Source organism: Paenibacillus terreus (genome assembly GCF_042138595.1).
Taxonomy (GTDB): domain Bacteria; phylum Bacillota; class Bacilli; order Paenibacillales; family Paenibacillaceae; genus Paenibacillus; species Paenibacillus terreus.
Window position 1 is genome coordinate 57672 of sequence record NZ_JBHIRX010000021.1, and the last position, 43974, is coordinate 101645.

Consider the following 43974-nt stretch of genomic DNA (forward strand, 5'->3'; position numbering starts at 1 on the left):
AGTGCTGATCACCAGCCCTGCAATCAGGTTGACAGTAATCGCCGATGCGGTAACCTGACTCGCCTGCAGCTCCTTTTTTCCCCCGAGAAGCTGGGCAATAATGACACCGACGCCCAGGCCCAGAAGGTTGAACATAATGATGCAAAACTCGATCAGCTGCCGCGATATGCCGACGGCCGACACGACATTGTCCGAAATATGGCTCAGCATAAAGGTATCGACTGTGCCCATCATGATATGAAACAAAGACTCTACAAAAATAGGCCATGTAATTGAAAATACGGTAATCCTTTTGATCCCCTTCGATGTACTCTGCACGGTTGTTATTCCTCCCTGATGACAGCAAACGTTTTCACAAAAAAACTGTTAGAATAAAAAGCTGTTTTTCTGCTTCGGTCTGAGCTATGTATGCGCAAATCTGATGGTACCGCAAATCAAAAGCGGTGCTGGACTGCACCGCCGCTTCAAACAGCTCATTTAATCTTGATTTTCAAAATGAATGAATTCCTCAAGCTCCTTGAAAAGCTTCTTGGGGTTCACATTGTCCGGCACGACCAGCGTCAGAGGCTCATCCAGCTTAAGGACATACATACCCAGGATTGATTTGGCGTCGGCCATGCCGCTCTTGCTGTGAATCCAGATGTCATACGTATAATTGGATACAATCTTGTTGATCTTCTCGATGTCATTTACATCTTTGACCCTGATTGGTGTCATCATGAGCACCGCACCCCTTTTCTGTTGTAGCCAGCCGGCGTTACCGGAGCAGCTTTGAACCTATCCCTATCATACCTTTACCCGGATGCGGGGGCAATGCTCATTTCTGCCGTATTTTCCCTTACATTTTTCGAGTTCTTGTTCTGCTGCTCTTCCCTTGCTTCTGTTCCTGCTCCACATGCTTCAGGACCCGCGTTAATTGCTTGACCGAAGCATCCAGCCGGTCCAATCGGCCGCCAATGGTCAGCAGTACATATCTCAACAGGATCAGGCATAAAGCAGCAGGAAAACCGACCTCCGTAAAAAACTTAGCCACAGCTTCGATATTCCAGTTCATTCACTTCTGCCTCCTTATTTGTTGTATCTTTATAGGAACTAGTGTTCCCATTATGGAAATATATATACCGGATTTCTATAGGCTGTTGGCTATACCGGTTAACTTCTGGCTACTTCGGAAGGTTGTCGGCTATATCAGTTGGCTTCGGTTTTATCGGTGGTTATCCGACGGTGGCAGGTGAGCGATCAGGAAAAATACGGTATGATGGAAGGAATGCTAATAACAAGGGCTCTGACAGAAATCATCAATGGACAATAAAGGGGTTATTCGATCTTGAAAAAGTTCGTATTTGGCTGTCTTGTTGCCTTTTCGGGTGTGCTGCTGCTCTGTATTAAGTATCTGCTGATCGGCATGCTTGCCATTGCTACCAGAAGCAGCTATGAATTCATTGAACTGCATACCGGCTGGTCGATTTGGCCTTACACACTAATCGTCATCGGTCTGCTGTTTATCGCGGCTGCCGGATGGAAGCATTTGAATGCCAGCTACCCGAAGGATCAGATTTTTGAGAAGGAGACGGATCAAGAATTGGACTAGAAAAACATGAGGAGCTGTGACATAAATGGGTTTCTAACAAAAGCAAACTGGCTCGAATTTAAATGGTAAATTTTCAACCACAAAACTATTCCAACGGATGCCTCTACTGGGTGCCACAAACGCTATTGGCTCCAAAAACGTTGATTTCAAATTATAGCGGTTGCCATGGCGCCTATTTCGCTTAACCAGGGCATTTTCGCCTAGATTAAGACAAATAACGTTGGTCACGTCCGTTAGAAATTGAAAAAGGTCTTTTTTCGTATAATAGCAGCTGCTACACCCGTTAGATTTCCGGCGGTCACAGGATCGGCTAGAAAACTGAGCTTTTGCGGAAATCTGAAAGGATCAGGGGTACGTACGGAGCAGCGGAGAGGACGAAGCAATTCCGGAAAAGCGGCAGCGCTCGCCTTTGGCCCGAAGGGTCAACAGCGATTGCAGGAATGCTTCGTTCGCGGAGCGTCTCACAACATACGAAAGAAGTGCCCCACCATGCGAAAGAAGTCCCCCCATGTATGCGAAAGAAGTGCCCCAAGTCATCAGACCTTTTGGGACACTTCCTTTCGGCTGTATAACAACATACTTTTTTGCCCTGATAAAGCAAACCGTGACACCTCAAACATCAGCCCTTAACCGATCCAGCCAGGCCGGAAACAAAATACTTCTGGAACAGCAGATAGACACACAATGTGGGAATAATGGAGATCAGAACGCCAGCGTTCAGCAGCGTGTAATCGGTTGAATGCTCGCCTTTAAAGGCAAGCAGCCCCGTTGTAATGGTCTTCATCGTATCCTTGGTGATAAAAATCTGCGCCAGCAAAAACTCGTTCCAGGTCGCCATAAAGTCAAAGATGATGAGCGTGGCGATGGCAGGCATGGACAAAGGCAATATAATTCTGAAAAATTTCCCCATATCCCCGCAGCCGTCAATCAAGGCGGATTCGTCGAGCTCCTTTGGAATGGTGCGGAAGAAGCCGCGCAGAATCAGAATGCCAAACGGAATGCCAAAGCCGACATAGACAAGAAAGATTCCGGGATACGTGCTGACCAGATGGGTTTTGTTCAGAAATATATTCAACGGCACCAGTGTAGCCTGCATCGGGATCATCATGCCAACCAGGAAAAAGGCGAACATCGAATTGCTCCATTTAAAATTCAGCCTGGTCAGGGCAAACGCCGCGAGCGCTTCGATCAGAATGCCCAGAGGTACTTTGACGAGACAGATGAACAGCGTATTTTTCATATACATGCTCATTTTGCCTTGGTCCCACGCCTTCAGAAAGTTATCCCACTGAAATTTTTCAGGTAGCGCATAGAACGGGCTCGTCATCAGATCCGCCCTCGATTTCAGCGCGGTGAAAGCGATAAACAGGACCGGGATCAAAAATATGGCCGCCAAAATAATCAGAAATACGTATCGTAATACGGTTACTGCCGGATGAACTCTCAACTCCTCCATGCTGCATCACTCTCTTTCTGCACGTTATACATGGGATTTCTTCGTTGTGTAATACACATAAGGAATGATGATGGTCATGGAAACCAATACAAGAATGAAGGCGATGGCCGAACCCATGCCGATATTTGCAAACTTGAACGTCTGAGCATACATCCATGACGAGAGCACCTGAGTGCTTTCGGCCGGGCCGCCGCCGGTCATGCCATAAATAATGTCATACACCTTCATGGAAGCGATCAGCGTTGTGGCGATCACAATGACAAACGTCTCGCGCAGCAGCGGCAGCGTAATATACAGAAATGACTGATACGGTTTCGCTCCATCGATCAAAGCCGCTTCATATGGGTCCTGCGGAATGCTCTGCAGCCCTGCCAGAAAAAGCACCATGGGCTGTCCGATGCCCTGCCACATGGCCGCAACGAATACCGCGTACAGCGCGATATCCGGCTCTGCCAGCCAGGCGTGCTGCCAGCTTTCCAGTCCCAGCAATGCCAGCATTTTATTCACAAATCCTTGTGTCGGGTTGTAGAGCCAGGTCCAGCCGGTGGCCACTACAATGCCTGACAATACATATGGGAAGTAGAATACGCCGCGGAAAAAGATCCGCCCCTTCAGCTTTTTGTTCAGCAGCAGCGCAAGCCCCAGGCCTGCACCCATGATCAGTGTCAGCGAACCGATCATCCAGAACAGATTGTTTTTCAGCGCTCTCAGGAATACGGTATCCTGCGTGAACAGTTCCGCATAGTTGCCCAGCCCTACAAACTCTTTATGAGGCGCAACTCCATTCCAGCTGAAGAAACTGAGAAATAAGGTATACACCGCCGGCACAAAAATAACCGTTAAGTAAATGATTAAAGCAGGCAGCAGGAACAGCCATGGCTTAAGCATTCTTGTTGTCACGCCATCTTCCCCCTTTCATACCAATCGCGGCAGCAGGAAGTTCCTGCTGCCGCCTTGCCCCATTCAGTCCAGGCGGTAAGGTCCTGATCATCATTTCTGTTTGCTTTTGTACGAAGACACGGCGTTCTCCATATTTTCAGCGGCCTGCTGCGGTGTCCACTCGTTCAGCGCCACTTTATCCTGCGCTTCGAACAGCTTCTGTACGACCTCCTGCGGAAGAGCCTGGTCAGTGATCAGGAAACCGCCATCCTTCGCGCTGTCAAGCAGCGGCTGAACATGTGGTGTCTTGTCGGAAACGGTGAAGCCCAGCGTGGCCGGTGAACCATAATCATCGATAAATTTATTGACTACTTCAACGCTGGTTAAATACTCGCCAAGCTTGAGAGCCGCTTCCTGCTTCGCAGGGTCGGACGCTCCGTTGAGCTGCAGCATTTCAACGAACACGGATGCGCGGGCCGGCGTTTGTTCTGTCGGGAATTTGAAGACATCAAATTGTGCCGGATCAAAGCCATTTTCGGTAATGTTGCCGTCAAACCAGGTTCCTTCGTTAATGATTGCCCCCGATTGTTGATAGAACAGCATCTCGGCTTCGCTTGGGTCCAATGAGGAGTACCCCATCGGGAAGTAACCCTTGTCCGTATATTCCTTAATCTTTTCAAATGTTTTTACGACTGCCGGATCGTTCCATGACGCCTCCAGATTGTTCAGCTTATCATGCAGTTCGGGCCCTGCAAAATGCTCAAGCAGCTGCTCGGTCAGGCGCATCGTATGCCAACCGCCTTTGCTGCCGAAGGCCAGCGGGGTAACCCCGTTATCTTTGAGCGTTTGCAGTTGGGACTCAAATTCGGCAAAGGTTGAAGGCGCTTGCAAATTCAGCTTTTGATACAGCTCCTTCGGGTACCACATGCCCAACACATTCAAGTGTAGCGGAATGCCGGAAATTTTCCCGTCATACGTGGACATATCAATCGCCGTTTGATTGTATTTTTCCGACCATTTGTGGTCCTGCGCCACCTGAGTCAAATCCATGGTCATGCCATTTTCCGGGTAAAAGGAGCCCAGCGTGCCGCCCCACGTAAACCACATATCCGGCAGTGTCTTTGAGCTTGCAGCTACCTTGAGGTTTTCCTTGAACGGGTCTACCTCATATTGGGTAAGCTCCACATCAATATCCGGGTTGGCTTTTTCAAAATCTTCAACCGCCGACTGCAGCCATGCCCACCCCGTATTCAGCGTCCAGAAGGAAATGCTGACCTTGGCGCTGCCGGACGATGAGCCCTCCTGGCTTTTCTGCCCTGCATCCGAAGAACACCCCACCGCACTTGTCACAACAAGCAGAACACTAAACAGCAAAACAACCCACTTTTTCATCATGTATGCCCCCCTACGTTTGTTGGTTGATAGCTTGAATGCGCAGTGCCTGATAAGGCTTGCCCGGCAAGTCCACGCGGCAGTTTCCTTCATAGGTCCCGGGCAGCGAAGTCATCGTCATGTTCCATGTATCGATCAGTTCAATGGTAAACGTGATGCCCTCCGGCAGCGACAGCATCCGGAATCCCGGGCGGCTTGAGCCGAAATAAGCGAGATAATATTCGCCATCCACTCCGCCCGCAGCTATATCCCAGTGAAAATCCGTCTTCAGACGGTCGAGCTGTGGCCCTTCTTCAATAATTTGGCGTAGAAACTGAATTCTGGACGGGCTCTCCCCGTGCAGGGTTCCTCCGTGTGACCACCAGATGATATTGTCTTCATGGAGAAAAGTTTCCCCATGCGTCACATAACCACCATTCAGCATGCCCTGCCAGAAGCATTCCACCATCCGTTCTGCCGTGATGTTGCCCCATCCGTGATTCAGATTGCCCTCATAGCGGCATTCATCCACAACAATGGGCTTTCGGTAGGTCTCCTGCCATTCCTCAACAAAATGAAGATCATGATGCTGGATGCTCGCATGTGTAACCCAAGGCTTGCCATGGTCATACCAATGCAGGTTGCTGCGGTAATGGATGCCCGGATGGTGCCAGTTGTGAATGGAGCGGAGATGACCATAAGGATCGCGCTCTTGAATGATTCTGAAGAACCGGTCCCAGTCCCGCATCGTTTTGGCCTTCATCAGATCGAACTCATTGGCCAGCGACCACCAGATATTGCGATACGCCGAGAGACGGGCAATGGTATAACGCAGATAAAAATCGTCCGTCTCAGGGCTCATCTCCGCAAATCCCCACCGGTCATAAGGATGGAAAAGGATGAGGTCGGCCTCGATGCCAAGCTGCTGCAGATCTTCAATCCGGCGTTCAAGGTGCTGCCAATAGGCGGGATCAAATGCCGTGAAGTCCCAGCCCTCTTCAAGAGAGCCTGCAAACGGGTACAATGCCGGTTCGTTCAAATTGTAATCATAGTGCTTCGGAAAAACACACATCCGGATTTTATTAAAAGAACCCGCTTCGGCCAGGCTGCGCAGGGTAAGCTCCTGCAGCTCTTCCTCCTGGTGATTCCATACATAACTCGTCGTTCCGAAGGGAAAGAAGGGTTTGCCGTCGGCATAAGCAAAATGGACTTCACGATCTACTCCAACAGGTCCGTGATTTCCCGGGGAAGGCTCAACACATGTGAACATGCCCTGAACCAGATTTAACTTAGGAACATTACTGACCGTCTCATAAGACCATTTCCCCAAGGTATCCGGCATAAAGCGAACACGGTAACAGCCTTGTCCGTCATAAAATCCGTCTGCCTCAACAATCCGGTGTCCCTGACGGAAGCGCGCTGCAAACGACACATCCGTAAAAGGGTTACCGTCCTGCGGGCCGGGAAGGGAAAGCTCAAATTTCCCCCAGCGTTCAATTTCCGGCGCTTTCTCTAGTTCCTGCATCACTCTTGATCGCCCCTTTCTTTACTGTTCATTGAAGCTCCTGCACCATTATTCTAATGATTAAGGCTTGGGGAAAGTAGCGGGCGAATCGGCTTTTTCATACGCGATTTTGACGTGAATGCAGATGCAGCAGACGCTTCCGGTCCCGGCAATAGATCATTTTTGCAAAATCATACGTTTTTTTGACTTGTGCTTGGTATGCTTATAATGCGAGTTCAAAAAGTCAGGTTTTCAGCACCGAAGCTTATGCTTCCGAAGTGCGTTTTTTCAAAACGCTTGAGTTGGATGAAGCTAGGGACTGAGGAGCGTACTTTAGGTACGTGAGCACCTGAAATGTTTCCGCAGGAAACATGCTTCGGAAGCATCCGCTTAGTCCCGGCTGAATTCAAGATTCGATGTCGAGTCTGCCTCCTGATTTACTTCGTGATCAAAAGATGACTTTTTGAACAACCTCTATTGATTGCGGTATTCAAGAGGAGTTAGCCCCGTACGGTCCTTGAACAGCTTGCTGAAGTAGTAGGGGTTGCTATACCCGAGATCAGCCGCGATCTCGTACACCTTGCGGCCCGTTTCGCGCAGCATTTTCTGGGCAATTTCCATTTTGTTGCGTATTACGTAATCGCTGAAATTTTCACCGATTTCCTTAAGAAAAATTCTGCTCAGGTACCCCGGACTCACGTGGATGGATTCCCCGACCTTGGCCAGCGTAACATCCTCCAGCAAATGCCGGTCCACATATTCCTTGGCTCTGCGCACAATAAAGCTGTCGCTCTGTTCGTTGCGGGGAAAACGCAAAAGCGCGGACATGTAGGCGTCAGGCAGGCTGGTAATATCCCTGCAGGCAGAAGGACCGCAAGCAAAGATCAGCCGCACGTTCAACAGCTCAAGCACCTTCTGGCGCATGCCATTCAGATAACTTGACATATCGCCATTCCCGGTATGGGGACGGACAGGCGCAATCCAAATAATTTCACGAAAGTTTCTGTGAAAGACCAGGCCTCCCCAGTCCTTGGCCGCCAGCTTGCTCACGAGGTGCAAAATAGAAAGAAAGCGCAGCTGCTCCGCATCTTCATTCTCCTGAACCGCGTCGCATCTTTTGCGGATAATGGCCAGTTCATAACCTTCCTTGTAGGATTCGTCCGCCAGCTCGGGCAGAAGCTGAAGCGGCTCCGCCGGAAATGTAAAAGGATCCAGCAGCGATAAACAGAGCCCGTTTTTTTCCTCTTCCGTACGCTGTGGCGGTTCATGTGAGGTCAATTTCAGGCGGGAGATGACCTTCTGCATCGTGTTCGCAATTTCGTCTTCATCCATGGTCGGTTTGTGCAGATAATCGGCTGCTCCCAGCCGGAGGGCTTCCCTTACATAAGAAAAAGTATCATAGCTGCTCAGAAAAATAATTTGGACCTCCGGCTTCCTGTGCCTGATTTTTTGCGCCAGCTCAATCCCGTCCATACCGGGCATGCGGATGTCAGTCATGACAAAGTGAATGCTCTCTTGCTCCACAATCCGCAGTGCTTCTTCCCCGTCAGCCGCCTCGGCCTTCCAGCAGATCCCGAGACCTTCCCAATCCAGCATGTAACGCAGTCCCATTCTCACAATGGACTCATCATCAACGACCAACAGATTCCACATCTCTGTCCCCCCTTGTCTCTGATGCTGCCGATTTCAGCGGTATGTTAACAATAGCTTTCGTGAGTCCCTCACTCCGCTCTAACGACAGTCCGTACGGCTCGCCAAACCTGAGCAGAATTCGCTCGTGCACATTGCGCAATCCGATATGATCAGTGCCCCCCTCTCCGGCTCTGTCCCTTTGCTCCCCGCTCTCTTCCCCCAGCGGAAGCTCTTTGCCGGCAAAACCAGTGCCGTCATCCGCAATTTCAACGACTAGCGTTCCGCTCTCCGGGTCCGGTCTTGCCGCAACGGAAATGTGCAGAGTTCTGTCCAGCCCTTTGGCTCCATGAAAGATCGCGTTTTCCAGCAGCGGCTGCAGCAGCATGGGCGGAGTGGACACATGCAAGCATTCGTGCGGAATATCCCAATCCACCGTAAAAACACCGGTATATCTCAAATCCATCAAAGCGGCATAATCCTTCAGCAGCCGAATCTCCTCATCCAGCGTCACCAGTTCGCTGTCCAGCTTCATATTCGCCTGCAGCAGCCTGGCTAACGCTTGCAGCAATTTGGCAATATGAGGCGATTGCTGAAGTATGGCGAGCATGCGAATGGAATTCAGCGTGTTATATAGAAAATGGGGCTGTATTCGTGCCCGCAATGCGTAGAGCTCGGCGTTGCGCTTCTGGCGTTCCTTCTCCTCGATGGACTGCACCAGCTTGTCGAGACGGCTGACCATCCTGTGATAGCTGCTTTCCAGGCGCCGCATTTCGTTGTCTTCGCCAACGGGGGCGGGAGCTTTGAAGTTGCCCTGCTCAACCTGACGCATAGAGCGGATCAAGCGGTTGATCGGCCTTGACAGCTTTCTGGCCAGCAGCCAGGAAATCGCGGCTGAACAAATCACCGCCACCGCCGCCACCAGGAAAGTAAAATAGCTGATGGAGCGGCTGCCAGCCAGCAGCTCCTCACGATTGACTCCCAGGTACACCTTCCACTTTAAGTAACCGCTTTCAAGAAAAACGCCGCTGTAGCCCTCCTGCCCCTGAGCGGCAGACGCAGGCACCTCCCAGCTGCCCTGCTGCTCTCCCGCACCGATGGGCAGCTGTCTGGCCGCAAGGGCGGGATCGGATGCATAAATGACATCCCGGTTCTGATCAAGGACAGTCACCTTGACCGTTGGAAGCTCCAGCGTCTCTACAAATTTGGGGATAAAATCGGGACTGATGAAGATGGCCATAACAGCCAGCGGTTGATAGTCCTCGTCCATCAGCAGCCGGGAGCCGATCAGGGCGGGGAAGGTCCCGTCTTTAAACTGCCTGATCTCCCGCACTCCCGTAATGGCAAAACCGCCCCGGTCTGCAAGCGTTTGTCGGTACCAATCTTCATCCGTCACCTTTTCCCTGGGATTAATGACCGTGTTCCCGCTGATTCGGTAGCCGTTGACGGTTCCGTTCATGCCATAGATCATCAGCCCCTTGATCGAGGAGTTGATGGAAGGGTAAGCTCCCATGAGCCGGGCCATCGTTCTCTGCGCCTGGATTTCCGCCGTTCCCCACTGCTCCTTGGCCAAATAAGGTTTATTTAAAAAGCTGAAAATGTCAGGCAGATAATACGGGATCATCGTAAACCGGTCAAAATCCCTGATCTGGCGTTCAATGGATGTGTTGAGCTGGGCCAGTATGACGTTCAGATCCTGCTCGTTTCTGGCCTGCAGCATCATGGAGGATTTACGGTAGGCCATCGTGCCAATCAGCAGCGCCGGAATGCTGCTCAATAGAATGAACACGACAAAGAGCTTGGTCTGAAACCGGATGTTGGACCATTTACGCATTTCCTCACCCCTTGAAGTCTTAGATGCCTTAAAAGTCTTAAGCTTGCCGGTTCGTACAAATCACTTATTGTCTGCCGCCTGCATCGCCAAAGCGGGAGCGGAGCAGGAATTACGTTCCACAAAACGTGTGTCGACGGAGAATTTGGCTTTGACCTGCGCACCGTTTTCTATAAATTCAATCAGCTGATCCACCGCCAGCATGGCCATTCTTTCTTTTTCCACATGAATGGTCGTCAGCTCGGGCGTCACAATGACTGATTCGGATATATTATCGAAACCGATGACCGAGGTATCCTGCGGCACCCGAATCCCCAGCTCCGCCATCGTTTTCATGGCGCTGATGGCGATATAATCACATTCGCAGAACCAGGCCGTTGGCAGTGGGCGGCCGCTGTCAAGATAGGCGCCAAGCTGCTTTTTCAAACTTTCCTGGGAAGTCAGAATCGTCGGCGATACTGAAATCACATCCGCATCTGCAACGGAAATTCCCTGTTCCGCCAAGGCCTCCATAAATCCCCGTCTACGCTCCTCAAAATTATGAATACGGATATCCGAAGCCATGTAACCGATGGAGGTATGTCCGATATCGCAAAGATAGGAGCCGGCCTGATAGGCACCCATCACATTATTGATTTCAACGAATTGCACCGGCAGTGTGTCAAAGCAAGTATCAAGCACCAGAAGATTGGGCAGGCTGTCGTGAATAAATTTGATTTGCTCGCGCGTCAAATTGGTGCCAAGCACAATGACACCGTCGCTGCGCTTCTCTTCGGCAACGGTCTGGATTTCTTTATAGAAGGATTCCATGTCCACCGTTGAAAAAATAAGCACATACCCTCTTTGTCTGCATCTTTCTTCAATGAATTGTATCAGCTCCTTGAAAAAAGGCTGCTGGTAATATTTATCAAGCACGATGCCTGAGTTGGTGCAGACCAGGAAAAGTAATGATTTATCGTTTCTGGCCGTTGCATTGGCCGATGCCCTGCTCTTGGGAATATACCCTGCTTCCTGGGCAATTTGCAGAATGCGCTCCCGTGTATCTGCTGAAATTCCCGGTTTTCCGCTAAAGGCAAGAGAGACGGCTGACTTGGATACGTTAGCCATTCTAGCTATATCTTCCATTTTCATATGAAAATTCTCCATTCCTACAAAGTTAACCACAGTTAAGAGAAGTTTATACTGTCTGCCGTCAAGTTGCAATGTTTAGATCTCTTTTTTAGTGTTTTTTAGCTTATTTCACTAAAAAACATACTATAACCCCTTAATATTATGCCTGATTCACAACTCATGGGGTATGAAAGTATAAATGCAATATACTGTTTAGTTCGTTTTGCGGCTGTATGATGTTAAACAGGAGAAAAACCACCGCATATCCCAGCGATGGTTCGTACAGCAATTAAGCCGTGGAATCGAAGTATTTTGATGAAGGAAGCTATTTCCTATTTCCGGACTGCAACGAGCAGAACATCCCCTTCAAAAGGATGCATATCCATGACCGTCATGTTATCCTGCGTCGATACCAGGGCACTGGCAATACGTCTGTTTTCCAGATCGAAAATGGTCATTTCGTAATCCGTGAGATCCGCATTTAATTTTAACACCGTGTTCACGGGAACATATATGGCCGCTTTTTCGTATCCCGGGGTCGCGGCTGCGCGAATCTCCCTGGTATGATTCATAACGATATCCCATGGTTGCAGACCGGTCAGATCATATGTTTCAAACAGCCATTTGGCAAAGCCGTAATCCCAGGCTCCCTCGAACTTTAAGGCCGTGGCCCAGTCGTAAGGAGCGTCGAAGCCTTCCCCCGTCACCCCGAAGCTCTTCCCTTTCTTATGCCAGCTCCATATTCCGTGCGCCCCGTAAGTAATCCCTGCGGCCGCGCCTGATAACAGACTCTGCCAGGCCGCTTTGCGGACATCAGAACGGGTATACCGTCCATACACTCTGCGGCTGTACCCCATCATCTCGTAACACGGCTCCGCGTTCAGCACCGGCCGGGTCACGGGTTTGTTATAAAAATCCAGTGCCATATCATAGGCCATATGCTGAAATTCGGAATTATGGCCGGACTGGTACATATAGAAATCCAAATCCGGATGATGGATAAAAGCTTCAGGCAGCTCGACCAGCCGCCCCTGGATATGCAGTGTAGTGAGGCACTCCGGGCTGATCTCCTTCACAATACTGAGCGCGGTCCGATAATACTCATTTGCCCGTTCGGAAGGAAAATCCGTATCTCCGCTGATGACATAAATCGGATGAAATTTGGAAAAGATGCCGGCAGCATACCGCACATACGGCTCCACCGCGTCAAGCGGCATTTTCTTCTCCTCACGCAGCCGTCCGGCCCAGGTGTCGGGAATATAATTGCACCAAAGCAGCACCAGAGCAGGCACGAAGCCTCGCTCCACCGCCATTTGCACCATCTTCTCCGCTCTGGCGAAATAAGCCTCGTTCAGGGCTTGAAAGTCGAAGCTGCCATCCGGGTTGACTGCAAACGGTTTGATATCGAGATCGCTGCCGCTTGCATCCCACTGCTGCAGTAAATTGATCTGCAGGACATTGAACCCCTGGCTTCTGCGGTAATCCAAATAATAGGCCCACTCTTCAAGCGTGATGTTCGTAAACGCGCTCCAGACCGTATCCGCCAAATAGAAAAAAGGTTTTCCCTCATGGACGAAATATCGCTTGTTATCCGATATCTTCAGTTTAATCATCTGTTAGCGCCTCCTAAAGAAAAACGGCAGGCTGCTCCCGCCGTTTTCCGCTTATTTACTCGTTTTACGAAGTAACCACACTTCCCTCTGTATCCGTCCCGCCTCCATGCCGGGCTTCTTCCTCCGCTTCACGTTCCTTGACAAGCGCCTGTCTGTCAAGCGCTCTGAAGAACGGATAATAGATCAGCATGCATACGGGGATCAGCAGCAGCTGCGCAAAGGCAAGCCGCCAGCTGCCTTCAATGATGCCCAATGCAAAGATCGGTGTGCCAAATGGCGGGTAAATCCCGATGGGCGCAGGCAGAAGTCCGACGGTCGTTGCGAAATAACCGATTATGCAGCAGACGACCGGGGCAAGGATAAACGGAACCGCCAGAATGGGATTCATGACCACCGGGATTCCGAAAATCATGGGCTCATGAATGGAGAAAAACGTTCCCGGAAGACCCAGCTTGCCAATCGTGCGAAGCTGCTTGCTCTTGGCCAGGAAAGTCAGCAGCAGGGCGAAAGCAAGCATCGGAGCATAGTTGGCGAAGATCGACCAGAAGGCCAGACCAATGATGTTCGGAAGCGGGCTACCCGCTTCGAAAGCATTAAGATTGGCAAGGTCAAGGCTCATCCAGATCGGCTTCACGATGGCCAGGGTCACGATGGCTCCATGAATGCCGAACATCCAGAGCAGCTGCATGACGATCAATGCGATAATCAGCGCCCCGAGCGAGCCTCCCAAGCCTTCCAGCGGCACCTGCAGGTAGCTGTAAATCAGCTGATGGACCGTGACATAAGAGGTCTGCATAAATACCCCGGCAATGATCACAAACACGACAACAACCAGTACGGCGGGAATCAATCCCATGAATGTTTTAACAACCGTTGGGGGCACACCATCCGGCATTTTAATGGTCCAGTTGCGGTCGACCACCCAGATATACATTCTTGCCGCCAGAAGTCCGACGAACATGGCCACAAACAGCCCTTGCGCACCCAGCCATTGAAACGGAATCGCCCGGACCGTATCGAAGGTTTCGACAGGCGTCAGCACAAGAAATGATAACAAGGCGGTTGCGGCTGGAATCAGCGGGTCTTTATCAAACGATTGTGCCAGTCTGTAAGCGATGAAAAAGACGGCATAAAGCGAGATAATACCGGTTGTCATCGTGGACCCGAGACCGATAATGCTTTTAATGGGAGCAATCAGATTTTGATAGGGCTCCCAGGCAAGCGCAGAGAAGAGCGTCGAAAACGCGCCGATGATCAGGAAAGGCAGCGTGGACATCAAACCGTTGGAAATCGCACTCATATAACGGTTTTTCTGGATTTTCCCCGCAAACTTCTGCAAATTTTTAGTGATATTTTTCGTTTCAGCCATCACGGTCAACTCCTAATTCAGAGTTAGATAAAAACCAAATTTTAGATAGCGCTTCCATTTTTCCTCCTAAGCAGCCTTTACAGCTTTAAGGCATCGGACAGCACCTTTTCACCGTTCATCATGCCGTAATCGGATATATTGATCACGCTGACCTTGATTCCTTTCGGCTCATACTTTTGCCTGAATTCGTCTTCCAGATACCCTACCTGCGGTCCGATCAGCAGAATGTCGGTTTTGTCGGCATATTCGGGAAAATTGCTTTCCGACATCGCTCTGATTTCCGCATCAATGCTGTTTTGTTGAGCGGCCTTCTGCATTTTCTGCACAAGCATGCTCGTAGACATTCCCGCTGCACACACCAGTGTAATTCGTTTCATCATGATTCCTCCCCGATATTGACAGTCTGTTGGTCTTTGTGTTCGTATTGGCCGATTCTGCTGTAAAGCTCTATCATATGTGCCGCCAAATCCTTGATTGTAATGGCCGACATCAAATGATCCTGCGCGTGAACCATCAGAAGCGTCACCTTGTGCTCCAATCCTCCCGCCTCCTGTTGAATAAGACGGGTCTGCAGCTTATGCGCTTTCACAAGTTCGTTTTTGCTTTCCTCCAAACAAGCTGCAGCCTGCTCCCATTGTCCCTTTTGCGCATGGCCGATCGCTTCCATAGCTTTGCTTTTTGCGTAGCCCGAGTTGGTGATAAGGCCCATTATGATTTCCTGATATTCATCCATGCTGCCACCTCGTTTGTTTCGATTTACGGCTTCAGTGTACCGCATCCATGAGGATGTATATATTCATTCCTTTTCCGCTGCAAGCGGAAATGTGTTCTATCAATGAAGCTTGTGCCTGACCATAATCCGCGAAAATTCCCTGAAGGTTTCGCATTCCAGCAGCTGCCGGATCATATCCGGGCTGTCCGCGATTCTGATTAACTGATCATACATCTCTGCAGGTGAGTCGGCGCCATTTCTGCTGATGCTGAGCAGACAAACGAATTGCACCGGCTTTCCCGCCCAGTCGATGGGCTGCTCCAGCGTGCAAATCGCCCATACAGTACGGCTGCTCTGCGGAGTAATGGGATGCGGGATAGCAACAAGATTCCCGTATGAAGTCGGGGCGGCTTGCTCCCTTTCCAGCACCAGTCCCACAAAACCCGCAGCCGATTGGACCAGTCCCAAATCGTGAATTTTGGCGCCAAGAAAAGAAATGACCTCTTCACGGGAAGTGAAGCTTTGTTTTAAAAACACAAGCTCCTCCATCACATAACGGAGAGTGACGTCCCCTTCTTCCGTCAGCAGATTCCTGATCTTGTGCAGATCGCCGCCGCCGAGAAGTGTCTCAACGACCACAACGGGAACAGGCAGCGGGTCCTGGATCGGGATCGTGCTTACCAGAAAATCGATATTTTCCAGAGAAAGCTGCTTAAGCTTGTAATACTCGGTCGTACCGGCAATCTCCAGCTGTGAACCGAATTTGCTTCTCAGCTTGTAATAGAGGAGGCGGGCGCTCCCCACACCCGAGGTGCAAACCACCAGACAGCGTTTAGGCCGCTGCTTGCCGGGGGATCTCTCCATGGCTGCCCCGATGTGAATCGCCAAATATCCCATTTCAGCTTCGGGGATGCTCATGTTTATTTTGCGCTTAATCAGCTTGGCGGCAATGACTCCCGCCTGAAAAGCCAACGGATAATTGGCCTTCACCTGGTCCAGCAGCGGGTTGCGGATACTCATCCCGTATCTGACACGATTGAGGGCAGGCTTCAGATGCAGACAAATTCCCATGAACAGCTCCTGATCCCCTTTGATGCCCAACCCCAAATCTCTCTCCACTGCGTCAATAATCTCTTTCCCCAGCTCATATATATCCCGGTCAATAAGCTTCTCCGCATCCGCTTCTTCCTTGCCGACTGCGGAAATTTCGTTAAACCACCTGGTGCCTCCCAGATGCATGGCAATATAAGCAATCTCTGCTTCCGGAAAAGGAAGCTTGAGCTCTTTTTCAATAAGCATCACGATCCGCTGGGCAACCCCGTATTCCTCCATCCCGCGAAAATGCTGCAAATCATCCGAAAAACTGCATAACTGATTTCCTTCCCTGATGCGCCTGCAGGCGATGGCGATATGGGTAGCCAAATTGCTGAAGGCAATATCGGACAACACAACATTGAACTTTTGCGTCTGCTCCAGAATAATGCTCTGGATCACAGTCATTTCCTGCGGGGTAACGATGGACGCAAATTCGTTCTCCCGGCTGCCAGGCCCGTTTCCTGAACGGTTCACAATAAACTCGGACATGCAAAAACGAAGCCTCACTTCGCTCCCTTCCAGACGAACGCCGTAATTCGGACGTGCATCGATGCTTACCCCGTAAGCCTGCAGCGTTTTTTTGACCTCCCGGAAATCGTTCTGTACCGTAGACCTGCTGACATACAATTCATCCGCCAAATCTTCAAGCTTCAAATAACCGCCTGCCAGCAGCAGCCGTCTGATCAAATAAAGCTGGCGGTATTCCGGCAGACCCGGATCGTCAGGCTCGTGGTACGAAAAGAGCTGCTGCAGCAGTTCCTTGAATGCACGATCATCATGAATTTTCAATTCGTAACCTCTGGACCTTACAGGCTCAATCGCTGCTCCCCGTCCGGCCAGAAATTCGTCCAGCTCCCTGATATCATTGCGGACGGTCCGTGAAGTAACCTGTATTAGCTTAGCCAAATGCTCACTCTTGACGGGCGCATCCGCAGCAAGCAAATGCTGCAGAATTGAAATCATACGGGTATTCATGCTGACCACCTTCTGAACCCTTGGATTTTGGTTGTTTTACTTTATTTTAGAAAATCAGTTAGTTTCCCATCCCTTGTCATCGGTTATATGAAGTTTACATCGCGCTTTATTCCAATGCAATGTTTATAAAAATTAATAAATTAAATTTAGTTTATATTTAGTTAATTTCGTGAATTATGAGCTAAACTTGTTGTTGACACCGCTTTATATCGATGATACGATGGCGTCGTAAATAATAAACTAGTCATAAGTTTAGTTTAAATAACTAAACTAAACACCTCTTTTGTTTAGCCATTCTATTTTATCCATCCATGAGGAGACATGATTTATGAAAAAGTTGAAACTGGGTTATGCTCCGACACGCCGTTTTACGTTCAGCGCTGAAGATGCTTTCAAGTACAAGGTCGCCATCCGCCAGCAGATTGAAAGCTTTGGCATGGACATCGACATCGTCGATCTGGAAGGCCTCAACCAGGAAGGGCTGCTTTATGACGATCACATCAATGCAGACTTGATTGTAAAACGTTTTAAAGATGAAGAAGTGGACGCCGTCTTTTTCCCGCACTGCAACTTCGGAACAGAGGATACCGTGGCCCGGGTAGGCAAGGCGCTCGGCAAGCCTGTGCTGCTGTGGGGACCGCGTGACGAGGCACCGCTTGCGGACGGCATGCGCCTGCGCGACACGCAGTGCGGACTGTTTGCGACGGGCAAGGTGCTGCGCCGGTTCAATGTTCCTTTTACTTATGTGACGAACAGCCGGGTCGAGGATCCGGTGTTTGAACGAGGTTTTACCAATTTCATCGCAGCGGCCAACGTTGTGCGCCAATTTAAAAGCCTGCGCATTCTGCAGATTGGTCCCCGTCCCGCCTCTTTCTGGACGATGATCTGCAACGAAGGCGAACTGCTCGAAAGATTCGGAATCGAGATTCATCCGATCACACTTGTGGATATTCAGCTCAGATCCAAGAAGATCGCTTCCGGCAACAGTCCGGAGCTGCTCGAAACGATCGATTATATTAAAGAAAAGCTGGATTACAGCGAGGTTACGGAAGACGATGTGAGAAGAATTGCCGCATTGAAAGTGGCCATGAAGTCCTTTGCCCGCGAAACCGGAAGCACCGCCATCGCCATTCAATGCTGGTCCTCCTTGCAGGACGCCATGTCCATCATGCCTTGTCTTGCCAATGCGATTTTGACCGATGAGCAGATCCCAGTTACCTGCGAAACAGACATTCACGGCGCCATTACTTCCATCATGGTGCAGGCTGCGGCCATGAACGAAGCTCCGACCTTTTTCGCAGACATTACGGTGCGCCATCCTGAAAACGAAAATGGCGAGCTCCTCTTCCACTGCGGAAACTTTCCGGTCTCCCTGTCTGTCGAGCAAAAACCAAAGCTGCGCAAGCATTTCCTTTTTGATGACCATTCACCGGGAACACATGAAGGCCAAATCAAAGGCGGCGGCATGACGATTGCCCGTTTTGACGGCGACCACGGCGAATACTCCATGTTCCTTGGACGCGCAAAGGGAATCGAAGGCCCATATACCCGCGGCTCCTACGTGTGGGTTGAAGTCAATGACTGGCCACTTTGGGAAGAGAAGCTTGTCAAAGGTCCTTACGTTCACCATTCCGTAGGCATTCACGCCAACGTTATTCCTGCTCTTTATGAAGCCTGCAGCTATATTCCGGGGCTGACTCCCGACCCTGTCGATCCGACGGAACAGGAAATCCAGCGCTGGCTGAGGGGCTCTGACCTGACTGGCAAAAAAGCTGCTGAACGTTCCATCTAACTTATCCTGCCTGGCAATAGCAGTCAGACAGCCATACAAACTGCAAGGAGGACATTATGGATATTCAAGCATTGAAAATCAAAGCCGCCCAAATCCGCATGGATCTGCTGACCATCATTCACCGCGCCAAGACAGGACACACCGGCGGTTCGCTCAGCAACACGGATATTTTGACCGCCTTATACTATGAAGTCATGAATATTGACCCGTCCAACCCGAAATTGGCCGACCGCGACCGTTTTATCGCCAGCAAAGGCCATTCCGTGGAATCGCTGTGGTGCATTCTTGCCGATCTGGGTTTCTTCCCCAAAGAGGAGCTTGAGACTTACAGCCAGTTCGGAACCCGTCTGATCGGGCATCCGAACAACAAGGTTCCCGGCATCGAAATGAATACCGGCGCGCTCGGCCACGGCCTCCCCATTTCCGTAGGCATGGCCCTGGCGGCCAAACGCGACGGCCGCTCCTACCGCGTATTCTGCCTGATGGGTGACGGCGAGCAGGCGGAAGGCTCCAACTGGGAAGCGGCCATGGCCGCTTCCCACTACAAGCTGGATAATCTCGTCGGCATCATCGACCGCAACGGGCTGCAAATCAGCGGTTCAACGGAAGATGTCATGGGGCTGGAGCCGCTGGAGGACAAATGGGCCGCCTTTGGCTGGAACGTTATCTCCATTGACGGCAACGACATGGAGCAGCTGGTTCGCACGTTCCGCTCCGTGCCTGAAGTTGAGGGCAAACCAACGCTCATCGTAGCCAACACCGTCAAAGGCAAAGGAGTATCCTTCGCTGAAAATGTGCCAGCCTGGCATCACCATGTTCCCAATGATGAACAGCTGAAGCTTGCTTTGGCGGAATTAAGCGCAACCATAGAGCATTTAAGTCAAGAAGGGCAGGTGCACAGATCATGAATAAAATTCCGAACCGGCAGGTGATCTGCGAGACATTGCTTGAACTGGCCAAGGACGATCGCGACATCATGGTACTGGCCAGCGATTCGCGCGGCTCCGCCATGATGGCCCCTTTTGCCAGCACTTTCCCCGAGCAGTTCGTCGAGGTGGGAATTGCCGAGCAGAATATCGTAGGCATGTCGGCAGGACTGGCGCACAGCGGCAAAAAACCGTTTGTCACCTCTCCCGCCTGCTTTCTCAGCATGCGCAGTATTGAGCAGATCAAGGTGGATGTCGCCTACTCCGGAACAAATGTGAAGCTGATCGGCATCAGCGGTGGTGTCAGCTACGGAGCGCTGGGCATGTCCCATCATTCCGTGCAGGATATCGCCGTGGCCAGAGCAATTCCGGGCCTGGCAGTTATACTTCCCGCCGACCGTCATGAGACGAAGAAAATGACCGAAGCGCTGGTGAACTACAATGGAGGCGTGTATGTCCGGATTGGCCGCAACCCGGTGGAAGACGTGTACGAATCGGATGACTATCCGTTCGAAATCGGCAAAGCCGTCACCATGAAGGAAGGCACGGACCTGACCATCATTGCTGCCGGAGAGACGGTTCGAGTCGCCCTGGACGCCGCCGAAGCGCTGGCCTCGGAAGGGGTCTCCTGCCGTGTGCTCAACATGCATACGATTAAACCGCTGGATGAGGCTGCGATCATCGCCGCCGCGCGTGAAACCGGACATATCATTACTGTCGAGGAGCACAGCATATTCGGCGGTCTGGGCGCAGCCGTCGCTGAGGTTGTCGTGCAGAACCAGCCTGTGCCCATGAAGGTGCTGGGTATTCCGGACGAACCGGCCATTGCGGGCAATTCAGCCGAGGTATTCCAGCATTATGGAATCACCGGCGAGAATATCAAGCAGATCGCACTTGAGCTGATCAACAAGTAAAGGGCGGGTCGGAATGAAAGACAATGCAAAGTTTATATTGGCCATTGATCAGAGCACTTCCGGCACGAAAGCTCTGCTGGTCGATCACGACGGTGCGGTGCTGGCCCGCAGCTCCATGGAGCACCGCCAGTATTATCCTCGTCCCGGCTGGGTCGAGCACGATCCGCTTGAAATCTATGACAATGTCAAAAAAACGGCACAAGCGGTACTGGAGCAAGCCGGTGTTGAACCGGCTTCGCTGGCGGCGCTGACGATCACGAACCAGCGGGAAACGGCGCTGATCTGGGACCGTTCCACAGGGCTGCCGATTTATAACGCCATCGTATGGCAGTGCCAGCGAACGGCCGCAATATGCTCACGCTTGAAGGAGGAAGGGCATGAGCCGATGGTCCGGGCTAAGACTGGACTCATGCTCGACCCTTATTTCTCCGCCGCCAAGTTCAGGTGGATTCTTGATCATGCGGAAGGAGCGGCAGATCTGCTTGCCGAAGGAAGGCTGCTGGCAGGCACCATGGACAGCTGGCTTGTCTGGAAGCTCACGGGCGGCAAGACACACGCAACGGATTATACGAACGCCAGCCGTACTTCTCTCTTCAACATCCATGCGCTGTCATGGGATGAGGAGCTTGCCCGCCTGTTCGGCGTCCCCGCTTCCCTGCTGCCGCAGGTCAAATCCTCGGATGATATTTATGGATACACAGAGGATACAGACCTGTTCAAAGAGCAGGTGCCTGTCTCCGGAATCATCGGTGATTCACAGGGGGCCCTGTACGGACATCTCTGTTTTGAAACCGGAACAGCTAAAGCCACTTACGGCACGGGCACCTCAGTGCTGATGAATGTGGGACAGCAGCCGATTGACGGCGGCGAAGGACTTGTTACGGCCATCGCCTGGGGAGCGGGCGGTACCGTGACCTACGCACTGGAGGCCGTCATTCGCTCCACAGGCGACTCGCTCAAATGGACGCGCGACAATCTGGGGCTGTTCTCCACCTTTGAAGAAATGCAGCAGCTGGTCGATGCGACGCCGGATAATGAAGGCGTTTACCTGGTTCCCGCCTTTGTCGGCATGGGCGCTCCTTACTGGGACCCTTACGCGCGGGCAGCAATTACGGGCATGACCCGTGGAACCGGCAAAGGCCACATCATTCGTGCCGCCTTGGAAAGCACCGTCTACCAGGTGCGTGACGCGGTCGAATTCATGCAGGAGCAATCCGGTATCCCGCTCCGGGGTCTGCGCACGGACGGAGGCGCGTCTGCCAACTCATGGCTGATGCAGTTCCAGGCGGATATCCTCGGAACACCCGTGACCCGTTCCACCTGTGCCGAACTGTCAGCCATGGGTTCGGTCTACCTGGGGGGGCTTGGCACAGGCTTCTGGTCCGATCTGTCCAGACTCGCTTCCAATCTCACCATGTATGACTCCTACAGCCCCGCCATGGACCCAGCCCTGAGAGACCGCAACTATGGGGGCTGGCAGCGGGCCGTACGCTCCGTGGTACAGCCAGGCATCCAGCCGCCTCAATTCAGCTCGCCGCTGATCTGATCCCGAATCAGAGCGGCGAAGCTTTTCCTTAAAGAGGTAGTTCAAAAAGTCATCTTTTGATCACGAAGGAAGTCAGGAAGCGGACTCGACATCGAATCTTGAATTCAGCCGGGCCTTCCGGGGCTCACGTACCCCAAGTACGCTCCGCTCCTCAGTCCCTTGCTTCATCCAACTCAAGCGTTTTGAAAAAACGCACTTCGGAAGCATAGGCTTCGGTGCTGAAAACCTGACTTTTTGAACACGCACTTAAATGACCACTCAAATAAGGAGGAACATGCTTGAATATCAGGATGAAGGGGATTCACAAAGCCTTTGGAACGAACCGTGTGCTGTTGGGTGTGGACTTTGAGCTCCTTGAGGGAGAGGTTCATGCCCTCATGGGCGAAAACGGGGCGGGCAAATCCACATTGATGAACATTCTTACCGGTCTTCACAGCAAGGATGAAGGCATCATTTCCATTGACGGCAAAGAAGTGAATTTCTCCAGTCCCTCCGCAGCCGAGCAGTACGGCATTGCATTTATTCATCAGGAGCTGAATATCTGGCCGGACTTGAGCGTGCTGGAAAATCTGTTCCTGGGGAAAGAGATCACAACAGGCTGGGGATTTTTGAATAATCGCAATATGAAAGCGATTGCACAAGAGCAGATGCGCAGGCTTTCCCTTACTCTTCCGCTCGACCAGCCTGCCGGAGCCTGCTCTGTCGGCCAGCAGCAAATGATTGAAATCGCCAAAGCGCTGATGACTGACGCCAAGGTCATCATTATGGACGAACCGACGGCCGCCCTTACAGATCGGGAAATCCGCAAGCTGTTCGAGGTCATTGCCTCTCTTAAAAAAGCCGGCGTCTCCATCGTGTACATTTCCCACCGCATGGAAGAGATATTTGAAATCTGCGACCGGATCACCATTATGCGTGACGGTATCACCGTCGATACCCGGGAAGTTTCGCTTACTAATTTTGATGATGTTGTGAAAAAGATGGTCGGCCGCGAGCTGACCGACCGTTTTCCGCAGCGGCACACCACTCCCGGCGAAATTGTGTTCGAGGTCAAGGACGCTTCCAGAAGCGGAGTCTTTCACCGGGCCAGCTTCTCTGTACGGGCCGGTGAAATTCTGGGCATTTCCGGACTGATGGGCTCCGGGCGCACGGAAATGATGCGGGCCATTTACGGCCTTGACCCCCTGGATGAAGGAGAAATACGCCTGAACGGTAAGAAGGTTGCCATTAAGCATCCATATGAAGCGGTTAAGCTGGGCATCGGATTTATTACCGAGGACCGCAAGGATGAAGGGCTGGTGCTCGATTTTTCCGTGCGTGAAAATATGGTGCTGCCCAGCTTGTTCAGCTTTGAGGAAAGAGGCCTGATCAATGAGCGGAAGGAAAAGGAATACGTCGATCTGCTGATTTCGCGGCTGACTGTAAAAACGGAGTCCCCCGAGACACCGGTGCGCAATCTGTCCGGGGGCAATCAGCAGAAGGTGGTGATCGCCAAATGGGTGGGCATCGGCCCGAAGGTGCTGATTCTCGACGAGCCTACCCGGGGTGTGGACGTAGGCGCGAAGCGGGAAATCTATCAGCTCATGAACGAGCTTACCGGGAAGGGGGTCGCCATCATTATGGTTTCCTCCGAGCTGCCGGAGGTCATTGGCATGAGCGACCGGATTCTCGTCGTGCATGAAGGACGGATTGCCGGAGAAGTCACCGGCCATGAGGCAACCCAGGAAAAAATTATGACGTATGCCACGGGAGGTCAGTAATATGCAGGTATCTACAGGTGAAGTAAAAGTCGGCAGCCGCAAAAACCGCGTGGGCTCCATGCTGCAAAAGGCGGGTCCCCTTCTCGGTCTGCTTATTTTGATTATCGTTGTATCCGCTATAAATCCCGCATTTTTGGAACCGCTTAATATTTTGAATCTGCTGCGGCAGGTGGCCATTAATGCCTTGATCGCATTCGGCATGACCTTTGTGATTCTGACCGGAGGCATCGATCTGTCGGTGGGCTCCACACTTGCGCTGTCCAGCGCACTGATGGCTAGTTTGCTGGTATCCGGCTTCCATCCCCTGCTCGCCATTGTGGCTGGGTGTATTATCGGGGCCATACTCGGAGCCGTCAACGGGCTGATGGTCACCAAAGGGAAAATGGCTCCTTTTATTGCCACATTGGCCACCATGACCATTTTCCGCGGACTGACCATGGTCTTTACGGAAGGCAACCCGATCACGGGGCTCAGCGACAGTCTGATGTTCCAACTGTTCGGACGCGGTTACTTCATTGGAATTCCCGTGCCGGCCATCACGATGGCGATCACCTTTGCCCTGCTGTGGGTCGTGCTGCACAAAACCTCCTTCGGGCGCAAAACCTATGCCATCGGCGGAAATGAAAGGGCTTCCATCATATCGGGAATCAAGGTACACCGCGTCAAGATCATGGTGTATTCACTGGCAGGCCTGCTCGCCGGTCTGGCTGGCGCCATTCTGACCTCAAGACTCGATTCCGCCCAACCAACTGCCGGGACCTCTTATGAGCTTGATGCCATTGCGGCCGTTGTGCTTGGCGGCACCAGCCTTTCCGGGGGACGTGGCCGGATTGTCGGCACTCTGATCGGAGCGCTCATCATCGGCGCACTGAACAATGGCCTGAACCTGCTTGGCGTTTCTTCATTCTACCAGCTTGTCGTCAAAGGCATCGTGATTGTCATTGCCGTCCTGATGGACCGCAAAAAAGCCGCTTAAGGGGGATAACATGAGAAAATACGGTATTTTTCTGCTGCTCGTACTCAGCTTGTTCTTGCTTGCCGGATGCTCGCTTGAGCCTCCTTCCTGGGCGAAAGCGAAGGCTTCAGGCGATCTCAGCAATGTCAAAATCGGCTTGTCCATGTCCACGCTCAACAACCCGTTTTTCGTTTATCTCAAAGATATGGTTGTGAAGGAAGCCGACAGACAGGGGTTTGAGGTCATCGTGGTGGACGCGCAAAACGATCCGGCCAAGCAAAACAATGATGTGGAGGATCTGATTCAGCAAGGGGTCAATGCTCTGCTTATCAATCCTACAGATTCATCGGCCATCTCGGCAGCTGTACAAACGGCGAACGGCGTCGGCATCCCCGTCATTACCATTGACCGGGCGGCGGATAAAGGCGAGGTTGCCTCCCTCATCGCCTCCGATAATGTCGGCGGCGGTAAAATGGCCGCAGAATACATTGTGGATCAGCTTGGCGAAGGCGCGGTGGTTGCTGAGCTCGAAGGCATTCCGGGTACGTCCGCTGCGCGGGAACGCGGCCAGGGCTTCCACTCCGTTGCGGATACAAAATTGAAGGTCGTTGCCAAGCAGGCGGCGGATTTTGACCGGACGAAGGGCCTGAACGTGATGGAAAATTTACTGCAGGGCAATCCGGATATTCAAGCCGTTTTTGCCCAGAACGACGAGATGGCCCTCGGAGCCGTGGAAGCGATCGCGGCTACGGGCAGGGACATCCTCGTGGTCGGCTTTGACGGAAGCGCGGATGCGCTGCAAGCCGTCAAGGACGGCAAGCTGTCCGCCACCATCGCCCAGCAATTTGACCTGATCGGCCAAAAGGCTGTCCAAACCGCCGCCGAGATTCTGCAGGGCAAGAAGGTTGAAAGCAATATTCCGGTGCCCATCAAGCTCGTTACGAAGGATGACAGTCAGTAGTTGGCTGATCGTTGTGCCAGGAATGGCGCTCTCTTGCGATTATAGAAATAGTTCTGCCCGCTAAAAAAGAGACCTGTTCGGATTTTGTCGCCAAAATTAAACAGGTCTCTCTTACGTTATTTAAAATCAGGCTGCTAATCGCACCTTCATTCCATATATAAACGTTCCTCATCGGCTATGCTCTGAATATCCTCCGAGCTGATGCTCATATAGACGTAGCCTTCCTCCTGCTGCTTTTTCAAGGCCTCTTCCTTCATGAAACGGGGGCTGCCCTGACCGGCGTCTTCGTCATACACCAGCAGGATGCCGTCGGTCTTGCGAAACAGCAGCGCATCCCTGGCCTTAAACTGCCAGATGCCCTGATACGGCTGCTTGCTGACCAGCCCAAAGTAATCGATACCCCGCAGAATGCGCTGAAAATATTCCTTGCGGTCATCCTTCCACTTTTCATCCATATCCGCATGTGCCGCCAGTATTGAACATTTAAGATCAGGGTACTGCTCCTTCAGCGCAATGACGGCTTCGCATGCCCACAAATCCACGCCGTACTGCCCTGGTGTAATCACCCATTCCAGCCCTTCCTCGGCCAGCGGAATCAGCTTGGAGGTCAGCGCTTTTTGGATATAGGCAATGCCTTCATGCTTCTGGCTGTAAATGCTCAGCTCATGCGCCCTGTACCCTGATACCAGCAGACTTTTGATCATATCACTTCTCACCCGCCTTCATCTTCATATCATGAGAATTTCCCGGATTTCTTTCTCAGACATTGAAGACAGCTCCTCTTGACCGGGACGGATCACTTCTTCGATCAGATTTTTCTTTCTCTGCTGCAGTTCGTACATCTTGTCCTCCACTGTCCCCCGCGTGACCAGGCGGATCACTTGCACGATGTTCTTCTGCCCCATCCGGTGGGCGCGGTCGGCAGCCTGCTGTTCTACAGCCGGATTCCACCACAGGTCGTATAGAATGACCGTATCCGCGCCTGTCAGATTCAGTCCGGTGCCTCCCGCCTTCAGCGAGATCAGAAACATGTCGCGTTCGCCCGCGTTAAACCTGTTGCACAGCTCGACACGCTCAGCTGCCGGTGTCTGCCCGTCTAAATAAAAATGGGACACCCCCTGATAGCCAAGCTCCCTGCCGATCAATCCGAGCATCTGAGTGAACTGGGAAAAGATCAGCGCCCGTTTGCCCGCGCTGCGGCACTCCTCAATGATATCCAGCAGCTGCTCAAACTTGGCCGATCTCCCCCGGTAATCCTCGACAAAGAGCGCCGGGTGGCAGCAGATTTGACGCAGCCGAGTTAGACCGGCAAGAATTTTGATGCGGCTCTTCTGAAAGCCCTCTTCGTTCAAATGCTTGAGCGTCTCCTGCTGCAGCCTCGCCAGATAGGCCGTGTACAGCTTCTTCTGATCCGGCAGCAGGCTGGAGGTTTGCATCGTCTCAATCTTCTCGGGCAGCTCCGTTAACACATCGGTCTTCAGGCGGCGCAGCAGAAATGGCCGCACCCGCTTCGCTATCTGTTCGCGAGAGAGATCGTTGAAATCCTTGCGGCTTTGGAAAAGCTCGGGGAACACGACATTATAAATCGACCACAGCTCTTCCAGATGGTTCTCCACCGGTGTGCCTGTCAGGGCAAAACGATGGCTTGCCTGTACAGCCTTCACAGCATGCGCTGTCTGGGTGGAATGATTTTTGAACGACTGCGCTTCGTCCAGAATGAGCGAATGAAACGGCTGTTCTGCATACAGGTCCACATCCATCCGCAGCAGTGGATAGGAGGTAATGATCACATCCGCCCGGTAAGCGTCGCGCACCAGGCTGCTGCGCGCCGTGCGGCTACCGTCCGCGATCACGGCCCGGATATCCGGCGCGAACTTCTGCAGCTCGTTCGCCCAGTTGTAGATGAGCGAAGCCGGCGCAACAATCAGAGCCGGAAGCTTCTGCTCCCGTATTTCCGGCAGGACGGAGACGATATACGTGATGCTCTGCAATGTCTTGCCAAGCCCCATATCATCGGCCAGCACCCCGCCGAAGCGATAGTGGGCGAGCGTCTTCAGCCAGCGGTATCCGACACGCTGGTAGTCACGCAGCACCCCGGAGAGGCTGTCCGGCACGGGAAATTCCAGCCTGTCAGGATTGCGGATATCCTCCAGCAGCCGCTGCAGCGTGCTGCCAAGTTGGAGCTGGGCTGTGCTGTCGTTCTGCTCCATAAGATGGAGTCCGCGCAGAAGCGGAACACGGATATCGTTATCCTCCAGGTCACTCCTGCGGATGCCCACTTCATTCATGAAACGGACGATCTCCTGCAGCTCCTCCCCATCCAGCGGCAGCAGCGCGCCGTTCGGCAGGCGGTAATACCGCCTCTTCTCCTCCAGCGACTGAAGAACAGCGCGGATCTCCGATTCAGGGATACCGTCCATATCGAATTTGAATTCCAGCCAGTTCGTCCGCTCGTCCACATCAACACGAATTTTAGGTGCTGCAGGCTTTGGGGCGATCCTGACTTTGACGGCGGTTGTCGCATAAACCTCCACCAGCCGCTCCAACTGCAACACGGTATGATGCAGGAAATCGAATTCCGCATCCTCATCCTCCATGACATAACCGCTGTCTGTCGTGGCAAAAGAGCTGCTGTCCATCAGCTCCAGAATTCGGCGCTCCTGCTCGGTATCCCGCATCAGGATGCGGCCCGGGTTCAATCTGCGGCTGTCCGTTTCCAGCGGATTGATGACGACTTCGCCGTAGCAGAATTCAAGACTGGCCAGCAGCTTGCCCCGGACGCGGTCCAGGTACAGCTTGGCTTTCAGCGGCTCCTGCACCACCTGCTCCGTCACGGTCTCGGCAATATGGACAGTGCCAAGCTTCATGAGGCCGGGAACCACTTTATCCATAAAGGCCTCCATCTGCTCGGGCGCAATGCTGATGTGATGCCTGCTGCGGGTTTCCAGCATCCGCTTCAGCTCCGCCAGCCGTCTCGTATGCTCCGGCTTCATCGGTATGAGCTTGCCCTCGTAAACGGCAAGACCGTAATCCTCCATGACCAGCAGGTCGCTCAGGCCATCTACATTCATCAGGTAGCTCTCTCCGTCCGACTGGTCGAAATCAAACTGGAGAGGCAGCGGATCATGAGAAATTTCAATCCCTTGATACATCGTTCCATCATGCTCGAATTGCACGTCAGAGACGCGTGACAGTGCTTGCTGCATGGACGGCCAGCTGGAAGGCGGCACAAGCAGCATACGGTCACCGCTGACGCTCTTGGCACTTCCGGTATAAGTGCTTGCTGTCTCGCGGTACAACTGCTCATGCTGATAAATGTCCAGCAGCTGCCGGATGACGGCATCATATTCGTCCGGAAAACTGTGTCGTTCCGGATCGTACGTAAAATGTTTGGAGAACACGTAGCTTTGGCGCCGGCCGACGGCGTGCAGAAACTCCCTGATTCTCTGTACGACGTATGTCCGTTTCGGGCCCACCTTCATTTCGATGCCGAACATGTACTTGCGGTAGGCGTAAGGAAACGGCCTGCAGATAAACTCCGCCTGCAGTGGCTCCCGTGTTTCGAACAGAGGACGCATCCCTGTTGGAGGCTGCGGTTTGTCCGAGAACAGGTTCAGGACGCTGTCTGTGAGCCGTTTATCCAGCGAAGGGCTGCTGCGTCTCGCTTCATGGCTCGTGTAACGCTCTGTCATCCGGCCTGGATGATCCTGCCGCTTCTCCGGGAACAACGCGGATTCGTAGGAACGAATCGGCGGGCGGATGCCGTGCTCATGGTCATGAATTTCCAGCAGCACAGCAGCGATATGTTTGCAATATTTGTCATATGACTCAAAGGCGGGACAAGTACACAACGCGTACACATCGCCATCCTCCATATTCACGGTTACCTGGTATAGGCTTGTTCCACGCACATCAGCTTCATAGAAGGATCTATCTGGACGATTTGCTGTGAAACGCACCCTGCCTGCGCTTTGATAAGCCTCTCCCCGTTCGTAAGAAAAACGGCCGCACAGCTCCTTGATGACCCGTTTGGTCAGCTGAAAACTCATATCTATTGAATCCTTTCGGGAAAAAACTTGTTTTGTCTATTTTAGCATAAGTGGTGGCAAGAGATGTGCAGCGGTACTTTGGTATGCGCCTGACCGGTATCCACGGCGGATGGTAAAATGACGTCCGGGAGAGCAGCAGCTTTCGAAGATGGCGAAGATATACCCGGCAGACCACTTGAAGAGGTTGGTGGAACCGATCCTTGAGGGAACCGAAACTAAGGGGGCTTGCCGTGAGCTTAACGGACTGGAGCGCCCCTATTTGCTGCTCTTCGCCCCAAAACGCCACTATTGCGGACCGTATAGCCTTTATTCGCCCCGAATTGCTGACGTAGTGTAATATTTTGATCAAATAGATGCATCTCAGTCCGCAATATTAGGCAATCCCCCGTATTTTTAACAAATAGGGACTTTCCAGTCCGGTTTCAAACATCCTTGTTACAGATGAAGCTGATAGGTGCGAATACGCTGCGAACCACTGACCCTATCAAGCAGTTTCTTTTCCACTAAACTCTGTAAAATCCGCCGGCGTGCCGGTTGGTTACTTTCAAATGCGCAGTCAATTCTCCAGGAGTGAATGGCCGAAGCTGACGTCTGGCATATCGAAGAGTTTCCGCCTCCAGCCATGTTAAAGTAGAAGGTACATCCGTCGCGACAAACCTGCCAATAAAAGCGAGCACCAACTGCTGACACTGCTTTGTTTCTTCCACAATCGAAGGATAGGCAATCGGAAGAAAAGTCCAGCCATCCAATGCAAGCAGACAATGCCGAAGGCATAAATCCTTAAACCTCCTGACATCAAGGTCCCTGGCATGTGGCCCGTATCCCTGGATTTCAATTCCTCCTTTGGCATCCCCGGGCATATACGCCAAGTCCAAATACCGGTACCCGTTACTAAAATCTCTGACCTCCCATTCCGGGAATAAATGGTTCAGGCTTCCTATTGCAGGGAACCAGACTTTCCGCAGAAACTCCACTGTTCCATGCCCCAAACCTTGACTAAGCCGTTCCTTTCGCCTGGGGTTAACTTCCATTTCAAGCTGGCTGCTTAACCATCCCTCATAGTATTCCTCAAATCGTCCCACACCCCACTCCTCCTTTTCAAATCTCTACAAACAAAAATCGCCTCCATACAGCATTTCCTCGAACTTCAGTCGGGGATATGCTGTATGGAGGCGGCATGTTCTTCATGACCTTTACAGCTGATTATATCGGAAAACATCGTGACCAACAATGAAAGAGCAGTATAAAACCGCCTTCTTGGACTGGATTAGTCTGATTTATTATGGGGATTAACCTCTCTACTGTGGTAAAATCGTTGTATAAGAGGTTGCTGCAGGATACCTCCACAGACATATTGAAGGAGTGGACCACAAATATGAGCCGGTATATTGATCAATACATACGGAACGAGACTGAACAGCAGAGGGTTGCGAAAATCGATGAACTGGCCGCCTCGTTTGCCGAAAGAGCCGCGCAGCATGATCGTGAGGGGTCTTTTCCTTTTGAAAATTTTGCGGACTTGCGGAGAGCCGGATATTTGAAGCTTACTGTGCCGAAGGCTTTTGGAGGGGATGAGATCTCGCTTTATGAGATGGTGCAGGTTCAGGAAAGACTCGCATACGGAGACGGCTCCACAGCGCTTGGCGTTGGTTGGCATCTTGGGCAGATGCTGTATCTGAGAACGTCGGGAAAATGGCCGACAGCGCTGTTTGCGGATTTTTGCCGTGCTGTTGTAGATGAAGGAGCCATGCTGAACGTATTCGCCAGCGAGGCTTCGTCCGGCAGTCCGAGCCGGGGCGGCAGACCGGAGACGACCGCTGTCCGCACCGATGGCGGGTGGCTGATCACCGGCCGCAAAACGTTCAGCACCCTTTCGCCGGTTCTCGACCGGTTTGTCGTGACTGCCTACCTCCCGGAAGAAGACACCGTAAGTGAATTTCTGGTGCATGTCAGCGACCGTGTGAAAATTGAGGAAACGTGGGATACGCTCGGCATGCGCGGCACAGGCAGCCATGATGTCGTACTCGACCAGGCCTTCGCGGCTGACGATGCCCGCATTTCCGGCAAAGGAATGGATGAAGGCTCGGGATGGCTTTTACATATTCCGGCCTGCTATATGGGGATCGCATTGGCGGCGCGCGACTTTGCGGTGGATTTTGCCGCTAATTATAAGCCCAATTCCATTCAGGGGCCCATTGCCGGGCTTCCGCTTGTACAGCAATCCATTGGGCAAATGGAAGCCGAACTGCGGACGGCACGTTGTCTCCTTTATGCGACAGCAGACCGCTGGGACCGCCATGAAGCGCTGCGTCCCGAAATGCGCCCAGAACTGGGCCTAGCCAAATACACCGTAACCCACAGCGCCTTGAAGATCGTTGACCTGGCGATGCGGATTGTAGGTGGCACCAGCCTGTCCAAAAAGCTGCCGCTGGAGCGCTATTACCGCGATGTGCGGGCGGGACTGCATAACCCGCCGATGGACAATACGGTGCTGCAGATGCTGGCAGGCGATGCTCTGAAGGAAAGAGAGCAAGGCTGAGCCTGAGGAGTCGATGCTCTGAAGGAGCGGGAGCACGACTAAGCATAGTAGTCCAGCCGGCCCTATAATGTGAATAGACCGCTCTCTCTTGAATTGGAGGCCGCGGTCTATTTTTCTGCTTATATTATTTTGAAGCAAAACGTAATAGATTAGAGTATCGGGTTGTTAAAAGCCTGTATATCATTTCAAGCCTTAAAGGGCTTAAGTACTGAGCATATTTTCGCGTAACTTTCTCCCATCCTTCATCAGTTATCGAAAGATTAATACTCCTGAAAACGGACTTATCCACCAGCATCAGTTCTGATCTGTGATCATGGGCAAAGCACTTGGACGGAGTTTCTGCATGAATGATATGCTCCTCAAACAGCTCTTCGGATTCCTGCAAATCGGCTAAGTCCTGCTCGGTAACCCAATCAGCCAGCAAAGACGATCCATTATCAAACAATGGGGCGAGACGTACCGATCCGTCTTCCAAGCTGAGAAGCTCAACATTTCTCATATGCCGGTCATAGTTGTCAATCAAGTAATCGAACACTATTAATCTGTCCAGGCTTTCCCTAATCCCGGGAAACTCTGCTGCAAGATTTCTGTAGCGGTCCGAGTGAACTGCTCCCTCCAGCTCCCTGCTTACCAAGTAGGAGGTTACAGAGATTTTATCTCTGTAAGGAGTTTTTATTTTGTAATCCTCGCTTACGCAAACCAAAATCTTCGCATCCGCTACTTTCAGCTCATCCAGCCAATAATCAACTACGGACACACCTATTAATCTGCCAATGTCGCTGGCCAGGCACTCCATCACAGCCTCAACATGATACGTCTTAGTCTCGTTATTAAAAGCGGATGTTTTTATATACGTATTATTCCTGGGATCCATCCACTTCGTTAAAACTCCCGCGCTTGAAGTCGAACTGCTCAACTCCATTAAATCCTCTACATAGAGCATCAGCCAGTCCCCCATTTATCCAGCACAACGGATCTGTACGTGTCCTCCGGATGAAATTTAATCCAGTATGGGTTCCCCGGTACAGCGCCGCGCGTCTTTTTCAACACAGCTAATGTGTCATATTCCGGTAAACCGAGCTCTTTTAACAAGTCCTCTGCATTATGTCTTTCAGGCGGGAATATTCTCTCTTCCAACCAGGTTTTTATGACCGCAGAGTGTAAGCGCCCGGTGTCTGGCGGGATAAACTTGCCGTTTCTGTCCTTAAAAGCCCAAGGAATGTGGTCCTCTCGATTCATTTTCAATGAATAAGTATATTGCCCTTCAGGATCACAATCGATCATAATGCTTCCAATAACCTCTTCCTTATACATGAACGGATACTTCTCAGGCTGAAAAAACACATTAGGCATAAGACATACCCCTTATCTATAACCTGTTTATTCAAACTGCATGTCACTTTGTAGTCTACATTCTACACTATTGTACAGCCTATTCCTAAAATACCCAATAAACCAGCTATCCATCCTACTAAAATATAATTGTACTAGAGTTATACGGGAAGCAAAAAGGCCGGCATAAGCCGACCCATAGTTATAACGCTGGTTTAAGAATTCTCCTGCCACTTCCCTACAAGCAGCAAAAGCAGCTTCAAGCCGGTATCCATACCATCCTCGTCCACCGTAAAACGGGGATTATGATGTGGAAAATGGCTTTCTTTCTCCACGTTGCGCGAGCCGATGTAGATAAACGCGCCCGGCGCTTTTTGCAGATATGCCGAGAAATCCTCCGCACCCATCGTTGGCAGCATCTCTTCGTTTACCTCGGGGCCAAAATGCTCCGCCGCAGCAGAACGTGCCAGCTCCACCAATTGCGGATCATTGTACAGCGGACGGTAGCCGAAACGGTAATCCAGCTCACAGGTCGCACCGTGCGCAGCGGCCACGCCGTCAATAATACGGCGAATCAGCCCCGGCATCTTCTCCCGCTCGGCCTGATCGAACGAACGGTAGGTGCCGCCCATTTTAACCTGCTCCGGAAAAGAATTGTAGCCCTCGCCGCCATGGATATGCGTAATGGACAGAACGGCATTTTTCAGCGGATCGGTATGTCTCGCAACCACATGCTGGAGATGGCCGATCAGCTGTCCCGCGACAGCAATCGCGTCCACAACCTGGTGGGGATATGCCGCGTGGCCGCCGGAGCCGTTTACCGTGATAACAAAGCCGTCGTGGCCTGCCATCACAGGCCCGGACAGCAGACCGATCTTGCCTGTATCCAGCCAGGAAATCAGGTGCAGCCCGTAGATGGCGTCGACCCCTTCCATGACTCCGGCATCCACAAGCTCCTGCGCCCCGCCGGGAATCTGTTCCTCGGCATGCTGGAAAATAAACCGCACCTCGCCCTGCAGCTCTTCCCGGTGCTGTGACAGAATATATGCCGCGCCAAGCAGCATCGCCGCATGACTGTCATGACCGCAGGCATGCATGACCCCTTCCACCGTGGAGGCAAATTCAAATGTATTCTCTTCATGGATTGGCAGCGCATCGATATCGGCCCGCAGCGCCAGCGTGCGTCCCGGACGGGGCCCAATTAGCCGGGCCATGACGCTGGTCGGCGTCGGGCGGGAAATCTCCAGATTGCCAAACTCGGCAAGCTGCTGCGCAATATAATTGGATGTGTTCACTTCCTGAAAGGACAGCTCGGGATTGCGGTGAAAATGTCTGCGCCATTCCACGACCCGGTCGCGCAGGGCATCTGCTTCAGCCAGCCACGTTTCCTGTACCATCAATTTTCCTCCTTCTGAATAAGACCAAGGTGCCTCCTGATGGACGGCACCCTGATGCAATGTTTATTTACATAACTTTGGTCAATCCAACCGTGCGGTCGATAATGATCATGGCAATGACCGCCACCGCGATAAAAATAACCGAGATGGCATTGACGGACGGATCAAAGGTCTGATCGATATAGCTGAAAATCCGCACAGGAACGGTTGTATTTCCCGGTGAGGATACGAACAGGCTGATCGACACCTCGCCAAAGGATTCCACAATGGAGAAGACCGTGCCTGCGATAATGCCCGGCTTGATCAGCGGAAGTGTCACACGCCAGAACGTTTTCAATCTTCCGGCCCCCAGGCTCATCGAAGCGGATTCCAGCTTCGGATCCAGGCTGGAGACGCTGACGCTGACCGTGCGCACAACATACGGAAACGCGACGATCATATGGCCGATAACCAACGCCTTCAATTCATTCATCCAGCCGAGCGCCGTAAATTCATAGAGCAGCGCAATGCCCAGCACCACCTGTGGAATCATCAGCGGAGACAGCATAAAGGACTGAACGGCTTCACGCCCGCGGAACTGCAGGCGTCCAAGCGCATAGGCCGCTGCCGTGCCGAGTATAACCGTCAGCGGCGTCACGAATATCAACAGAGTGAGACTGACCCGCAGCGCATCAGCCCAGTCGCTGTTCGAGAACAGCTCCGCGAACCAGCGAACCGATAGCGCGCTTGGCGGAAATTGCGGGTATTCAGTCGGGCTAAATGCAGACAGGAAAATGACCAGAATCGGCGCGATCAAAAAGAGATAGACCAAAATGCCGGCCGTCCATACCAGCACGGTCAAAGCCGACCACCTGCGCTGCCTGCGCGGGCGGGCAGCAGGCGGATTCGTTGCTGAACGTCCGGTAGTGTCAGTCATGAAGTCTCGCCTCCCATCTCTTCGAAATCCAGCCGATCAATGCAACCACGATGCCGACTAGCAGAAGCAGCGTTACGGACAGCGCAGCCGCAAACGGCATATTGAACACCTGCACCGCCTGCTGATAAATGGACAGGGACAGCAGCGGCTGCAGCCGTCCGCCGACCAGCAGCGGCGTAATATAGCTGCCCGCGGCCAGCGCGAAGACGATCCCCGCGCCGGACAGCATGCCCGGCAGCGTCAGGGGCAGGGTAACGCGGAAGAAGGTACGTACCCGTCCCGCACCCAGGCTCATGGAAGCTTCCCGGAGCTTCGGCTGAATTTCGCCCATTGAAGTGGCGATGGGCAGCACGGCAAAGGGCAGCATAACCTGCACGTAAGCGATAATAACCGCATTCATCGTCCACAGTACGGTAACCGGCTGATCAATCACATGCATCCAGAGAAGCACTTCGTTAAGCAGCCCATTCTGCGACAGAATGACGATCCAGGCGAATGTCCGAATCACCACGCTGGTCAGCAGCGGGGAGATCAGCAAAATATAGAACAGCGTGCGCAGACCGGGCTTTTGCGTTCTTACTAGCAAGTACGCAGCCGGATAAGCTAATAAAATGCAAATGACCGTGGTCAGCAGCGCAATGCCTAGCGTTTTTGCAATGACATCAAGATACGCCCCCGACGTGAATACCTCCGCATAATGCGAGAGGCTGTACGTGGGCAGCGTGTTCATCAGACTGTCCACATCACGGAAGCTGAGGACGATCAGCATGATAAACGGGACGACCAGAAATGCTGTCAAAAAGAGCAAAGAAGGAGTCAGCAGCAGCCAATAAAATGAGTTCGTGCGGCGTACAGCCGATGTCCGTGCCATAGGTCAGCTCCCTTCCGCAGGCAGAGGAATGACATCCTCCGCTTCCCAGTACAGTTCACAGACATCCCCCTGCGATGGCAGCACGGGAAACACAGGGTCCGGCGCGAGCACAATCAGCTCGCCCTTGCCGGGCAGACTGACCTGCAGCCGAACGTGATCACCGGCATAGCTGATCGTTCGGATCGTCCCCGGCGTACGGTTCGGCTGCCCTTCGGCACCCGCCGTCATCGTAATCCGGACCCGCTCCGGCCGCAGCATGAACGTTCCCGTTCCGCCAGCAGCGGACGAGGCCGTTTCGAGCACAAGCGGCACGCCGGCGGACGTTTCGTAATCCTCCGTCATATAGCGCTGACGGCCCGTACCGCCCACCGCATCCGGCGCGGCAGCCGTCCGGAACAAGTTGACCTGACCGATGAAGTCAGCCACAAAACGGTTGGCAGGCTGACGGTATACCTCAAGCGGTGAACCGACCTGCTGCAATCGCCCTTGACCGAGTATGCCGATCCGGTCGGACAGGCTCAAAGCCTCCTCCTGGTCATGTGTGACCATAACGGTCGTCACCCCGGCCCGGCGCTGGATCGCCCTGAGCTCGGTCTGCATGTCCTTGCGCAGCTTTGCATCCAGATTGCTCAAGGGCTCGTCCAGCAGCAGCACGGCCGGCTCAATCGCCAACGCTCTTGCAATCGCGACACGCTGGCGCTGCCCGCCGCTTAGCTGATGCGGCCTGCGGTCCGCCATGGAGGACAGCTGCACCAGAGCGAGTGTTTCTTCCACACGGCGCTTGATTTGCTGTTTGGATTGCTTGCGGATTTGCAGCCCGTAAGCGACATTTTCAAATACGGTCAAATGCGGGAACAACGCGTAATCCTGAAAAACAATGCCGAGGCCGCGCCGGTACGGCGGCAGCCCCGTGACATCCTGATTACCGATCAGAATACGGCCGGTGGTCGGATCGAGAAAACCGGCGATCATATTCAGCAGTGTTGTTTTGCCGCAGCCGCTCGGCCCGAGGAGAGAGAAAAATTCTCCCTCCTCAATCGTCAGCTGCACCTGCTCCAATGCTGTAAAATCGCCGAACCGGCGGCTTACGTCATCGATATAAATTCTGCTCACTTGGCCCCACCCAATGCCTGCGTCCAGCGGTTGGTCCAGTCGGCCAGGTTCGGTGTAGCCGTATCGTAATCCACCCAGGTCAGCTTTTTATAAGCTTCTTCGCCCACTTGAACTCTGTCTTTCAAAGCATCGCTGTACTGCACATTTTTGTTGGTCATTCCGTACAAGGAAAGATCGGAGAATGATTTTTGCACATCAGGGCTGGACAGGTAATCCACCAGCTTGTAAGCATTGGCCAGGTTCGGGCTGCCCTTCGGAATGACCCAGCTTGCTACGGCAGCTACCGGCCCATCTTCCGGATATACAAATCCGACATCAAGGCCGGCGTCCTGCATGGCAAACGCACGTCCGTCCCAGAATGGCACAACCGCCGCATCGCCGCGTTCAAGCAGCGTCTGAATGGAACCGGAGTTGTCCGGGAACGCCACCGTATTCTGCTTCAGCTCGCCGAGCTTCGCAAACGCCTTGTCGACATCCGCCGGATTGCTTTCCTTGCCGCCAAGGGCATGGACAAGACCGGAGAAGAACTGCAGGCCTGCGGAGTAGGAAGGCGAAGATACCGCTACCTTGCCTTTGTATTCAGGATTCCACAGATCCGTCCATTTGGTTGGAGGCGTGGAAACCAGGTCTTTACGATAAATGAGGCCAAGCTGCCCCATGCTGAAGCCTGCTGCATAGGCTTGCCCGTCCTTGGTAAAACGTTCCTGCACGGACGGATACAGATCCGCTACATTAGGCACATGCTTGGTGTCCAGAGGTTCAAGCAGATTCGAGGACATGGCGCGCTGAATGGTGTCAGGCTGCAGAACGAGCACGTCGTAAGCCGAATTTTTGCCATTGCCAGCCTTCAGCTTCGGGAACCATTCCGCGTCTGTGCCCGTAACCACCTGCACCTCAATGCCTGTCTCCTTCTGGAACTTGTCCAAGGCTGCCTGACGGATATTCTTTTCCCAAGCGCCGCCGGAGACACCGATCACGACTTTTTTCGTCTGCGGCAGCTCGCCGCTGCCTTCCGCACCGCTTCCGGTCTGCTGGCTGCCGCCGCCGCATGCAGAAACAACAAGGGCAAGGCTTATCAATAATGCGCTAATTGTAAACTTTTTCGTTTTTTTCATGGTCACAACCATCCTTTTGTCATCATTGTTGGACTTGCTGTAAAACAGACCAAACATGGCCGATCTCTTCGGACGTGAGCCGCTTGTCCGGATATAACGCCGCTGCCTGCTCATGCACAAGCTGCTTACGGGCCGCTCTTTGCATCGGCGGCAGCTGCTGCAGCAGCCGGGCCAGCGCATTGCTCGCCTCAGAAGTCCAGACGGACTCATAGGCGGTCCGGGCGGAGCCGAAGTCCCAGGCTTCCTTGACCGCAGGCTCGTGTCCCGCCCGCAGGCTGGCTGTCCGCGCTTCGTCAACAGACCAGCGTCCGCTCACCTGTTCGAGCGCTACGCCGTACAGGCGCTCCGCCTGCTCCGCGCCGATCAGGCCGCTGTTCGCCTCCGCGCACACTTCTTCAGGGGCACGCAGGAACGGATCTCCCCAGCCTCCCCCGCCTGGCGAGTGGATGCTGACGATATCGCCCACCTGCGGGTGAAGCACGCTGATTTTCGGCAGCTTGCGCTCCTGCGGTGTGCCCGGATTCAGCAACACCTGTCCGAGCGAGCCTGCCTGGCCTCCAGCCAGGCCCCACGGATGGAAGCGGAGGCGTTCCATTCCACGCGCCGTAACGATCGAGCCTTCTTCCATAATTTCGAAGTCCAGCCTGATGGCGTGCCCGCCGCGGTGCAGGCCGGCGCCAGCCGTATTTTCCAGCAGCTCATAGCGGTGCACCAGCACCTCGATATGCTGCTCCAGGCTCTCGATCGGCGTATTGCGCAGGAAGCCGGAGGAATGATCGATGCCGTCCGCTCCGTCCATATCGCTCTGGCCTCCGCCGCCTCCGCCCATAGGCTGTACGACCGCCATATTGCGCGAACCGCTCAATACATCCGGTGTGGACAGCACCACAATCGCGGATTGTCCTGCTCCGGCGGCCGGGATCAGCTCCGGAATCGCCTGGGCCAGTGCGCCCAGCACGGCGTTATACAGCCGCATTGTAATGGTGTGGCGAATGCCCACTGCGGCCGGATACACCGGGTTCACCAGTGTACCGCGTGGAGCGACCACGTGAATCGGCCGCGTAATGCCGCCATTGACGGGGATGAACGGATCGGAGCTGATAATGTAGTTGATCAGCCCCTGGAAGAGAAAGGAATGCTTTTTCCCGTTCGTCACCAGGTTAAACGCCGTACGGACCTGCGGGTCGGAATTCGAAAAATCAAGCGTGATGTCACCACCCTTGACGGTAACGTCAACCGCCAGGCGAATGGGGGTATCCGACACCATGTCGTCATCCAGATAATCCGCGAAGCTGTATGTCCCGTCCGGAATTTGCTCGATCACCTTGCGGGCGCGCAGGTCTCCCTGCTCCATGAGGTCCTGCATGCTGTCCTTCACCGCCTGCACGCCGAACTTGTTCACCATGGCATGTAAACGCTGCTCTGCCGTATTCACGGCCGCCACCATTGCGTTGAAATCGCCAAGATTCAGATGAGGCGTACGGCTGTTGGCATTCAGGAATGTATGAACATCCGCATTCGGTTCGCCGCGTTTATACAGCTTCACCGGCGGAATTCGCAGCCCCTCCTGGTGAATATCCGTCGCTTCCGGTGAAATGCTTGAAGGCACAAGCCCCCCTACATCGCTGCAGTGCACGAAAGCCCAGGCGTAAGAAATGAGCTCACCGTCCACAAAGATTGGCTTGAACACATGCACGTCAGGCAAATGGGTAGCCAATCCGTCCGTGGAATAAGGCTCGTTCGTAATGATGATATCTCCCGGTTCCAGCGGCGCGCAGGCTTCCGCGGCCCGCTGCACGCTCAAGCCGAGAAAAATCGTTACACCAACCGTCTTCGGATAAACAAAAAACTCGCCGTCCGGCGTCGCCAGGGCGGTGGCAAAATCAGCCGATTCTTTTACAAATGTTGTAAACGAGGTCCGCTCAATGACATGTCCCATGCCGGCGGCTATCGCATTGTAATAACTGCGCATAATTTCCAATGTAGCCGGATCTGTCCTCATGCCAGCACCTCTTTCCGTTTCAAAATCAGATTGCCGGACCCGTCCGCTTCCCCATACCAGCCCTTGAGGATGAGCACCGTCGTATCGTCCTGCTCAACGACTGCCGGACCTTCGACTTGATGGCCTGCCTTCATGGCCGCACGTGAGTAAATTCCCGCTTCATACTCCTTGCCGCCGTATACGATCGTCCGCTGCCCGACAGGCTTGAGCTCACTGTCAGCTTGAGGCAGGGAAACCGTGACCGGCTTTTGCGTATGACCGACGAGCCGGACACGCAGGTTGATCAGCTCAAGCACCGCCGCTTCATCGCTGTGTCCGTACTGACGGCGATGAAGCTCATGGAAGGCTTCTGCAATCCGCTCTCCTTTGCCGGCTTCCAGCATGAAGCGGTCCAAAGGCAGCTCGATTTCAAAAGCCTGTCCCGCATAGCGTGCATCCATGGAGTAGTACAGCGTGCTGCCTTCCAGCCCCGATACCTGCTGCTGCTCCAGCCACGTACGCGCCTGATCGGCCAGACGGTCGTATTCACGAACAAGCTGCTCGAAAGGATAATCATCGAACCGCTGCTGCAAGGAGAGTACGGCGTCATAGGCAAAATCGGCGGTCAGTGCGCCCAGGGCGCATAACGTTCCCGGACTTGGCGGCACCAGTACGCTCTGCGCCTGGATTTCCTCCGCCAGGAAGTTGGCCGTCACCGGTCCGCCCCCGCCGAAGGCCAGCAGGCTGAACTCGCGCGGATCGAAGCCATGCTGTTCCATGACCGCGCTGAGCTCTGCATACATGTTCGCTCCCGCGACCTGGATCATGCGGTCCGCCGCTTCGCGTTCATTCAGGCCGAGATGCTGCGCAACCGGCTGAATGGCCTGTGCCGATCGTTCCGGATAGAGCCGCACGTTGCCAGCCGCGAACCGTTCCGGGTTCAGATAACCACACAGCAGGAACGCATCCGTCAGCGCGGCTTTATCGCCGCGCCCGTAACAGGCAGGGCCCGGGGTTGAGCCGACGGATTCGGGGCCGACCTTCAGCAGCCCGCCGTTGTCGATCCAGGCGTAAGAGCCTCCGCCAGCGCCGACCGAATACATCGATACGGACGGCAGCATGATCGGCATGCCGGCCAGCTGATTCGTCTGCGTGAACGTCGGCTCCCCGCCTTCGATAATGGAAATATCGGCGCTCGTACCGCCCATATCGAAGGTGATCACATTGCCGATGCCTGCCGAACGGGCAGCCTGCACGGCGCCGATTACACCGGCGGCCGGACCGGAAAACAGGGTTCTTACCGGCGCTTCAGCCGCCGTGCCGATATCCATGATGCCTCCGTTGGATTGCGTAATGAACGGCCGGGTCCGTACTCCTTCTCCGCTCAGGCGCTCCTGCAGGGTTTCGAAATATCTCTGAACGTTCGGCTGAATGTACATGTTCACAGAGGTCATGGCCGCCCGTTCATATTCCCGCATCTGCGACCACAGCACGGAGGATGCGTTCACGCCCAATCCCGGAGCAAGCTCCGCAATGCGGGCCACCGCCTGCTGTTCATGAACCGGATTTTTGTAGCTGTGCAGGAAACACACGACCACGCCTTTCGCTCCGGAGGCAAGCACTCCCCTGATCGCCTCATCCAGGCTGTCCATATCCAGCGGCGTGTGTACCGAACCGTCATGGCGCAGTCTTTCTTTTACAGTAAACACACGTTCACGCGGAATGAGTGGTTCGGGCAATCGGGAGCGGAAATCATAGGGGATCGGCAGTCGCAGGCGCTGCAGGTTTAGCAAATCCCTGAATCCTTCAGTAACCAAAAGGGCTACCGTTTCACCGCGACGCTGTAATAAGGTGTTAAGACCTATGGTTGTGCCGTGAACGAAGTAATCAATATCCTGCGGATTGATTCCCTTCTCACGCAATAATGCCAGTCCGTTCGCAATTCCCTGGGCGGGATCTGCGGGGACGGTAGGTGTTTTAATATTGGTCAGCTGACCGGTCTCATTGTTGATAATCGTTAAATCGGTAAAGGTTCCTCCGATATCGATGCCGAGCCTCCATGAATCTCCCAAATCGTCCTCCCCCTTATAGATGCAAACTATTATATTATGACGTTTAATTTTCAACTAATTCTATCGGGATTAATTGAAATTTTCAAGGAATTTGAACGGGTTTTAATCTTAAATTTCGACATTTTTTTCGCCCTTCCTCTAAGTAAACGCAATCAATTTATATTATGGAAAATAAATCTTGAAAAAAGCTTCCTGTTCCCAGCACTTCTCTCGTCTGTTATGAAGCGCTCCGCGAACGAAGCGTTCCTTCCATCACCCGCTGTTGGCACCAAATTTCAATGGATTATTCTGTATAATGAAAAGAAGAAATCGCTAGTCTCCTGCGATTTTTAAATCTAATAAACTCAACTTTCGCAGCATGAAATCGGTAAACAGGCCTTGATGTAACTGGGCAAAACGGGGATCCACAGCTGGAGTTGACGCTGAATCAAAGCAGACACTTTTTTCTAGCCTTCCTGGGAAAAGGGGATTCGCTCCGCTCAGAGTCCAGTATCCAGAGTGAGACAGGTGTCTACAGGGTATAGTGTTTGGTGTTTGGTGTTTGGTGTTTGGTGTTTGGTGTTTGGTGTTTGGTGTTTGGTGTTTGGTGTTTGGTGTTTG

36 protein-coding genes and 1 pseudogene (1 of these 37 cut by a window edge) are annotated in these 43974 nt (G+C 52.9%); 9 read left to right on the forward strand and 28 right to left on the reverse strand.

The window, feature by feature from the left end:
- The 3 genes from ACE5KN_RS26705 to ACE5KN_RS26715 all read right to left on the reverse strand — a co-directional run.
- Window positions 1-318, reverse strand: the start of a protein-coding gene (locus ACE5KN_RS26705) for an MATE family efflux transporter (protein ID WP_375527645.1). The gene continues 1056 nt to the left of window position 1, outside the view; 318 of the gene's 1374 nt are visible here — the first part of the coding sequence; its start codon is at window positions 316-318; its stop codon lies off the left edge, out of view.
- A gap of 159 nt (window positions 319-477) precedes the next feature.
- Entirely contained in the window at window positions 478-720 is a 243-nt protein-coding gene (locus ACE5KN_RS26710; RefSeq protein ID WP_375527646.1) for an HPr family phosphocarrier protein, read from the reverse strand.
- A gap of 118 nt (window positions 721-838) precedes the next feature.
- Window positions 839-1054 carry a hypothetical protein gene (locus tag ACE5KN_RS26715; protein WP_375527647.1) on the reverse strand — a complete coding sequence of 72 codons (216 nt, stop codon included), beginning with the start codon at window positions 1052-1054 and terminating at the stop codon, window positions 839-841.
- A gap of 273 nt (window positions 1055-1327) precedes the next feature.
- Here ACE5KN_RS26715 and ACE5KN_RS26720 point away from each other — a divergent pair, with 273 nt between their 5' ends.
- A complete protein-coding gene (locus ACE5KN_RS26720) occupies window positions 1328-1591 on the forward strand; it encodes a hypothetical protein (RefSeq protein ID WP_375527648.1) in 264 nt (87 codons plus the stop codon).
- A 619-nt stretch (window positions 1592-2210) separates the two neighbouring features.
- Here the strand turns inward: ACE5KN_RS26720 and ACE5KN_RS26725 are convergent.
- The 12 genes from ACE5KN_RS26725 to ACE5KN_RS26780 all read right to left on the reverse strand — a co-directional run bounded on the left by ACE5KN_RS26725 (window position 2211) and on the right by ACE5KN_RS26780 (window position 17135).
- Window positions 2211-3047, reverse strand: coding sequence for a carbohydrate ABC transporter permease (locus tag ACE5KN_RS26725; RefSeq protein WP_375527649.1), 837 nt, complete (start codon window positions 3045-3047; stop codon window positions 2211-2213).
- 24 nt (window positions 3048-3071) lie between these two features.
- Window positions 3072-3947, reverse strand: coding sequence for a carbohydrate ABC transporter permease (locus ACE5KN_RS26730; RefSeq protein WP_375527650.1), 876 nt, complete (start codon window positions 3945-3947; stop codon window positions 3072-3074).
- Window positions 3948-4037: 90 nt separating this feature from the next.
- A complete protein-coding gene (locus tag ACE5KN_RS26735) occupies window positions 4038-5318 on the reverse strand; it encodes an ABC transporter substrate-binding protein (protein ID WP_375527666.1) in 1281 nt (426 codons plus the stop codon).
- 13 nt (window positions 5319-5331) lie between these two features.
- Window positions 5332-6822: a DUF5605 domain-containing protein gene (locus ACE5KN_RS26740; protein ID WP_375527667.1), complete on the reverse strand. Its 1491-nt coding sequence runs from the start codon at window positions 6820-6822 to the stop codon at window positions 5332-5334.
- A 453-nt stretch (window positions 6823-7275) separates the two neighbouring features.
- Window positions 7276-8454 (reverse strand): response regulator transcription factor, encoded by a 1179-nt coding sequence (locus tag ACE5KN_RS26745; RefSeq protein WP_375527651.1) that lies wholly within the window; start codon window positions 8452-8454, stop codon window positions 7276-7278.
- On the reverse strand, window positions 8432-10264 hold the full coding sequence (locus ACE5KN_RS26750; protein WP_375527652.1) for a cache domain-containing sensor histidine kinase: 1833 nt from the start codon (window positions 10262-10264) through the stop codon (window positions 8432-8434). The genes ACE5KN_RS26745 and ACE5KN_RS26750 overlap by 23 nt, the downstream gene beginning before the upstream one ends.
- A gap of 60 nt (window positions 10265-10324) precedes the next feature.
- Window positions 10325-11392 (reverse strand): LacI family DNA-binding transcriptional regulator, encoded by a 1068-nt coding sequence (locus ACE5KN_RS26755; protein ID WP_375527653.1) that lies wholly within the window; start codon window positions 11390-11392, stop codon window positions 10325-10327.
- A 311-nt stretch (window positions 11393-11703) separates the two neighbouring features.
- A complete protein-coding gene (locus ACE5KN_RS26760; protein ID WP_375527654.1) occupies window positions 11704-12984 on the reverse strand; it encodes a glycoside hydrolase family 140 protein in 1281 nt (426 codons plus the stop codon).
- Between the two features lie 64 nt (window positions 12985-13048).
- Window positions 13049-14353 carry a PTS sugar transporter subunit IIC gene (locus ACE5KN_RS26765; RefSeq protein ID WP_375527655.1) on the reverse strand — a complete coding sequence of 435 codons (1305 nt, stop codon included), beginning with the start codon at window positions 14351-14353 and terminating at the stop codon, window positions 13049-13051.
- A gap of 77 nt (window positions 14354-14430) precedes the next feature.
- Entirely contained in the window at window positions 14431-14730 is a 300-nt protein-coding gene (locus ACE5KN_RS26770; protein WP_375527656.1) for a PTS sugar transporter subunit IIB, read from the reverse strand.
- On the reverse strand, window positions 14730-15086 hold the full coding sequence (locus ACE5KN_RS26775; protein WP_375527657.1) for a PTS sugar transporter subunit IIA: 357 nt from the start codon (window positions 15084-15086) through the stop codon (window positions 14730-14732). The genes ACE5KN_RS26770 and ACE5KN_RS26775 overlap by 1 nt, the downstream gene beginning before the upstream one ends.
- Before the next feature lie 99 nt (window positions 15087-15185).
- Window positions 15186-17135 (reverse strand): BglG family transcription antiterminator, encoded by a 1950-nt coding sequence (locus tag ACE5KN_RS26780; protein ID WP_375527658.1) that lies wholly within the window; start codon window positions 17133-17135, stop codon window positions 15186-15188.
- A gap of 328 nt (window positions 17136-17463) precedes the next feature.
- On the opposite strand from ACE5KN_RS26780, the gene ACE5KN_RS26785 reads away from it, so the two are divergent.
- The 7 genes from ACE5KN_RS26785 (at window position 17464) to rbsB (ending at window position 25989) form a co-directional block, all read left to right on the forward strand.
- On the forward strand, window positions 17464-18927 hold the full coding sequence (locus ACE5KN_RS26785; protein ID WP_375527659.1) for an L-fucose/L-arabinose isomerase family protein: 1464 nt from the start codon (window positions 17464-17466) through the stop codon (window positions 18925-18927).
- Between the two features lie 56 nt (window positions 18928-18983).
- Entirely contained in the window at window positions 18984-19835 is an 852-nt protein-coding gene (locus ACE5KN_RS26790; protein WP_375527660.1) for a transketolase, read from the forward strand.
- The gene (locus tag ACE5KN_RS26795; RefSeq protein WP_375527661.1) at window positions 19832-20767 is read left to right on the forward strand and encodes a transketolase family protein; all 936 of its coding nucleotides are present in this window, start codon (window positions 19832-19834) and stop codon (window positions 20765-20767) included. The genes ACE5KN_RS26790 and ACE5KN_RS26795 overlap by 4 nt, the downstream gene beginning before the upstream one ends.
- Before the next feature lie 13 nt (window positions 20768-20780).
- Window positions 20781-22313: a glycerol kinase GlpK gene (glpK, locus tag ACE5KN_RS26800; RefSeq protein WP_375527662.1), complete on the forward strand. Its 1533-nt coding sequence runs from the start codon at window positions 20781-20783 to the stop codon at window positions 22311-22313.
- Between the two features lie 278 nt (window positions 22314-22591).
- Window positions 22592-24073, forward strand: coding sequence for a sugar ABC transporter ATP-binding protein (locus ACE5KN_RS26805; RefSeq protein WP_375528772.1), 1482 nt, complete (start codon window positions 22592-22594; stop codon window positions 24071-24073).
- 58 nt (window positions 24074-24131) lie between these two features.
- Window positions 24132-25049: a ribose ABC transporter permease RbsC gene (gene rbsC, locus ACE5KN_RS26810; RefSeq protein ID WP_375528787.1), complete on the forward strand. Its 918-nt coding sequence runs from the start codon at window positions 24132-24134 to the stop codon at window positions 25047-25049.
- Window positions 25050-25059: 10 nt separating this feature from the next.
- A complete protein-coding gene (gene rbsB, locus ACE5KN_RS26815) occupies window positions 25060-25989 on the forward strand; it encodes a ribose ABC transporter substrate-binding protein RbsB (RefSeq protein WP_375528773.1) in 930 nt (309 codons plus the stop codon).
- A gap of 146 nt (window positions 25990-26135) precedes the next feature.
- On the opposite strand, the gene ACE5KN_RS26820 is transcribed toward rbsB, so the two are convergent.
- The 3 genes and pseudogenes from ACE5KN_RS26820 to ACE5KN_RS26830 all read right to left on the reverse strand — a co-directional run bounded on the left by ACE5KN_RS26820 (window position 26136) and on the right by ACE5KN_RS26830 (window position 31120).
- Window positions 26136-26693: an SLOG family protein gene (locus ACE5KN_RS26820; protein ID WP_375528774.1), complete on the reverse strand. Its 558-nt coding sequence runs from the start codon at window positions 26691-26693 to the stop codon at window positions 26136-26138.
- Window positions 26694-26717: 24 nt separating this feature from the next.
- A complete protein-coding gene (locus tag ACE5KN_RS26825) occupies window positions 26718-30038 on the reverse strand; it encodes a DEAD/DEAH box helicase (protein ID WP_375528775.1) in 3321 nt (1106 codons plus the stop codon).
- 435 nt (window positions 30039-30473) lie between these two features.
- Window positions 30474-31120 (reverse strand): annotated as a pseudogene (locus ACE5KN_RS26830) (transcriptional regulator).
- Between the two features lie 293 nt (window positions 31121-31413).
- Between ACE5KN_RS26830 and ACE5KN_RS26835 the strand changes: the two are divergent.
- The gene (locus tag ACE5KN_RS26835; RefSeq protein WP_375528776.1) at window positions 31414-32577 is read left to right on the forward strand and encodes an acyl-CoA dehydrogenase family protein; all 1164 of its coding nucleotides are present in this window, start codon (window positions 31414-31416) and stop codon (window positions 32575-32577) included.
- Window positions 32578-32701: 124 nt separating this feature from the next.
- Here ACE5KN_RS26835 and ACE5KN_RS26840 read toward each other — a convergent pair whose 3' ends face one another.
- From ACE5KN_RS26840 to ACE5KN_RS26885, 10 genes are all read right to left on the reverse strand, one after another.
- Window positions 32702-33535 carry a HipA domain-containing protein gene (locus ACE5KN_RS26840; protein WP_375533194.1) on the reverse strand — a complete coding sequence of 278 codons (834 nt, stop codon included), beginning with the start codon at window positions 33533-33535 and terminating at the stop codon, window positions 32702-32704.
- Complete coding sequence (locus ACE5KN_RS26845; RefSeq protein ID WP_375528778.1) at window positions 33520-33930, reverse strand: hypothetical protein; 411 nt, start codon at window positions 33928-33930, stop codon at window positions 33520-33522. The genes ACE5KN_RS26840 and ACE5KN_RS26845 overlap by 16 nt, the downstream gene beginning before the upstream one ends.
- A 194-nt stretch (window positions 33931-34124) precedes the next feature.
- Complete coding sequence (locus tag ACE5KN_RS26850) at window positions 34125-35306, reverse strand: amidohydrolase (protein ID WP_375528779.1); 1182 nt, start codon at window positions 35304-35306, stop codon at window positions 34125-34127.
- A 67-nt stretch (window positions 35307-35373) separates the two neighbouring features.
- Window positions 35374-36222, reverse strand: coding sequence for an ABC transporter permease (locus tag ACE5KN_RS26855; RefSeq protein ID WP_375528780.1), 849 nt, complete (start codon window positions 36220-36222; stop codon window positions 35374-35376).
- Window positions 36215-37093: an ABC transporter permease gene (locus ACE5KN_RS26860; RefSeq protein WP_375528781.1), complete on the reverse strand. Its 879-nt coding sequence runs from the start codon at window positions 37091-37093 to the stop codon at window positions 36215-36217. Before ACE5KN_RS26860 ends, ACE5KN_RS26855 begins: the two co-directional genes overlap by 8 nt.
- Before the next feature lie 3 nt (window positions 37094-37096).
- Complete coding sequence (locus tag ACE5KN_RS26865) at window positions 37097-38206, reverse strand: ABC transporter ATP-binding protein (RefSeq protein ID WP_375528782.1); 1110 nt, start codon at window positions 38204-38206, stop codon at window positions 37097-37099.
- A complete protein-coding gene (locus ACE5KN_RS26870) occupies window positions 38203-39321 on the reverse strand; it encodes an ABC transporter substrate-binding protein (protein ID WP_375528783.1) in 1119 nt (372 codons plus the stop codon). The genes ACE5KN_RS26865 and ACE5KN_RS26870 overlap by 4 nt, the downstream gene beginning before the upstream one ends.
- Before the next feature lie 22 nt (window positions 39322-39343).
- On the reverse strand, window positions 39344-41323 hold the full coding sequence (locus tag ACE5KN_RS26875; protein WP_375528784.1) for a hydantoinase B/oxoprolinase family protein: 1980 nt from the start codon (window positions 41321-41323) through the stop codon (window positions 39344-39346).
- Entirely contained in the window at window positions 41320-43374 is a 2055-nt protein-coding gene (locus ACE5KN_RS26880; protein WP_375528785.1) for a hydantoinase/oxoprolinase family protein, read from the reverse strand. The genes ACE5KN_RS26875 and ACE5KN_RS26880 overlap by 4 nt, the downstream gene beginning before the upstream one ends.
- Window positions 43375-43686: 312 nt before the next feature.
- Window positions 43687-43974: hypothetical protein (locus ACE5KN_RS26885; RefSeq protein WP_375533195.1), on the reverse strand; the 288-nt coding region annotated here is incomplete at its 5' end.

Coding starts and splice junctions, on each gene's coding strand:
- ACE5KN_RS26710 (WP_375527646.1), bottom strand. CDS start 720: ATGATGACACCAATCAGGGTCAAAGATGTAAATGACATCGAGAAGATC.
- ACE5KN_RS26715 (WP_375527647.1), bottom strand. CDS start 1,054: ATGAACTGGAATATCGAAGCTGTGGCTAAGTTTTTTACGGAGGTCGGT.
- ACE5KN_RS26725 (WP_375527649.1), bottom strand. CDS start 3,047: ATGGAGGAGTTGAGAGTTCATCCGGCAGTAACCGTATTACGATACGTA.
- ACE5KN_RS26735 (WP_375527666.1), bottom strand. CDS start 5,318: ATGAAAAAGTGGGTTGTTTTGCTGTTTAGTGTTCTGCTTGTTGTGACA.
- ACE5KN_RS26740 (WP_375527667.1), bottom strand. CDS start 6,822: ATGCAGGAACTAGAGAAAGCGCCGGAAATTGAACGCTGGGGGAAATTT.
- ACE5KN_RS26745 (WP_375527651.1), bottom strand. CDS start 8,454: ATGTGGAATCTGTTGGTCGTTGATGATGAGTCCATTGTGAGAATGGGA.
- ACE5KN_RS26750 (WP_375527652.1), bottom strand. CDS start 10,264: ATGCGTAAATGGTCCAACATCCGGTTTCAGACCAAGCTCTTTGTCGTG.
- ACE5KN_RS26755 (WP_375527653.1), bottom strand. CDS start 11,392: ATGAAAATGGAAGATATAGCTAGAATGGCTAACGTATCCAAGTCAGCC.
- ACE5KN_RS26760 (WP_375527654.1), bottom strand. CDS start 12,984: ATGATTAAACTGAAGATATCGGATAACAAGCGATATTTCGTCCATGAG.
- ACE5KN_RS26765 (WP_375527655.1), bottom strand. CDS start 14,353: ATGGCTGAAACGAAAAATATCACTAAAAATTTGCAGAAGTTTGCGGGG.
- ACE5KN_RS26770 (WP_375527656.1), bottom strand. CDS start 14,730: ATGAAACGAATTACACTGGTGTGTGCAGCGGGAATGTCTACGAGCATG.
- ACE5KN_RS26775 (WP_375527657.1), bottom strand. CDS start 15,086: ATGGATGAATATCAGGAAATCATAATGGGCCTTATCACCAACTCGGGC.
- ACE5KN_RS26780 (WP_375527658.1), bottom strand. CDS start 17,135: ATGAATACCCGTATGATTTCAATTCTGCAGCATTTGCTTGCTGCGGAT.
- ACE5KN_RS26785 (WP_375527659.1), top strand. CDS start 17,464: ATGAAAAAGTTGAAACTGGGTTATGCTCCGACACGCCGTTTTACGTTC.
- ACE5KN_RS26790 (WP_375527660.1), top strand. CDS start 18,984: ATGGATATTCAAGCATTGAAAATCAAAGCCGCCCAAATCCGCATGGAT.
- ACE5KN_RS26795 (WP_375527661.1), top strand. CDS start 19,832: ATGAATAAAATTCCGAACCGGCAGGTGATCTGCGAGACATTGCTTGAA.
- glpK (WP_375527662.1), top strand. CDS start 20,781: ATGAAAGACAATGCAAAGTTTATATTGGCCATTGATCAGAGCACTTCC.
- rbsC (WP_375528787.1), top strand. CDS start 24,132: ATGCTGCAAAAGGCGGGTCCCCTTCTCGGTCTGCTTATTTTGATTATC.
- rbsB (WP_375528773.1), top strand. CDS start 25,060: ATGAGAAAATACGGTATTTTTCTGCTGCTCGTACTCAGCTTGTTCTTG.
- ACE5KN_RS26820 (WP_375528774.1), bottom strand. CDS start 26,693: ATGATCAAAAGTCTGCTGGTATCAGGGTACAGGGCGCATGAGCTGAGC.
- ACE5KN_RS26825 (WP_375528775.1), bottom strand. CDS start 30,038: ATGAGTTTTCAGCTGACCAAACGGGTCATCAAGGAGCTGTGCGGCCGT.
- ACE5KN_RS26835 (WP_375528776.1), top strand. CDS start 31,414: ATGAGCCGGTATATTGATCAATACATACGGAACGAGACTGAACAGCAG.
- ACE5KN_RS26840 (WP_375533194.1), bottom strand. CDS start 33,535: ATGGGGGACTGGCTGATGCTCTATGTAGAGGATTTAATGGAGTTGAGC.
- ACE5KN_RS26845 (WP_375528778.1), bottom strand. CDS start 33,930: ATGCCTAATGTGTTTTTTCAGCCTGAGAAGTATCCGTTCATGTATAAG.
- ACE5KN_RS26850 (WP_375528779.1), bottom strand. CDS start 35,306: ATGGTACAGGAAACGTGGCTGGCTGAAGCAGATGCCCTGCGCGACCGG.
- ACE5KN_RS26855 (WP_375528780.1), bottom strand. CDS start 36,222: ATGACTGACACTACCGGACGTTCAGCAACGAATCCGCCTGCTGCCCGC.
- ACE5KN_RS26860 (WP_375528781.1), bottom strand. CDS start 37,093: ATGGCACGGACATCGGCTGTACGCCGCACGAACTCATTTTATTGGCTG.
- ACE5KN_RS26870 (WP_375528783.1), bottom strand. CDS start 39,321: ATGAAAAAAACGAAAAAGTTTACAATTAGCGCATTATTGATAAGCCTT.
- ACE5KN_RS26875 (WP_375528784.1), bottom strand. CDS start 41,323: ATGAGGACAGATCCGGCTACATTGGAAATTATGCGCAGTTATTACAAT.